Origin of the sequence: Pseudonocardia sp. Ae505_Ps2, assembly GCF_001932425.1 — a bacterium.
Classification (GTDB): domain Bacteria; phylum Actinomycetota; class Actinomycetes; order Mycobacteriales; family Pseudonocardiaceae; genus Pseudonocardia.
Genome location: NZ_MCIP01000001.1, coordinates 3,915,033 through 3,970,011 on the forward strand (window position 1 = coordinate 3,915,033; position 54,979 = coordinate 3,970,011).

Annotated in this window: 59 protein-coding genes and 1 other RNA gene (1 of these 60 running past the window's edge); 33 read left to right on the plus strand and 27 right to left on the minus strand. The window is 74.3% G+C overall.

Features of this window, described 5'->3' with window-relative positions:
• Positions 1-359: 359 nt before the first annotated feature.
• Genes dxs through Ae505Ps2_RS18695 form a run of 3 tightly spaced genes read left to right on the plus strand, consistent with a single transcriptional unit; the run spans position 360 to position 4,148 of the window.
• A complete protein-coding gene (dxs, locus tag Ae505Ps2_RS18685) occupies positions 360-2,300 on the plus strand; it encodes a 1-deoxy-D-xylulose-5-phosphate synthase (RefSeq protein WP_020624028.1) in 1,941 nt (646 codons plus the stop codon).
• Positions 2,300-2,977 (plus strand): response regulator transcription factor, encoded by a 678-nt coding sequence (locus Ae505Ps2_RS18690; protein WP_075554271.1) that lies wholly within the window; start codon positions 2,300-2,302, stop codon positions 2,975-2,977. Before dxs ends, Ae505Ps2_RS18690 begins: the two co-directional genes overlap by 1 nt.
• 4 nt (positions 2,978-2,981) lie before the next feature.
• Complete coding sequence (locus tag Ae505Ps2_RS18695; protein WP_233147499.1) at positions 2,982-4,148, plus strand: HAMP domain-containing sensor histidine kinase; 1,167 nt, start codon at positions 2,982-2,984, stop codon at positions 4,146-4,148.
• Between the two features lie 24 nt (positions 4,149-4,172).
• Here Ae505Ps2_RS18695 and Ae505Ps2_RS18700 read toward each other — a convergent pair whose 3' ends face one another.
• From Ae505Ps2_RS18700 to Ae505Ps2_RS18710, 3 genes are all read right to left on the minus strand, one after another.
• Positions 4,173-5,354, minus strand: a complete 1,182-nt coding sequence (locus Ae505Ps2_RS18700; protein WP_249265391.1) for a ribonuclease D — start codon at positions 5,352-5,354, stop codon at positions 4,173-4,175.
• A gap of 86 nt (positions 5,355-5,440) precedes the next feature.
• Positions 5,441-6,094: a response regulator transcription factor gene (locus Ae505Ps2_RS18705; protein ID WP_033199956.1), complete on the minus strand. Its 654-nt coding sequence runs from the start codon at positions 6,092-6,094 to the stop codon at positions 5,441-5,443.
• A gap of 325 nt (positions 6,095-6,419) precedes the next feature.
• Positions 6,420-7,040: a DUF3000 domain-containing protein gene (locus Ae505Ps2_RS18710; RefSeq protein WP_043280122.1), complete on the minus strand. Its 621-nt coding sequence runs from the start codon at positions 7,038-7,040 to the stop codon at positions 6,420-6,422.
• A gap of 95 nt (positions 7,041-7,135) precedes the next feature.
• Here Ae505Ps2_RS18710 and hemE point away from each other — a divergent pair, with 95 nt between their 5' ends.
• From hemE to hemQ, 3 genes are read left to right on the plus strand one after another with little or no spacing between them, the layout of a single operon-like run.
• Positions 7,136-8,230, plus strand: a complete 1,095-nt coding sequence (gene hemE, locus Ae505Ps2_RS18715; RefSeq protein WP_075305682.1) for a uroporphyrinogen decarboxylase — start codon at positions 7,136-7,138, stop codon at positions 8,228-8,230.
• Complete coding sequence (gene hemG / locus Ae505Ps2_RS18720; protein WP_075333221.1) at positions 8,227-9,705, plus strand: protoporphyrinogen oxidase; 1,479 nt, start codon at positions 8,227-8,229, stop codon at positions 9,703-9,705. The genes hemE and hemG overlap by 4 nt, the downstream gene beginning before the upstream one ends.
• A gap of 33 nt (positions 9,706-9,738) precedes the next feature.
• On the plus strand, positions 9,739-10,434 hold the full coding sequence (gene hemQ, locus Ae505Ps2_RS18725; RefSeq protein ID WP_043280124.1) for a hydrogen peroxide-dependent heme synthase: 696 nt from the start codon (positions 9,739-9,741) through the stop codon (positions 10,432-10,434).
• A 40-nt stretch (positions 10,435-10,474) separates the two neighbouring features.
• On the opposite strand, the gene msrB is transcribed toward hemQ, so the two are convergent.
• Both msrB and Ae505Ps2_RS18735 read right to left on the minus strand, forming a co-directional pair.
• The gene (msrB, locus tag Ae505Ps2_RS18730) at positions 10,475-10,927 is read right to left on the minus strand and encodes a peptide-methionine (R)-S-oxide reductase MsrB (RefSeq protein WP_020625557.1); all 453 of its coding nucleotides are present in this window, start codon (positions 10,925-10,927) and stop codon (positions 10,475-10,477) included.
• A gap of 60 nt (positions 10,928-10,987) precedes the next feature.
• The gene (locus Ae505Ps2_RS18735) at positions 10,988-11,269 is read right to left on the minus strand and encodes a hypothetical protein (protein WP_075305684.1); all 282 of its coding nucleotides are present in this window, start codon (positions 11,267-11,269) and stop codon (positions 10,988-10,990) included.
• A 56-nt stretch (positions 11,270-11,325) separates the two neighbouring features.
• Here Ae505Ps2_RS18735 and ligD point away from each other — a divergent pair, with 56 nt between their 5' ends.
• Both ligD and Ae505Ps2_RS18745 read left to right on the plus strand, forming a co-directional pair.
• Positions 11,326-12,330: a non-homologous end-joining DNA ligase gene (ligD, locus tag Ae505Ps2_RS18740; RefSeq protein WP_075334212.1), complete on the plus strand. Its 1,005-nt coding sequence runs from the start codon at positions 11,326-11,328 to the stop codon at positions 12,328-12,330.
• A gap of 92 nt (positions 12,331-12,422) precedes the next feature.
• The gene (locus Ae505Ps2_RS18745; RefSeq protein ID WP_075305685.1) at positions 12,423-12,617 is read left to right on the plus strand and encodes a hypothetical protein; all 195 of its coding nucleotides are present in this window, start codon (positions 12,423-12,425) and stop codon (positions 12,615-12,617) included.
• Here the strand turns inward: Ae505Ps2_RS18745 and Ae505Ps2_RS18750 are convergent, their stop codons facing one another.
• The 16 genes from Ae505Ps2_RS18750 to Ae505Ps2_RS18820 all read right to left on the minus strand — a co-directional run bounded on the left by Ae505Ps2_RS18750 (position 12,618) and on the right by Ae505Ps2_RS18820 (position 25,058).
• Positions 12,618-13,580 carry an ATP-dependent DNA ligase gene (locus Ae505Ps2_RS18750; protein ID WP_075553819.1) on the minus strand — a complete coding sequence of 321 codons (963 nt, stop codon included), beginning with the start codon at positions 13,578-13,580 and terminating at the stop codon, positions 12,618-12,620.
• Positions 13,581-13,583: 3 nt separating this feature from the next.
• Positions 13,584-14,558 (minus strand): glycine betaine ABC transporter substrate-binding protein, encoded by a 975-nt coding sequence (locus tag Ae505Ps2_RS18755; protein ID WP_075553820.1) that lies wholly within the window; start codon positions 14,556-14,558, stop codon positions 13,584-13,586.
• Between the two features lie 192 nt (positions 14,559-14,750).
• Positions 14,751-15,722: a glycine betaine ABC transporter substrate-binding protein gene (locus Ae505Ps2_RS18760; protein WP_226359235.1), complete on the minus strand. Its 972-nt coding sequence runs from the start codon at positions 15,720-15,722 to the stop codon at positions 14,751-14,753.
• Between the two features lie 55 nt (positions 15,723-15,777).
• Entirely contained in the window at positions 15,778-16,584 is an 807-nt protein-coding gene (locus Ae505Ps2_RS18765; protein WP_020622351.1) for an ABC transporter permease, read from the minus strand.
• Complete coding sequence (locus Ae505Ps2_RS18770) at positions 16,581-17,630, minus strand: ABC transporter ATP-binding protein (protein WP_075553821.1); 1,050 nt, start codon at positions 17,628-17,630, stop codon at positions 16,581-16,583. Before Ae505Ps2_RS18770 ends, Ae505Ps2_RS18765 begins: the two co-directional genes overlap by 4 nt.
• A gap of 13 nt (positions 17,631-17,643) precedes the next feature.
• Positions 17,644-18,327 carry an ABC transporter permease gene (locus tag Ae505Ps2_RS18775; protein WP_060712497.1) on the minus strand — a complete coding sequence of 228 codons (684 nt, stop codon included), beginning with the start codon at positions 18,325-18,327 and terminating at the stop codon, positions 17,644-17,646.
• A gap of 399 nt (positions 18,328-18,726) precedes the next feature.
• Positions 18,727-20,304: an alpha/beta hydrolase gene (locus tag Ae505Ps2_RS18780; protein ID WP_075311605.1), complete on the minus strand. Its 1,578-nt coding sequence runs from the start codon at positions 20,302-20,304 to the stop codon at positions 18,727-18,729.
• Between the two features lie 48 nt (positions 20,305-20,352).
• Positions 20,353-21,105, minus strand: coding sequence for a 3-hydroxybutyrate dehydrogenase (locus Ae505Ps2_RS18785; RefSeq protein ID WP_043278159.1), 753 nt, complete (start codon positions 21,103-21,105; stop codon positions 20,353-20,355).
• A 67-nt stretch (positions 21,106-21,172) separates the two neighbouring features.
• A complete protein-coding gene (locus Ae505Ps2_RS18790) occupies positions 21,173-21,862 on the minus strand; it encodes a hypothetical protein (RefSeq protein WP_083696069.1) in 690 nt (229 codons plus the stop codon).
• The gene (locus tag Ae505Ps2_RS18795; RefSeq protein ID WP_075305690.1) at positions 21,862-22,410 is read right to left on the minus strand and encodes a DUF6286 domain-containing protein; all 549 of its coding nucleotides are present in this window, start codon (positions 22,408-22,410) and stop codon (positions 21,862-21,864) included. The genes Ae505Ps2_RS18790 and Ae505Ps2_RS18795 overlap by 1 nt, the downstream gene beginning before the upstream one ends.
• A 56-nt stretch (positions 22,411-22,466) precedes the next feature.
• Positions 22,467-22,895 carry a hypothetical protein gene (locus Ae505Ps2_RS18800; protein WP_075305691.1) on the minus strand — a complete coding sequence of 143 codons (429 nt, stop codon included), beginning with the start codon at positions 22,893-22,895 and terminating at the stop codon, positions 22,467-22,469.
• Positions 22,892-23,068 carry a hypothetical protein gene (locus Ae505Ps2_RS31310; RefSeq protein ID WP_020622970.1) on the minus strand — a complete coding sequence of 59 codons (177 nt, stop codon included), beginning with the start codon at positions 23,066-23,068 and terminating at the stop codon, positions 22,892-22,894. Before Ae505Ps2_RS31310 ends, Ae505Ps2_RS18800 begins: the two co-directional genes overlap by 4 nt.
• On the minus strand, positions 23,065-23,427 hold the full coding sequence (locus tag Ae505Ps2_RS18805) for a hypothetical protein (RefSeq protein ID WP_075305692.1): 363 nt from the start codon (positions 23,425-23,427) through the stop codon (positions 23,065-23,067). Before Ae505Ps2_RS18805 ends, Ae505Ps2_RS31310 begins: the two co-directional genes overlap by 4 nt.
• An 18-nt stretch (positions 23,428-23,445) precedes the next feature.
• On the minus strand, positions 23,446-23,739 hold the full coding sequence (locus tag Ae505Ps2_RS18810; protein ID WP_249265298.1) for a hypothetical protein: 294 nt from the start codon (positions 23,737-23,739) through the stop codon (positions 23,446-23,448).
• 2 nt (positions 23,740-23,741) lie between these two features.
• Entirely contained in the window at positions 23,742-24,236 is a 495-nt protein-coding gene (locus Ae505Ps2_RS18815) for an Asp23/Gls24 family envelope stress response protein (protein ID WP_075305694.1), read from the minus strand.
• A gap of 99 nt (positions 24,237-24,335) precedes the next feature.
• Positions 24,336-25,058: a dihydrofolate reductase family protein gene (locus Ae505Ps2_RS18820; RefSeq protein ID WP_233147501.1), complete on the minus strand. Its 723-nt coding sequence runs from the start codon at positions 25,056-25,058 to the stop codon at positions 24,336-24,338.
• Positions 25,059-25,197: 139 nt separating this feature from the next.
• Between Ae505Ps2_RS18820 and Ae505Ps2_RS18825 the strand changes: the two genes are divergently transcribed.
• The 4 genes from Ae505Ps2_RS18825 to Ae505Ps2_RS18840 are packed head-to-tail and all read left to right on the plus strand — an operon-like array spanning position 25,198 to position 29,478.
• A complete protein-coding gene (locus tag Ae505Ps2_RS18825) occupies positions 25,198-26,244 on the plus strand; it encodes an iron chelate uptake ABC transporter family permease subunit (protein ID WP_043277258.1) in 1,047 nt (348 codons plus the stop codon).
• Entirely contained in the window at positions 26,241-27,350 is a 1,110-nt protein-coding gene (locus Ae505Ps2_RS18830; RefSeq protein WP_233147502.1) for an iron chelate uptake ABC transporter family permease subunit, read from the plus strand. The genes Ae505Ps2_RS18825 and Ae505Ps2_RS18830 overlap by 4 nt, the downstream gene beginning before the upstream one ends.
• On the plus strand, positions 27,347-28,243 hold the full coding sequence (locus Ae505Ps2_RS18835) for an ABC transporter ATP-binding protein (RefSeq protein WP_020622977.1): 897 nt from the start codon (positions 27,347-27,349) through the stop codon (positions 28,241-28,243). The genes Ae505Ps2_RS18830 and Ae505Ps2_RS18835 overlap by 4 nt, the downstream gene beginning before the upstream one ends.
• Before the next feature lie 8 nt (positions 28,244-28,251).
• Positions 28,252-29,478 (plus strand): aminotransferase class I/II-fold pyridoxal phosphate-dependent enzyme, encoded by a 1,227-nt coding sequence (locus Ae505Ps2_RS18840; protein WP_233147503.1) that lies wholly within the window; start codon positions 28,252-28,254, stop codon positions 29,476-29,478.
• Here the strand turns inward: Ae505Ps2_RS18840 and Ae505Ps2_RS18845 are convergent.
• Positions 29,468-30,613 (minus strand): acyl-CoA dehydrogenase family protein, encoded by a 1,146-nt coding sequence (locus Ae505Ps2_RS18845; protein ID WP_075305696.1) that lies wholly within the window; start codon positions 30,611-30,613, stop codon positions 29,468-29,470. The genes Ae505Ps2_RS18840 and Ae505Ps2_RS18845 overlap by 11 nt on opposite strands.
• 84 nt (positions 30,614-30,697) lie before the next feature.
• Here Ae505Ps2_RS18845 and Ae505Ps2_RS18850 point away from each other — a divergent pair, with 84 nt between their 5' ends.
• The 6 genes from Ae505Ps2_RS18850 (at position 30,698) to Ae505Ps2_RS18875 (ending at position 37,262) form a co-directional block, all read left to right on the plus strand.
• Entirely contained in the window at positions 30,698-31,798 is a 1,101-nt protein-coding gene (locus Ae505Ps2_RS18850) for an alpha/beta fold hydrolase (protein ID WP_075333225.1), read from the plus strand.
• Positions 31,799-31,960: 162 nt separating this feature from the next.
• A complete protein-coding gene (locus Ae505Ps2_RS18855; protein ID WP_075305698.1) occupies positions 31,961-32,623 on the plus strand; it encodes a GntR family transcriptional regulator in 663 nt (220 codons plus the stop codon).
• Entirely contained in the window at positions 32,620-33,384 is a 765-nt protein-coding gene (locus Ae505Ps2_RS18860; RefSeq protein WP_043277253.1) for a creatininase family protein, read from the plus strand. Before Ae505Ps2_RS18855 ends, Ae505Ps2_RS18860 begins: the two co-directional genes overlap by 4 nt.
• Positions 33,385-33,635: 251 nt before the next feature.
• Positions 33,636-34,700 carry an alpha/beta hydrolase-fold protein gene (locus Ae505Ps2_RS18865; protein ID WP_075305699.1) on the plus strand — a complete coding sequence of 355 codons (1,065 nt, stop codon included), beginning with the start codon at positions 33,636-33,638 and terminating at the stop codon, positions 34,698-34,700.
• A gap of 50 nt (positions 34,701-34,750) precedes the next feature.
• A complete protein-coding gene (locus Ae505Ps2_RS18870; RefSeq protein ID WP_084786514.1) occupies positions 34,751-36,232 on the plus strand; it encodes an AbgT family transporter in 1,482 nt (493 codons plus the stop codon).
• Between the two features lie 4 nt (positions 36,233-36,236).
• Positions 36,237-37,262 (plus strand): aldo/keto reductase, encoded by a 1,026-nt coding sequence (locus tag Ae505Ps2_RS18875; RefSeq protein ID WP_233147504.1) that lies wholly within the window; start codon positions 36,237-36,239, stop codon positions 37,260-37,262.
• A gap of 6 nt (positions 37,263-37,268) precedes the next feature.
• Here the strand turns inward: Ae505Ps2_RS18875 and Ae505Ps2_RS18880 are convergent, their stop codons facing one another.
• Positions 37,269-37,973: a dienelactone hydrolase family protein gene (locus Ae505Ps2_RS18880; RefSeq protein WP_020622584.1), complete on the minus strand. Its 705-nt coding sequence runs from the start codon at positions 37,971-37,973 to the stop codon at positions 37,269-37,271.
• Positions 37,974-38,094: 121 nt separating this feature from the next.
• Here Ae505Ps2_RS18880 and Ae505Ps2_RS18885 point away from each other — a divergent pair, with 121 nt between their 5' ends.
• Complete coding sequence (locus Ae505Ps2_RS18885; protein ID WP_075553824.1) at positions 38,095-39,459, plus strand: FAD-binding oxidoreductase; 1,365 nt, start codon at positions 38,095-38,097, stop codon at positions 39,457-39,459.
• Between the two features lie 37 nt (positions 39,460-39,496).
• Positions 39,497-40,774, plus strand: coding sequence for a cyclopropane-fatty-acyl-phospholipid synthase family protein (locus Ae505Ps2_RS18890; RefSeq protein ID WP_075305703.1), 1,278 nt, complete (start codon positions 39,497-39,499; stop codon positions 40,772-40,774).
• Positions 40,775-40,783: 9 nt separating this feature from the next.
• Here Ae505Ps2_RS18890 and Ae505Ps2_RS18895 read toward each other — a convergent pair whose 3' ends face one another.
• A complete protein-coding gene (locus Ae505Ps2_RS18895; RefSeq protein WP_075333228.1) occupies positions 40,784-41,641 on the minus strand; it encodes a fructosamine kinase family protein in 858 nt (285 codons plus the stop codon).
• Entirely contained in the window at positions 41,638-42,096 is a 459-nt protein-coding gene (locus Ae505Ps2_RS18900; protein ID WP_020622580.1) for a low molecular weight protein-tyrosine-phosphatase, read from the minus strand. The genes Ae505Ps2_RS18895 and Ae505Ps2_RS18900 overlap by 4 nt, the downstream gene beginning before the upstream one ends.
• 109 nt (positions 42,097-42,205) lie before the next feature.
• Here Ae505Ps2_RS18900 and cobC point away from each other — a divergent pair, with 109 nt between their 5' ends.
• The 5 genes from cobC (at position 42,206) to Ae505Ps2_RS32085 (ending at position 46,714) form a co-directional block, all read left to right on the plus strand.
• Entirely contained in the window at positions 42,206-43,297 is a 1,092-nt protein-coding gene (gene cobC / locus Ae505Ps2_RS18905) for an Rv2231c family pyridoxal phosphate-dependent protein CobC (protein WP_075305705.1), read from the plus strand.
• Complete coding sequence (locus Ae505Ps2_RS18910; RefSeq protein ID WP_075333229.1) at positions 43,294-44,481, plus strand: Nif3-like dinuclear metal center hexameric protein; 1,188 nt, start codon at positions 43,294-43,296, stop codon at positions 44,479-44,481. The genes cobC and Ae505Ps2_RS18910 overlap by 4 nt, the downstream gene beginning before the upstream one ends.
• Positions 44,478-45,203, plus strand: a complete 726-nt coding sequence (locus tag Ae505Ps2_RS18915; RefSeq protein WP_020622577.1) for a C4-type zinc ribbon domain-containing protein — start codon at positions 44,478-44,480, stop codon at positions 45,201-45,203. The genes Ae505Ps2_RS18910 and Ae505Ps2_RS18915 overlap by 4 nt, the downstream gene beginning before the upstream one ends.
• Entirely contained in the window at positions 45,173-46,348 is a 1,176-nt protein-coding gene (locus Ae505Ps2_RS18920) for a bifunctional RNase H/acid phosphatase (protein ID WP_083696066.1), read from the plus strand. Before Ae505Ps2_RS18915 ends, Ae505Ps2_RS18920 begins: the two co-directional genes overlap by 31 nt.
• 198 nt (positions 46,349-46,546) lie before the next feature.
• Entirely contained in the window at positions 46,547-46,714 is a 168-nt protein-coding gene (locus Ae505Ps2_RS32085; protein WP_020622575.1) for a hypothetical protein, read from the plus strand.
• A 61-nt stretch (positions 46,715-46,775) separates the two neighbouring features.
• Here the strand turns inward: Ae505Ps2_RS32085 and Ae505Ps2_RS18925 are convergent, their stop codons facing one another.
• Positions 46,776-48,032 (minus strand): SLC13 family permease, encoded by a 1,257-nt coding sequence (locus Ae505Ps2_RS18925; protein WP_170917140.1) that lies wholly within the window; start codon positions 48,030-48,032, stop codon positions 46,776-46,778.
• 77 nt (positions 48,033-48,109) lie between these two features.
• On the opposite strand from Ae505Ps2_RS18925, the gene Ae505Ps2_RS18930 reads away from it, so the two are divergent.
• The 4 genes from Ae505Ps2_RS18930 to Ae505Ps2_RS18945 all read left to right on the plus strand — a co-directional run bounded on the left by Ae505Ps2_RS18930 (position 48,110) and on the right by Ae505Ps2_RS18945 (position 51,976).
• On the plus strand, positions 48,110-49,570 hold the full coding sequence (locus Ae505Ps2_RS18930) for a protein adenylyltransferase SelO (protein WP_075305708.1): 1,461 nt from the start codon (positions 48,110-48,112) through the stop codon (positions 49,568-49,570).
• Between the two features lie 166 nt (positions 49,571-49,736).
• An RNA gene (gene rnpB / locus Ae505Ps2_RS18935) (RNase P RNA component class A) lies at positions 49,737-50,135 on the plus strand.
• A gap of 266 nt (positions 50,136-50,401) precedes the next feature.
• Entirely contained in the window at positions 50,402-50,902 is a 501-nt protein-coding gene (locus tag Ae505Ps2_RS18940) for a DUF3291 domain-containing protein (protein ID WP_075311619.1), read from the plus strand.
• Between the two features lie 117 nt (positions 50,903-51,019).
• Positions 51,020-51,976, plus strand: a complete 957-nt coding sequence (locus Ae505Ps2_RS18945; protein ID WP_075305718.1) for a hypothetical protein — start codon at positions 51,020-51,022, stop codon at positions 51,974-51,976.
• A gap of 107 nt (positions 51,977-52,083) precedes the next feature.
• On the opposite strand, the gene Ae505Ps2_RS18950 is transcribed toward Ae505Ps2_RS18945, so the two are convergent.
• Entirely contained in the window at positions 52,084-52,701 is a 618-nt protein-coding gene (locus tag Ae505Ps2_RS18950) for a TetR/AcrR family transcriptional regulator (RefSeq protein WP_075305719.1), read from the minus strand.
• Positions 52,702-52,813: 112 nt separating this feature from the next.
• On the opposite strand from Ae505Ps2_RS18950, the gene Ae505Ps2_RS18955 reads away from it, so the two are divergent.
• The 4 genes from Ae505Ps2_RS18955 to Ae505Ps2_RS18970 form a co-directional block, all read left to right on the plus strand.
• Positions 52,814-53,485 carry a class I SAM-dependent methyltransferase gene (locus tag Ae505Ps2_RS18955; RefSeq protein WP_198932155.1) on the plus strand — a complete coding sequence of 224 codons (672 nt, stop codon included), beginning with the start codon at positions 52,814-52,816 and terminating at the stop codon, positions 53,483-53,485.
• Complete coding sequence (locus Ae505Ps2_RS18960) at positions 53,482-54,189, plus strand: siderophore-interacting protein (protein WP_020623720.1); 708 nt, start codon at positions 53,482-53,484, stop codon at positions 54,187-54,189. The genes Ae505Ps2_RS18955 and Ae505Ps2_RS18960 overlap by 4 nt, the downstream gene beginning before the upstream one ends.
• A gap of 156 nt (positions 54,190-54,345) precedes the next feature.
• Complete coding sequence (locus Ae505Ps2_RS18965; RefSeq protein WP_075305721.1) at positions 54,346-54,939, plus strand: DinB family protein; 594 nt, start codon at positions 54,346-54,348, stop codon at positions 54,937-54,939.
• 20 nt (positions 54,940-54,959) lie between these two features.
• Positions 54,960-54,979, plus strand: the 5' portion of a protein-coding gene (locus Ae505Ps2_RS18970) for a DUF1905 domain-containing protein (protein WP_020623722.1). The gene runs 268 nt beyond the window's last position; the window shows 20 of its 288 coding nt (coding positions 1-20); its start codon is at positions 54,960-54,962; the stop codon falls past the right edge of the window.

Sequence of the window (54,979 nt, forward strand, 5' to 3'; positions counted from 1 at the left end):
CCCTGGCGCACCGGCGCGATCACCGCAGCTGCGCTCGTACTACTCCACACCGAGTACGACCGCACGACATGATCAACCCGCTACTGAGAACACCTCATTGTGTCGACCAACGGTGGTTCGAGTGTGAAAGGAGATCGACAATGCGTAACTGGGGTTGGTGAGAACAGCGCACGTACCGCGTCGCAGCACGGGACGCGGTGGGCACCGTCCGGGTGACGACGCCCACCGCGCCCGGCAGCGCCATCGAGTCCCCTCGGCCACCTGTCCGTAGAGTGGGACCCCGAGTCGATGCCGGTCCTCCCTGCGGTCTCTCCGCCGTGGAGGACTCCCGAACGGTGCCGGCGGCGAGGAGGCAGTACGTGACGACGAACCGGGGACTCTCGGCGATCCGACGCCCGGCCGATCTGCGAGGGCTCGGGCCCGAGGAGCTGGCCTCGCTCGCGGCCGAGATCCGGGGGTTCCTCATCAAGGCGGTGTCCCGCACCGGCGGTCACCTGGGGCCCAACCTAGGCGTGGTGGAGCTGAGCATCGCCCTGCACCGGGTCTTCGAGTCCCCGCAGGACACCCTGATCTGGGACACGGGCCACCAGGCGTACGTGCACAAGCTGCTGACCGGCCGTCAGGAGGGCTGGGACCGGCTGAAGAAGACCGGCGGGTTGTCGGGCTACCCGAGCCGCGCCGAGTCCGAGCACGACCACGTGGAGTCCAGCCACGCGTCGTCGTCGCTGTCCTGGGCCGACGGGATCGCCCGCGCGCACGCGCTGACCGGGGTCGACCGGCACGTCGTCGCGGTGATCGGCGACGGTGCGCTGACCGGCGGCATGGCCTGGGAGGCGCTCAACAACATCGCGGCCGGTGCGGACCGCAACGTCGTGATCGTCGTGAACGACAACGGCCGCTCCTACTCGCCGACCATCGGCGGGCTGGCGGACCGGCTCGCGTCGCTGCGGCTGCAGCCCGGCTACGAGCGCGTGCTCGAGGCCGGCAAGCGCACCGTCCGCGGCACCCCCGTCGTCGGGCCCGCGCTCTACGCGGGCCTGCACGCGTTCAAGGCCGGGGTGAAGGACGCCCTGTCCCCGCAGGAGCTGTTCTCCGACCTGGGGCTCAAGTACTTCGGCCCGGTCGACGGCCACGACATCGGCCAGCTCGAGTCCGCGCTGCGCCGGGCGAAGCGCTTCGGCGGGCCGGTCATCGTGCACACGGTCACCCGCAAGGGCAACGGCTACCCGCCCGCGGAGAACGACGAGGCCGAGCAGATGCACAGCCCGGCCGCGTTCGACCCGGAGACCGGTCTGCCCACCGGCACCCCGGTGACCGGCTGGACCGACGTGTTCGCCGAGGAGATGGTGGCGCTCGGGACACGGCGCACCGACGTCGTCGCGATCACCGCGGCGATGCTCGGCCCGACCGGTCTCGCCCCGTTCGCGGCCGCCCACCCGGACCGCATCGTCGACGTCGGGATCGCCGAGCAGCACGCGCTGACCACCGCCGCCGGGCTGGCGCGGGCCGGGCGGCACCCCGTCGTCGCGCTGTACTCGACGTTCCTCAACCGGGGCTTCGACCAGCTGCTGATGGACGTGGGCCTGCACCGCGAGCGCGTCACGCTGGTGCTGGACCGCTCCGGGGTCACCGGCAGCGACGGCCCGTCGCACAACGGGATGTGGGACCTGTCGCTGCTGGGCATCGTGCCCGGCATGCGGGTCGCCGCCCCGCGCGACGAGACGACCCTGCGCGAGGAGTTCCGGGAGGCCGTCGCGGTCACCGACGGCCCGACCGCGCTGCGCTACCCCAAGGGCTCGGTCATCGGCTCGGTCCCCGCGCTGCGCCGGCTCGACGGCGGGGCCGGGGTCGACGTGCTGCACGAGCCGTCCGACGGGCGCTCCCAGGTGCTGCTGGTCTGCGTCGGGCCGTTCGCCGAGTCCGGCGTCGCCGTCGCCCGGCGGCTCGCCGACCAGGGCGTCGACGTCACCGTCGTCGACCCGCGGTGGGTCCTGCCGGTCCCGCGTGAGCTGCTCACCCTGGCCGCCGACCACCAGCTCGTGGTCACCGTCTCCGACTGCGGCACGCACGGCGGGTTCGGGTCCGCGCTGTCGGACGCGTTGCGCGCCGCCGAGGTCGACGTGCGTCAGCGCGACCTCGCGCTGCCCCAGGAGTACCTGGAGCACGGCAGCCGCGACGACGTGCTCGCCACCTGCGGGCTGACCGAGCAGGACATGGCCCGCCGGATCACCGAGTGGGCGGCCGCGGCGGTTCCCTCGACCCCCGAGGGGGCCGTTCCCGGGCGGGAGCGCACCCGCTGATGCGCGTTATCGTCGTCGAGGACGAGCTGGCGATGGCCGACGCCGTCGTGCGCGGCCTTCGCCGGGACGGGATGGCCGTCGACGTCGCCTACGACGGCGACGAGGGTTCGGAGAAGCTGTCGGTGACCCGCTACGACGTCGCCGTCCTCGACCGGGACCTGCCCGGCCGCAGCGGCGACGACCTGTGCGACGAGCTCGTCGCCGCGGGCGGCCTGACCCGGGTGCTGATGCTGACCGCGTCGGGCACCCCGGCCGACAAGGTCGAGGGCCTGTCCCGCGGCGCCGACGACTACCTGGCCAAGCCGTTCGACTTCCCCGAGCTGGTCGCCCGGGTCCGGGCGCTCGGCCGTCGGGCGACCCCGGCGGTGCCGCCCACGCTGCGGGCCGGTGACGTCGTGCTGGACCCGGCCCGGCGCACCGTGCTGCGCTCCGGGCGCCCGGTCGAGCTGACCCGCAAAGAGTTCGGCGTGCTGGAGGTCCTGCTCGCCGCCGGTGGTGCCGTGGTGTCGTCGGAGGAGCTGCTCGAACGCGTCTGGGACGAGAACGCCGACCCGTTCACGACCACGGTGCGGGTCACCGTCATGACCCTGCGCAAGAAGCTCGGCGCGCCGGGTCTCATCGACACCGTCGTCGGTGCCGGGTACCGGGTGCCCGCCGACGGGACCCCCACGGCGTGACGCGGTGGGCGCCCTCCGGCCGCGGCTGACGCTGCTCGCGACGGCGCTCGTCGCCGCCGTCGCCGCGCTGCTGCTCCTGCTCGGCTGGATGCTGGTGGGCGCGGTCATCGCGGGCACCCCGGCGCTGCCCGGGACGGTGTTCGTGGGCGGGGTCGCGGTGCCCGCCGAGACGGCCCGCGACGCGGTCGCCGCCTCGGCGCGCGCCGAGGTGCTGCGGGCCGGGCTGATCGCGTTCCCCCTGGTCGTGGCGGCCGGTGCGGTCGCGTCCTGGGTGCTGGTCGGGCGGGTGCTGCACCCGCTGCGCCGGGTCGTCGAGACCACGTCACGGCTCTCGGCGAGCTCGCTCGACGAGCGGGTGGCACTCGCCGGGGCCCGCGGCGAGGTCGCCGAGCTGGCCGCCGCCGTCGACGCGATGCTCGACCGGCTGCAGGCCGCGTTCGACGCCCAGTCCCGGTTCGTCGCCAACGCCGGGCACGAGCTGCGCACCCCGCTGGCGGTGCTCCGCACCGAGATCGACGTGACGCTCCAGGACCCCGACGCCGACGCCGCGGAGCTGCGCCGGATGGCCGGGGTGGTCCGTGAGGCGGGCCGTCGCTGCGACGAGTTGGTCAGCGGGCTGCTGCTGCTCGCCCGTACCGAGGCCGGGGGAGCGTTGCAGGACTCGGACCGGGTGCCGGTGGACCTGGCCGCGCTCGTCGCCGCGGAGCTCGCGGCGGTGACCGGGGATGTCGCCGTCCGCGGACTGGTGGTGCGGACCGACCCGCGACCCGCGACGACCCGGGGCAACGAGCCGTTGCTGCGCCGGATGGTGGCGAACCTGCTGGAGAACGCGGTGCGGCACAACCGCGACGGCGGCTGGATCGAGGTCGGCTGCGGCACCCGAACGCCCGGGTCGGAGGTCGTGCTGCGGGTCGCGTCGTCGGGACCGGAGCTGGCCCCGGACAAGGTGGCCGAGCTGTTCGAGCCGTTCCGGCGGGGCCCGGTGGCCCGTACCGCCCACACCCGCGGATCCGGCCTGGGGCTGTCGATCGTGCGGTCGGTCGCGACCGCGCACGGCGGCACCGTGCACGCCGAGGCGGTCCCCGGCGGGGGACTGGCGGTGCACGTCGCGCTGCCCGACGACACGACGGTCCCCGTGCCCTCGGGCGGCGCCCCGGCGCTGGCCCGCTGACCGGCGAGCGGGCCCGGTCCGGGCTCAGCCGGCGCGGGTGGCCAGGGCCGGTTCGAGCACCGGGGTCAGGAGCTCGACCTGCCACGGGCGGGCACCGCCGGCGCGCAGGGCGGCCGGGAGGTCGCCGTCGGTGGGCGGGGTCCAGCAGACCCGGCGCAGCAGGTCGGGCTGCAGGAGGTTCTCCACCGGCACGTCGTGCTGCTCGGAGACCGTGCCCAGTGCCGCGCGGGCGGCGGCGAGCCGGGCGGCGGCGTCGGGGTCCCGGTCGGCCCAGCGCGACACCGGCGGGGGGCCGTCGGTGGTCGCGGCGCCACGCGGCAGCTCGGACTCGGGCAGCTCGGCGGCCCGGCGCAGCGCGTCGAACCAGTACCGGGCCAGCCTGCGCTGGGAGCGTCCGCGGAACACCGGCAGCTCGGCCAGTGCCTGCGGGGAGTCGGGGTTGCGCACCGCGGCGTCGACGATCGCGGCGTCGGGCAGGACCCGGCCGGGGGCGATGTCGCGCTCGGCCGCGAGCGCGTCGCGGGCCAGCCACAGCTCCCGGACCGCGGCGAGCGGCCGGGGGCGGCGGACCTTGTGGATGCCGGAGGTGCGCCGCCAGGGCTCCGCGCGCGGCGCGGGCGGCGGTGCGGTGCGGACCGCCTCGAACTCCTGGCGGGCCCACTCCAGCTTGCCCTGCTCGTCGAGCATCCGGGTCAGGACGTCCCGCAGGTCGATGAGGACCTCGACGTCCAGCGCGGCGTAGACCAGCCAGTCCTCGGGCAGCGGGCGACGCGACCAGTCGGCGGCGCCGTGCCCCTTCTCCAGGCCGAGGCCCAGCAGGTTCTCCACCATCGGGCCGAGCCCGACCCGGGGGAGCCCGGCGAGCCGGCCCGCGAGCTCGGTGTCGAACAGCGACGCCGGGCGCAGCTCCAGCTCGGCCAGGCACGGGAGGTCCTGCGAGGCCGCGTGGAGCACCCACTCCGGCCCGTCGAGGGCCTCGGCGAGCGGCCCCAGCTCGCCGCGCAGCGGGATCGGGTCCACCAGCGCGGACCCGGCCCCGGCACGCCGCAGCTGCACCAGGTAGGCGCGCTGGGAGTACCGGAAGCCGGAGGCACGCTCCGCGTCGACGGCGACCGGACCGCTGCCCCCGGCGATCGCCGCCGCCACGCGGGCGAGGTCGTCGGGGGTCTCGGTGACCGGGGGGAGGCCGTCGGCGGGACGGAGCAGCGGTACCGGATCGGGTGAACCGTCCGGAGTCGCCGAGACCGGCGGCCGGGTCGTGTCCGTACCGCCGGCGGCGCCGGTCCCGGGATTCAGCGAATGACCCCCGCGCGCATGGCGAGCGCGACCATCTGGGCGCGGTCGCCGGTGCCGAGCTTGCGGCCGATCCGGGAGAGGTGGCTCTTCACCGTGAGGGCGGAGAGGTTCAGGGCCTCACCGATCTCCTTGTTGGACTGGCCGTCCGCGACGAGCTGCAGCACCTCGACCTCGCGGGCCGAGAGCTCCCGCGGGGTGTTGTCGGTGCCCGGCACGCGGGACCCGGTGGCCAGCAGCGGGGCGACCGTCGGGTCGGCGTAGACGCCGCCGTCGAGCACCCGCTTGACACCGTCGGTCACGACCGACGGCGACGCCGACTTGAGCAGGTACGCCTGCGCGCCGGCCTGGAACGCCGAGCGGACCGCGTACGGGTCGTCGGAGGAGGCGAGCACGACCAGCCGGTTCCAGCCGAGCGAGCGGAGCTCGCTGACCAGGTCCAGCCCGCTGCCGTCCGGCAGCGTCAGATCGAGGATCGCGAGGTCGCAGGGGCCCGCCGCGTGGGCGCGTGCCCGCGCCTCGGTCACCGAGGCGGCCTCGTGCACGGTGCCCGCTCCCATGGAGCGCAGCCGCCCGGCGATCGCCTCCCGGAGCAGCGGGTGGTCGTCCACGACGAGAACCGTGAACAGCTCCTCCCGCGGCTGCGGGACGATCCCAGGTGAGAGCACTGCTCCACCGATCGGAGCGCCACCTGGGGTGGTGTTGCCGGAGCTCTGCGCCGGCACTTGCTGGCCAAGTACAGCCACGTCGTCAACCTTCCTGGAGTCGGTCGTACGCCCCCGACCAACACCGGAACCCGAGGGACGGAGAGTGGCGCTCGGCCGCCCGGGCGGGTGCCATGGCAGAGATGGTATCCCTCCATGCGGCCTAACGTCTGGTGTGCATTCGTCTTTCCGGCTCGGAAAGTTACATGCGTGTGGGCGCGGTCCCACCCCTCCGGGTGAAAGATGTCCGACACATGCCGCTGACCTGCGACGTTCAGCCGGGCGATCGGCTCAACGGCACTGCGCCGACCGGCGGCAGGCCCGCGGCGGTCGACACGAGGGACGCGAACGCGACGGCGTGTCGGGACAGATCGCCGTCGCTCTCCGTGGGGGACCAGGAGGCGCGCAGCTCGACGTCGTCCTCCCGCGGGGGCGCGTCGCCGGGGCCGCCACCGTCCGCGCTGAGCCCGCCGAAGCGGACCGACGAGGTCTGGGTGACGGTCCCGCCGAGGGCGGTGAAGCCCGCCCCGGCGTGGTCGAGCGCGTCGGTCAGCCAGGACCATCCGATGCGCGGCAGCATGTCGTCGCCGAGCTGGCCGGGCTCCAGCCGGGCCTGCACGAAGCAGACCAGCCGGAAGGTGCCCTCCCAGCGTTCCTGACCCTCGGGGTCGTGGAGCAGGATCAGCCGGCCGGAGGTGTCCGGCTCGTCGAGGTCGTCGGTCCCGTCGCCGCGGTGCCCGATGTCGGCCTCGACGCTGGTCGCCCAGCTGTACGGCGCGAGCCGGGGCGGGGCCTCGAGCGGCCGCACCACGAGCTCGGGGCGCGGTCGGACCGACGCGAGCGAGCGGACCGCGCTGCGGAACGCTGCTGGTGGTGGTGAGTTCGGGTCCGGCACGGCGTCGGACTCTAGGGTGCGATACCGGTCGTACCTGGCAGGCGCGCCGGGGCGCCCGAGTACCGGCCCCGTCCGCGTGGGATCATCCGGGGGTCATGACTGCAGGCATCGTCTCCGCGCCCCCCGCCCGCCGCGACCTCGCGGGCGCTCCGTTCCTCGATGCAGTGCGCGGCGCGACGCCGTCGCGGCTGCCGGTCTGGTTCATGCGTCAGGCGGGTCGCTCGCTGCCGGAGTACCGGGCCCTGCGCCGGGACAACGAGATGCTCGAGGCGTGCCTCACCCCGGATCTGACCTGCGAGATCACCCTGCAGCCGGTCCGCCGTCACGACATGGACGCGGCCATCCTGTTCTCCGACATCGTGGTGCCGCTGCACCTGGCGGGCATCGGGATCGACATCGTTCCGGGCACCGGCCCCGTCGTGGACTCGCCGGTCCGCACCGCCGCCGACGTCGCGGCCCTGCCCGAGCTGGCGCCGGAGCAGGTGACGCGCGTCACCGAGGCGATCGGTCTGCTGCTGCCCGAGCTGGGCCGGGTCCCGCTGATCGGGTTCGCGGGCGCCCCGTTCACCCTCGCCTCCTACCTCATCGAGGGCGGCCCGAGCCGCAACCACGAGCGGACCAAGTCCCTCATGCGCTCCGCCCCCGAGGTCTGGCACTCCCTGCTCGGCAAGCTCGCCGTGCTCACCGGCACGTTCCTGCAGCAGCAGGTCGCCGCCGGGGTGGACGCGGTCCAGCTCTTCGACTCCTGGGCGGGCGCGCTCTCCGAGCGCGACTACCGCGAGTTCGTGCTGCCGCACTCCGCCGCCGTGCTCGGTGCGCTCGCCGGGGCCGGGGTGCCGCGGATCCACTTCGGGGTCGGCACCGCGGAGCTCCTGGGCGCGATGACCGAGGCCGGCGCCGACGTGATCGGCGTCGACTGGCGGACCCCGCTCGACGTCGCGGCTCGCCGTGCCGGGGGAGCGGTGCCCGTGCAGGGCAACCTCGACCCGGCCGTGCTGTTCGCCGGCCAGGACGCCGTCGACGCCGAGGTCGTGCGGATCGCGGCCGAGGGCGCCCGCACCCGCGGGCACGTGTTCAACCTCGGCCACGGTGTGCTGCCGGCGACCGACCCGGACGTGATCACCCGGACCGTCGAGACGGTGCACGCCCAGCCCGTGTCCGGGCCGACGGGCGAGCGTCCGGCGCGATGACCCGCGTCGCCGTCGTCGGCGGCGGTGTCTCCGGGCTGGCGTGCGCGCACCGGCTGCGGACGCTGCTCGGCCCGTCGGCCGAGATCGTCGTGCTGGAGCAGCGTGACCGGCTCGGCGGGGTGCTCCGCACCGTGGACCTCGCGGGCGCGCCGTTCGACGTCGGCGCCGAGGCCTTCCTCGCCCGCCGCCCCGAGGTCCCCGCACTGCTCGCCGAGATCGGGCTGGCGGGCGCGCTCACCCACCCCACCGCGGCGACGGCGACGATCCGCGCCGGGGGCCGCACCGTCGGCCTGCCCCGCGGCACCCTGATGGGCGTACCCGGCCGGGACGCCGACCTCGGGGGAGTGCTGTCCGACGCCGGACGGGCCGCGGTCGCCGCCGAGCCGTCCACGCCGCTGGAGTGGGAGCCCGGCATCGACGTCGCGCTCGGGGCGCTGCTGCGCCGTCGGTTCGGCCCGGAGGTCGTCGACCGGATCGCCGACCCGCTGCTGGGCGGTGTCTACGCCGGCCGGGTCGACCGGCTCGGCCTGCGCGCCACGGTCCCGGCGCTCGCCGCCGCGCTCGACGCGGGGGCCGGCTCGCTCACCGAGGCGGCCAGTACCGGGATGGCCGCGTCCGGCCAGCGCAGCGGCACCCTCGCCGCCGGGACGCCGGCCGCTGGGGGCTCCGGGGCCGACCCCGCCGCGGTGCCACAGCCGGTGGCCGCCGGACCGGTCTTCGGTGCCGTGCGCGGGGGCTACCGCGAGATGACCGCCGCACTCGTCGCCGCGTCGGCGGCCCGGGTGCGGACCGGTGTCACCGTGCGGGAGCTGCAGCGCCGCCCCGGCGGCTGGCGGCTGGCTCTCGGCCCGGTCCCGCAGCCCGAGGCACTCGACGTCGACGCCGTCGTCCTCGCCGTCCCCGCGCCCGCCGCCCGCCGGCTGCTGGAGCCGGTCGTACCGGCCGCGGCCGCGGCGGCCGGGCGGATCGAGCTGGCCTCCTCCGCGGTCGTCGCGCTCGCCTACCGGGCGGCCGACGTCGCCGGACTGCCCGGCACCTCCGGCTGTCTGGTCGCCGCGGACGAGCCGCTGTCGGTCAAGGGCGTCACCCACGCGTCGACGAAGTGGGCCCACCTCGGTGCGGACGGTCTGGTCCGGATCCGGGCCTCGATCGGCCGGTTCGGGGAGGAGGCGAGCCTGCAGGTCGACGACGCCGAGCTCGTCGACCGCGTCCGCGCCGACCTGGCCGTCCTCGACGGCGTCGACGCCGTCCCGGTCGCGTCGTTCGTGCAGCGCTGGGGCGGCGGTCTGCCGCAGTACGGGGTCGGCCACGGCGCGGTCGTCGACGCGCTGGAGTCGGCCGTCGCCGCCGTCGGGGGCCTGGAGGTCGCCGGGTCGATGCTGCACGGGGTCGGTGTCCCCGCCTGTGTGGCGACCGCGCGGTCCGCCGCCGAGCGGGTCGCCGCGGCCCTGCCCCCCGCACCGACCGGTCGCTGAGGGCACCCTCACCGGCCGCGTACCATGCCCGACATGGCCCGCGTGGACGTCAAAGCGATCAACGACACCATCCGCTACACCATGTGGTCGGTCTTCCGGGTCGAGCCCGGCCGCCTCGGCGACGACCGTGCCCCCGCCGCCCGCGAGGCCACCGAGTACCTCGACGCGCTCGCGAACAAGGACGTCGCCGTCCGCGGCGTGTACGACCTCGCCGGTGTGCGGCACGACGCCGACTACATGATCTGGTGGCACGCCTCGGAGATCGAGTCGCTGCAGGCCGCCTACTCCGACCTGCGCCGCACCACCGCGCTCGGCCGGGCCAGCGTGCCGGTCTGGAGCCAGACCGCGCTGCACCGCCCGGCGGAGTTCAACAAGAGCCACGTCCCGGCGTTCATGGCCGGCGAGGACCCGAAGCGCTACGTCTGCGTCTACCCGTTCGTCCGGTCCTACGAGTGGTACCTGCTGCCCGACGCCGAGCGCCGGAAGATGCTGGCCGACCACGGCATGGAGGCCCGCGACTACCCGGACGTGCGCGCCAACACCGTCCCGGCCTTCGCCCTCGGCGACTACGAGTGGATCCTCGCCTTCGAGGCCGACGAGCTGTACCGCATCGTCGACCTCATGCGGCACCTGCGCGGCACCGAGGCCCGCCGCCACGTGCGCGAGGAGATCCCGTTCTACACCGGCCCGCGGGTCGAGGTCGGCGACCTCGTCGCGTCCCTGCCGTGAGCCGGGTGCGGGGCCGTCGCGCGACGGCCCCGCACCGGTGTCAGCCCTCGGTGGGCTCCAGGGTCAGCGACACGGAATTGATGCAGTAGCGCAGGTCGGTCGGGGTGCCGTAGCCCTCGCCCTCGAACACGTGGCCGAGGTGGCCGTGGCAGTTCGCGCACAGCACCTCGGTGCGCGTCATGCCCAGGCTGGAGTCGACCCGCTCGATGACGGCGTCGCCCGCGAGCGGGGTGAAGAACGACGGCCACCCGCAGTGCGACGCGAACTTCGAGTCGCTGCGGAACAGCTCCGCCCCGCAGGCCCGGCAGCGGTAGACGCCGGTGGTGGTCGTGTCGGTGTACTCACCGGTGAACGGGCGCTCGGTCCCGGCCTTGCGGAGCACCTGGTACTCGGCCGGGCTCAGCTGGGCCCGCCACTCCTCGTCGGACTTCTGCACCTTCGGGGCCGGGAGCTCGGACCCGGAGGCGGTGGTGTTGCGGCTGAACAGACCCATGCATCCACGGTAACCCGTTGATCGGTCGTGCGCCGCCGGTCGTCGGACCCGGGTAGCTCGTCAGACCCAGGTGGCGACCACGAACCCGGCCGCGTTCGCGATGACCCACGCCGCGACGAGCAGCAACAGCACCGTCACCGCGACCGCGGCGGCCCGCCGGGGGCCCCGCAGCCGGTTCGCCGACTCCGCGAAGTCCCCGACACCGCGGATGTAGCCCTCCACCGAGCACGACGGCAGCCGCTGCATGCGGTCCAGGTGCGCGGCGAACTCCCGCGCCTCCGGGTCCTCCGGGTCGAGGCCCAGCAGGTCGTCGTCGAACCGGGGGGACCGGTCGGAACTCATGGGCACACGATAGTCACCGGGGGTAGGTTCGCCGGGTGGCGAGCCGTGAGGTCGTGATGCTGCAGGTCGACGGGCCGGACGGGCCGCGTGAGGTCCGCCTGACCAGCCCGGACAAGGTGGTGTTCGGCGAGCTCGGGATCACCAAGCGCGAGGTGGTCGAGTACTACGTCGCGGTGGGGGAGCCGATGGCGTCCGCGCTGCGCGACCGCCCCACCAACCTGAAGCGGTTCAACTCCGGAGTGGACGGCGAGCCGTTCTTCGTCAAACGCGTCCCGAAGGGCGCCCCGGACTGGGTGCGGACCTGCACGGTGACCTTCCCCAGCGGCCGCACCGCCGAGTCGGTGTCGATCACCGAGCCGGCGACGATCGCCTGGGCGGCCAACCTCAACACCCTCGACTTCCACCCGTGGCCGGTCCGCTGCGCCGACACCGACCACCCCGACGAGCTGCGCATCGACCTCGACCCGCAGCCGGGCACCGACTTCGGCGACGCCGTCGTCGTCGCGCAGACGCTGCGCGAGGTCCTCACCGAGGCCGGACTGACCGGGTGGGCCAAGACCTCCGGTGGGCGGGGCGTGCACGTCGCCTGCCCGATCCGGCCCGAGTGGGACTTCGTGCAGGTCCGGCACGCCGTCATCGCGATCGCCCGGCGCGTCTGTCGGGGGATCCCGGAGCTGGCCACGGTGGACTGGTGGAAGGAGGAACGCGGCGAGCGGGTGTTCCTCGACTACAACCAGGCGGCCCGTGACCGCACCATCGCCTCGGCCTGGTCGGTGCGCGGCCTGCCCGCCGCGACCGTCTCCATGCCGGTCACCTGGGACGACCTCGGCGAGGTCGACCCCGCGGCGTTCACCCTGCGCACCGTGCCCGGTCTGCTGGAACGCCACGGGGACCCGCACGCCGGGATGGCCGACGAGCGGGGGAGCTGCGCGAGGGCGCTGGAGTGGTACGCCGAGGACGAGGCCGAGCGCGGCCTGGGGGACTTGCCCTACCCGCCGGAGTACCCGAAGATGCCCGGCGAGCCGCTGCGGGTGCAGCCCAGCCGGGCACGCAAGCAGTAGCCCACTGCGGCCACGCCGACGACCGTCCAGATCACCGGGGCCGGGTCGGCGCACCGGCCCGGGGGCCGGGCGCGGTGGCAGAATCCCCTGCCATGTACGCGGTCCTGGACGACGGTCCCTACGCGGGCGAGCAGGTGCGCATCGACCCCGACGCCACCGGCCGTCCGCCGCGGACGATCGAGCTGTCCGACCCCGGCGGGGGCCCCAGGGGCTACGTGCTGATCGGACCGCTCGCCGACGCCGACCGCTGGCTCTACCGGAGCGCCCGCGACGACGTCGACGAGTGATCACCCGTCGCGTTCGCGGGCGCGCTTGCGGCGCTTCCCCTCGTGCATGGCCGCGACCCGCGGCACCGGGATCGCCCGGCCCTCGGTGAGCAGCACCTCCGGCAGGGACGCGGGTGCGGGCCGCAGCTCCGACCAGGTCGGGCGCCCGTCGAGCAGACCGGCCACGGTGCCCACCGTGAAGTCGGCGGGCGAGGCCCCGTCCAGCTCGTCCCAGGTGAGGGGGAACGACACGGGCAGGCCGGGGCGGGCCCGCGGGCTGTAGGGCGCGGCGAGGGTGGCCCCGCCCGCCCGGGTCGGGTCGAGGAAGACCCGCCCGCCGCGGTCGTCCCGGATGAACGCGGTCGTCGCGACGTCGGGGGCCAGCGCCGCGGCGCGGGCGCACACCGCGCGGGTCGCGGCGAACGCGTCGTCGATCGGGAGCTGCTCGGACAGCGGGACCACCAGGTGCAGGCCGGTCGCACCGCTGGTCTTGACCGCGGCGGCGAGGCCCAGCTCGGCCAGCGCCGCCCGGACCGGGTGCGCGGCCGCGACGCCGCGGTCGAACCCCGCGCCGTCGGGCGGGTCGAGGTCGATCACGAGCTCGCCGGTGGTCGTCGCGCCGTGCGGCACGAGGGTCGGGTGGAACTCGACGGCGCGCTGGTTGCCGAACCACAGCAGCGTGCGGCGGTCGTGGCAGAGCGGGTAGTGCACGGTGCGCTGCGACGACTCCGCCCACACGTCGACGGTCGGGATCCAGTCCGGAGCCCCGCGCGGGAGGTTCTTCTGCATGAAAGGCGCCTGGCCGGGGCGGGCCCGCACCACCGACAGGGGCCGGTCGGCCAGCGCGGGCAGCAGCAGGTCGGCGACGGCGTCGAGGTGGTCGAGCAGGGCCCGCTTGGTGACGCCGGCGCCGTCGAAGGCCTCGGCGTCGAGGCTGGTGAGCTCCACCCCGTCGCGGACCTCGTCGACCTGCCGGCGCGCCACGGCTCAGCTCCCGATGAACCCGCGCTCGGCCAGCCAGGCCCGCGCGACGTCACGGGGGCTCTGCCCGCCTGCGGAGACCCGGCCGTTGAGCTGCTGCACGGTCTGCTGGTCCAGGGCCGTGGTGATCGGGGCGAACAGGTCGGCGACCTGCGGGGCCCGGTCGAACACGTCGGCCCGGAAGACCGGGACCGCGCTGTAGGTGATGTGGTAGCCGCGGTCGTCGGTGAGCACCTTCAGGCCCAGCGCCGGGATGCGGCCGTCGGTGGCGGCGACCTCGCCGAACAGGCAGACGCCGTCGGCCGTCGACTGGAAGATGACGCCCTGGTCGAGGGTCTTGCGCCGCTCGCCGGGCAGCTCGAAACCGTAGGCGCGCTGGAGCCCGGCGAGGCCGTCGGCGCGGGAGGCGTACTCGGTCTCGACGCAGACGTCGCCGGGCTGGCCGGAGCGGACGTAGGCGGCCATGTCGCTGATCGTGTTCAGGTTCAGCCGGGCGGCCGGCGCCCCGTCGACGACGAAGGAGTACGTGTTGTCGAACCGGGCACGGTCCAGCCACACCACGCCGTTCTGCACACGGTCGCGCCGGCGCAGCTCGGCGAGGACCTGGTCGTCGGGCAGGGTGCGGGTCTCGCGCAGGTACGACGCCCATGCCGTGCCGGTGTACTCCCAATAGGTGGAGATGTCCCCGGACAGCAGCGCCTGCCGGGTGGCGTCGGACCCGCCGATGTTGCACCGGTCGGTCACCGAGGCCCCGGCGGACTCCAGCGCCGCGATCGAGATCTGGCACAGGATCTGCTGCTCGTCGAAGTTCTTCGACCCCACGACGTAGGTCCGCCCGGACAGGTCGACGCCGGGGGCGAGCGACCCGGCCGACGCCCGTGGCCCGCCGCCGGCCAGGCCGGTGCAACCGCCCACCAGCAGCGCGACGGCGAGCAGGGCCGGGACCAGCGTCCGCAGCCTGCGGCCGAGGAAGGGGCTCACGGGATCGTCCTGGTTCGCCGGGAGGGCATGGTCCGGTCAGCCGATCACGAACCGTCCCCCGGCGCAACGTTCACGCGCGCACGGTGATCGACCCGCGACACCGCGACACCGGGACACCGCGACCCCGGGACACCGCGACCCCGCACCCGGTGGATCCGGGGCGGGGTCGCGGCGGGCGTACCGGGGGACACCTCAGCCGATGAAGCCCTTCTGGGTCAGCCACTCACGCGCGACGTCGCGTTCGTTCTGGCCGAAGGAGGACACCTTGCCGTTCAGGTCCAGGATGGTGTTGTAGTCCAGGGCCTGGGCGATCGGCGCCAGCACCTGCCGGACGGCGGGGTTGGCGTTGTAGACGTCGGCCCGGATGGTCGGTGCCGCGTTGTAGGTGACGTGGTAGCGCTTGTCGTCGTCGAGGACCTTGAGCTTCAGGCCGGGGATGCGGCCGTCGGTGGTGAAGACCTCGCCGAACAGGCACTTGTTGTCCGCGGTGGCCTGGTAGATCACGCCGGTGGCGAGCACCTGCGGGTTCTGGGCGGTGAAGCCGTAGGTCTTCTCCAGGCCGCGCAGGCCGTCGTCACGGGAGTTGTACTCGGTCTCGACGCACATCGAACCCGCCGGTGCCCGGCCCGACTTGATGTAGTCGGCCATCTGCGACAGCGTCGTGATGCCGAGCTCCTGGGACTTCGCCTCGGTCATGGCGAAGGCGTAGGTGTTGTTGAAGTTGGCCTTGTCCAGCCACTGGATCTTGTTCTGCTCCAGGTCGCGCTGGGCGACGAGGTTGTAGAGCTCGTTGTCGTCGGTGATCCGGCGGGTCTCCTTGAAGAAGGACGCCCAGGCGGTACCGGTGTACTCCCAGTAGATGTTGATGTCCCCGGCCAGCAGCGCCTGGCGGGTGACGTCGGTGCCACCGGTGTTGCAGCGGTCGGTGACGTTGCCGCCGGCCGACTCGAGCGCGGCGACCGTGATCTGGCAGAGCACCAGCTGCTCGTCGAAGTTCTTGCCGCCGACGACGTAGTTCTGTCCGCTCAGGTCGCCGGCCTGGGCCAGCGAGCCGCCGGAGGCCGACGGGCCGCTGCCGCTCAGGCCGCCACAGCCCGCCAGGGCGAGCGCCGCCGCGGCGGCCATCGCCGTCAGGGCGAGACGCCGGGATCGTCCGAACTTCACGTGTCCTCCAGGGAATGCGGTACTGCGGGGATTCGGGGGCGAGCGGGGGCCCGCGTCAGCCGGCGTTGCGGCGGACGGCGTACTCGGCGAGACCGGCGAGCCAGTCCACGATCAGGGCCAGCGCGGCGACGATGGTCGCGGCGACGAGGGTTCCGGTGGGGCGGCCGAGCTCCAGCATCCCCTTGATCGGCTCGCCGAGACCGCCGGCGCCGACGTAGGTCGCCAGGGCCGCGGTGCCGACGTTCAGCACGAGCGCGACGCGGACGCCGGCGACCATGACCGGTGTCGCCAGCGGCAGCTCGACCCGCAGCAGCGTCTGCCGCGCCGACATCCCGATGCCGCGGGACGCCTCGATCAGCGCCTTGTCGACCTGCTGGAGCCCGACGACGGTGTTGGTGAGCACCGGCAGCAGCGCGGCCAGTGCCAGCGCGACGACGGCGGTGGGCAGGCCCAGCCCGAGCGGGGAGAACGCGAGCAGGACGATCACGCCGAACGCGGGCAGGGCCTGCATGAACCCGGTGAACGCCAGGATCGGGCGCTGGATCCGGTGGGCGGACGGGCGGCTGATCGCGATGCCGGCCGGGATCGCCACGATGATCACGACGAGGGTGGACAGCCCGGTCAGCACCAGGTGCTCCCCGAGCCGCTCCCCGAGCGAGCTCGCGTTGATCACCGAGGCCTCGACGTCGTCGAGGCCCTGGGAGGCGGCGTAGAGCAGCACCAGCACCACACCGACGACGGCGATGAGCGGGTTGACGATGAGCGACCGGTCCAGCCGCCGGGTCCGGCGGACGACCGGCTCGGCCGAGGACGACCCGGACGGCGCGCCGGCGCCGGTCTCCTCGGCGGCGGGGGCGCTCACGAACCGGCCTTCGTCGTGAGGCCCTCGACCAGGTCGCGCCACCACAGCGCGCCCTGCAGCTTCTGCTGCTCGTCGACCACCCCGACCAGCTCGGTCTGGGAGTCGAGCATGACGTCGACGGCGTCGTAGACGGTCCCGGTGCGCGGTACCGTCACCAGCTTGGGCAGGTCGGCGGTGCCCGGCAGGTAGGCCCAGCGCACCGGGCGGCCCTGCGCGTCGGCCTCGTAGGTGGGGGAGCCGTTGCTGGCGGCGGTGCCGTCGAGGTCGACCGGCTGCAGCTCCAGGCGGGACAGCTCCAGCAGCGACAGCCGCCGGACCGCGGCACCGGCGCCGACGAACTCGGCGACGAACTCGTTGGCCGGGTGCGTCAGGATCATGTCGGGGGTGTCGTACTGCTGCAGCGTGCCGCCAGGCCCGAACACCGCGATCCGGTCGCCGAGCTTGACCGCCTCGGTGAGGTCGTGGGTGACGAAGCAGATGGTCTTGGCGATCTGCTGCAGCTCCAGGAACTCGTCCTGGATGCGCTCGCGGGTGATCGGGTCGATGGCGCCGACCGGCTCGTCCATCAGCATCACCGAGGGGTCCGCGGCGAGTCCGCGGGCGACGCCGACACGCTGCTGCTGGCCGCCGGAGAGCTGGCGGGGGTAGCGGTCGCGGTAGTCCTTGGGCTCCAACCCGACCAGGTGCAGGAGCTCGTCGACCCGGGCGGCGATCCGGTTGCGGTCCCACCCGAGGATCTTCGGGACGACGGCGATGTTGTCACCGATCGTGAAGTGCGGGAACAGGCCGACCTGCTGGATGACGTAGCCGATGCGGCGGCGCAGCTCGTCGGCGTTGACGTCGGTGACGTCGTCGCCGTCGAGCAGGATGCGACCGGTGGTGGGCTCGATGAGCCGGTTCATCATCTTGAGCGTGGTCGTCTTGCCGCAGCCGGACGGCCCGATGAACATCGAGATGCTGCCCTCGGGCACCTGCAGGTCGAGTTCCTGCACGGCCGGGGTGGTGGACTTCGGATAGGTCTTGCTGATGCCTTCGAGAGCGATCATCGGCTTGCCGGAATCAGACACGGATCCCCCTCGGGGTGGTGAAGCGCTGCACGATCCAGAAGACGACCTCGTAGACCGCAGCCACGACGAGGCAGCCGAGCGTGGCCGCCAGAACCTGGTTGAACGAGTTGACCGATCCCAGCCGTTGCAGGCCTAGGAAGAGCGAGGAGCCGAAGCCAGGGCCGTTGATGGCGCCGGCGACGACCGCGATACCGATGATGATCAGGACCGCGACCCGGATGCCGGACAGGATCACCGGCCAGGCCAGCGGCAGCTGGATGGTGACCATCCGGCGGACCGAGCCCATCCCCATCCCGCGGGCGGACTCGAGGACGGCGTCGTCCACCGAGGAGAGCCCGGCGACGACGTTGCGCAGCACCGGGTAGATCGCGTAGATCGTCAGGGCCGTCAGCGACGGCGTGACGCCGAGCCCCAGGATCGGCTGCAGCAGGCCGAACAGTGCCAGGGACGGGATCGTCAGCGCGGCGGAGAAGACGATCAGCAGCGCCTCGCGGGAGCCCGCGCGGATCGGGCGGCTCCACGACTCGGGCGTCAGACGATTGGTGTGCAGCAGGGTGCCCGCCACCAACGAGATCACGACCGCGATTCCGACCGAGATCGCGACCAGCAGGAAATGCTGCTGGCCGTAGAACACCAACTGGTTCAGCTGGGTGCCGACATAGGTGAAGAAATCCACCGTGCTCCTTCCGCCCGGGGGCCGTGTCCGCCGCTCGGGGCAGGGACACGGTCCTTCCGCACCACTCGTCGTCGGGTCCGTTCGGCGTTACACCCACCCGAACGACGTGACCGGGAGTTCGCGTGCGCCCACCGGTGCGGTGGGCATGACCTGCGGCCTCCCGCTCGCCCGACGGAGCCTAGCCGCAGAACGGTGGGGGCGGTAAGTCGAGCGGACCGTTCCGGGACGATGGCGTCGGCATTCCGGAAACGTTTCGTGCCACCGTCGTCGCAGGTGGGGATGGGCGACAACGCTGTTCCCGCAACCGCACCGGAAAGCGGCGGATACGCAATCGTGACCTTCTGCGCCGGTTTCGTCGCGGTCCGGCTCCACCCAGCGTGAGCCGCCCGGAGCACGCGGTTACGGCGGGCAGACCACGGGCTGGGAGGGCGCCCGGCCGGTCAGCAGCGCCCGGTCCACGAGGCCGGTGACACACGGGGTGCGCGGATACGCCCCGGTCCCGCTGCCCTGCCAGCGCACCAGCCGCCCCGTCGCGAGCTGTTGGGCGGTCCGCTCGGCGCCGCTCTGCGGCGAACGCGGGTCCTGCGCGGTCCCGATCACGAGGACCGGGGGCGGGGGAGCGCCCTGCGGCGCCGCCGGGGTGACCGGCCCGCCCGAGGGCCACGGCCCGCACGCCACCAGGTCCTGCGCCGCCGCGACGCCGAACAGCGGGAAGCGCTGCGCCCACTGCCCGGCCAGGTCGGCGGCCTCACCGGGGGTGACCCGCACCCGGCTGTCGTTGCAGCGGGTGGCCAGGGCGGCGTCGTAGCGGCCCTGCGGGCCTCCCAGCGGGGCCAGGATGCGGACCAGACCCGCCGGGTCGCCGTCCCCGGCCGCGACCAGCGCGGACTGCAGCTCCGGCCAGCGGGCGGGCTGGGACAGGACCGAGCGGACCGCGCGCAGCGTCGCGCCCGCGGTGACGGCGTCGCCGTCGCCGGCCGGCAGGGCGGTGCGGGACAGGCGGAACACCAGCTCGTCGACGTAGCCGCGCGGGTCGGGGCCCAGCGGGCAGGCCGGCGAGGCGGTGCAGGCCACGGCGAAGGCGTCGAAGGCCTTCTCCGCGGCCGCGGTCGTGCTCTCGGTCCGGGCGGGCTCGTCGAGGGTGGGGTCACCGGGGCCGTCGAGCACGACCCGCCCGACGGAGCCCGGGTGCGCGCCGATCCAGGCGGCCGCGGCGTCGGCGCCGTCGCCGACGGCGAGCAGGTCCAGCCGGGCCGCGCCCAGCACGGACCGCAGCGACTCCAGGTCGTCGGCGCCGCTCGCGGCGCGGTAGCTGGTCAGCGTCCCCGACAGCAGCAGGTTGCAGTCCTGCACCACCTCGCGGGCGCGTTCCAGCAGTGCCGTCATGGCGGCCTCGTCGCGGCGGTCCGGTCCGGCGTCGAGCAGGGTGGCGCGCGCGTCGACCGGGGCGCAGTCGAGCAGGTCCTCCCCGGTGCCGCGGCGGTCCATGCCGATCACCTGGTAGCGGTCGAGCACCGTGGCGGGCAGCCGGGCGGCGAGGCTCACCGCGGCCCGGGCGGACCCGTCGGTGCCGGTGTCGCCGAGCACGACCAGCGCCGGCCGCCCGTCCGGTGCGCCGGGCGTGGTGACCCGGGTCAGACCGAGCCGGGCCGGGCCCAGCTCGGGCCGGTCCCGGTCGGCGGGCACGGTGAGCCGGGCGCAGCCGACCGTCAGGGGGCGCCCGGCGGGCAGCGGGGTGCCGGCCGTGGTCAGTTCCGCGGCCGTGTCGGCGGTGCAGTCGGTGAACCCGGTGGTGCGGACCGGGTCGGAGTCCGGCAGCAGGTCGGGGTCGGCGGGCGGGCCCGCGGCCGACGTCGGAGGAGCGGCGGGCAGTTGTTCGCCGCGTACCGCCACCGGTGGCCGCTGCGACGGCCCGACCGCACACCCGGCGAGCAGCACCGCGGCGAGCAGGACCCCGAGCACACTCCACCGCCGCACGAGCACCGATCATGCCCGCACCGGGGTGTGGCCGCGGTGAGCGGTCTCCTACCGCGCCGTCCAGCCGCCGTCCTGGGACAGCGAGGTCCCGGTGATCGACGCCGACGCCGGTCCCCACAGCAGCGCGGCCAGCTCCGCGGTCTCGGCGGGCTCGATCAGCCGCTTCACCGCCACCGGGGTGAGCATGATCTTCGTGACGACCTCGTCCTCGGAGATCCCGTGTGTGCGGGCCTGGTCGGCGATCTGGGCCTCGACCAGCGGGGTGCGCACGTAGGCGGGGTTGATGCAGTTGCTGGTCACGCCGTGCTCGGCGCCCTCCAGCGCGGTGACCTTCGACAGGCCCTCGAGGCCGTGCTTGGCCGAGACGTAGGCGGACTTGTACGGCGAGGCCCGCAGGCCGTGCGCGGAGGAGATGTTCACGACCCGGCCCCAGCCACGGGCGTACATGTGCGGCAGCGACCGGCGGATCAGCCGGAACGGCGACTCCAGCATCAGGCGCAGGATGTTCGAGAACATCTCCCGGTCGAACTCCTCCAGCCGCGAGACGTGCTGGCGGCCGGCGTTGTTGACCAGGATGTCGACGTCGGTGGGCAGCTGCTCCACGGCGTCGAGGTCGGACAGGTCGCACCCCAGCGGCGTGACCAGGTCGCTCTCGGCGGCCAGCGGGGCCACCCGGTCCTCGGCGAGGTCCACCGCGTACACCCGCGCCCCGTCGGCGACGAGCCGGCGCGCCACCGCGGCCCCGATCCCGCTGCCCGCCCCGGTGACGAGGGCCGTCCTGCCGTCCAGCACTGCACTCATGCCGACGACCGTACGGACGCCGGCCGGCCCGGCTCCTGTGAGCCGGGTCACGCACCCGGCCGGTGGGTCAGGAGACCCGTGGGCGGTCGTCGCGACGGGCCGCGTCCAGCTCCAGCCGCACCGCGACGGGCAGGTCCGCCATCCCCAGCGCGTCGCGGATCGCGGGCAGGATCTCGGCGTCGAGGCGGCGGCAGATCTCGGCGACCTCCCCGTCGGCGACGTCCTCGTCGACCCACACGGTGGCGCGCACCGCGGGCGCGGCGGCACTGCCGACCATCCGGGCGCGGGCCCGGGTCACCCCGGGCAGTGTGGCAGCGCCGTCGGCGACGGCGTCGGCCGCGGCGGAGGCGCCGATCCGGATCTCGGTGTCCGGTCCGCCGTCCAGGACCAGCTCCGGGCGGGGTTCCGGACGCAGCGACCGGGCGGTCCACCAGAGCCCGAGCAGCACCAGCACGAGCCCGGCCAGCACCGCGACCACCCGGGCGGCGGTGCCGTTGGCCAGCAGGAACTGCTCGACCACCGGGTCCAGCAGCGGGCGCTGCGGGCGGCCCCGCCCGAAGACCCCGGTCACCAGGAGCACGGTGAGCACGCCGACGGCGAGCAGCAGCCCGCCGAGGAGGACGAGGCCGGTGCGGGCACCGCCCGCGGAGCGGTACTGGGCGCGCCGCGCGGTCCGCGCCGCGCGGCGCGGGTTCGCGAGGGCGGGTGCCGGCGCCCCTCCTGCCGGGATCCCGGTCGAGCTCGCGTCGTCGGTCATCACTGCACTCCCTTCGAGCCCGGCTGGTCCGGGGTCGCGCGCACGGTCAGGCGCGGCCGCCGGGCCAGGGGAAGCGCGTCGAGGACGCCGGAGGCGGCGTCGCGGGCCGCCTCGCGCAGCACGTCGAGGTCCCCGCGGCCGCGGGCGTTCACCACGACCGAGCGGGCCGACGCGGTCACCGAGGCCGCGGTCACCGGGTCCGCGGCCCGGACCCGGGTGCCGACCAGGCGGGCCAGCACCCGCGGCGCGGTGGCGACGGTGAGCCCGGGCGACGGCGCGTCGAGTGCGACGTCGTGGCGCCGGGCGAGCAACCCGACGAGCAGCAGCACGGCCCCGACGACGATCACCCCCACCGCGACCCAGAGCACCGGCTGCGCGGTCCACAGGGTGTTCTGGACGGTGGTGCGCCAGTCCCGCCAGGGCACGAGCAGCCCGGGGCCGGAGACCCGGCCGACCCAGGCCGCCACCACCTCGACGACGACGAGCGCGCCGATCGCGGCCACCACCAGGCTCAGCAGCGGCGCGAGAACGCGGAGCAGGACACGCACAGGGTCCGGCCTCCCTCTTCCGACTCGGTCACGGGTCCGACGGTTCTACTGCACGTCTACTGCACGCGGGGGGAGGCCGGGCGTGGCCCGGCGTCCCCCGATCGGAGGGCCTCGACCTCGACGGTCAGGCCGCGCAGCCGGTGCCCTGTGGTGCGACGCAGGTCGGCGTCGATCCGCTCCCGGACCTCGGCGACGGCGGCCCGCACCGACCCGGGGTGGGCCAGGGTGAGCCGCAGCCGGACGTCGACCTCCCCGGCGTCGCCGGTCGTGTCGCCGCTGGCGCCCCCGACCGTGCCCCGCGCCGGACCGGGCCGCCGGGTCACCCGGGCGGTCGGTCCGGACTCGCCGACGTCGAGCCCGGCGACCCGCCGGGCGCGGTGCCGGGTGGCCGGTGCGGTGTCCGCGGCGTACTCGACGATCTTGCGCAGCACCGCCGGATCGATCTCCAGGACGCCGCGCTCGGCGGGGTCGGGGAGGGTGCTCACCGGTCGCGGCCCCGGCCGAGGCCGGACAGGTCCAGCTCGCCGTCGAGGACCCGGCCGACCACCAGGCCGATGATGCCGAGCACCAGGGTGATGACGAAGGCCAGGAAGCCGCCGGTGGCACCGGCGACGCCCAGCAGGAGGCCCGCGAGCAGGCCGGTCTGGGTGGCGTTCATGAGATGTCCTCTCCGGGACGGGTGGGTCGGGGTGAGTGCCGGCCGGGCCGGTCGACCCGGGGGTGCGTGCGACGTCGGACGGTGCGGATCAGGGCCACCAGGACCCGGGTCGGCAGCGGCAGGTCGCGCACGATCTCGATCGGTGCGTCGTAGCGGGGGTCGTCGTAGTCGGGGTCGCCGAGGCCGGGGGTCGGGCCGCCGCGCGGGTCGGCCGCCAGGGCGCGGAAGCGGGCCAGCCCGGCGCGGAAGACCTCCGGGTCACCCCCGCGGTCGGGGTGGTGGGTACGGACGAACGAGCGGTAGGCCGACCGCTGCTCGGGGGTCAGGCCCCCGTGCGCGCCGGGGTCCGGCTCGACCATCCCGTTTCCACCTCCACCTCAGGTGACCTCCACGTCGGTCACCGTCACGTCGACCGGGACCCCGTCGTCCAAGGGAGCGACCGATGCCCGCAGCGCCGCGACGGTAGCCGGGATCGGCCGGTCCAGGCGCAGCACCACCCCGATCTCGACCGGATCGTCGGCACGGTCGATCCCGACGCCGACCAGCCGTCGTCCGGGCAGCCAGGTCGCGATGGTGCCGAACGCGCCGCCGTCGAGCCGCACCACCGACGGGTGCGCGGCGACCGTCTCGGCGACCAGCTCGGCCAGGACGGCCGGGCTCCGTTCCGGCACCGTCACTCCACGACGCGGCCGGTCGGGGCGGGAGCCGCCGGGGCCTCGTCCCGGCTGTCGTCCTCGCCGGCCAGGTGGATGTCGTTCACCGAGATGGTGACCTCGATGACCTCCAGCCCGGTCATCCGCTCGACGGCGCCGATGACGTTGCGGCGCACCGCCGAGGCCAGGTCGGCGATGGCGACGCCGTACTCGACGACGACGTCCAGGTCGATCGCGGCCTGCTTCTCGCCGACCTCGACCGCCACGCCCGCGACGGTCGAGGCGCCGCTGGTGCCGCCGCCGGGGATGCGCTCGCGCAGCGCACCGAAGGCACGCGACGCGCCCGACCCCATCGCGTACACCCCGGAGACCTCGCGGGCGGCGATGCCGGCGATCTTCTGCACGACGGACGGGGCGATGGTGGTGCGGCCCTGACCGGTGCCCTCGGCGAGGCGTCCCGTGGGTGTCGCGGCCGGTGTCGAGGTGGAGGTGGTGGTCGGGGTGCCGGAGGTCATCGGTGCTCCTCTCACGGGCCGGACCCGGGTTGGGGGCCCGCCGCGGTGCGTGTGATGTCCCCCGTGGGATGCCCGTCCCCGGACCTTCCTCACGGTGGTTCACCCGTTCGGCGCAGCCGGGACGGCGGCGGTGGCGCGGACGTAGTGCAGGAGCAGGGTCCCGTCGGCCGCCGCCTCGTGGCCGGCCAGGCGCAGCGCACGCGGTGCGGGGAGGGGGTCCGGCCCGGTCGCGATCCGCCTCTCGGGGCCCCCGACCAGCACCGGGACCAGGGTGAGGCGCAGCTCGTCGACGACGTCGGCCCCGACCAGCGCGCCGAGCAGGGTCGGCCCGCCCTCGCACAGCACGGAGGTGTGGCCGCGGCGGGCGAGGGCGGTGAGCAGCGTGGTGGGGGAGAGGTCGTCGAGCAGGACGACGTCGGCGCCCGCGGCGGCGAGCGCGGCCCGCCGGTCGGCAGGGGCGGCGGCCGTGGTGAGTACGACCGGTGCGGTGACGGTGTCGGTGAACAGCCGTGCGCCGGGGTCCAGCCCGGCCGACCCGGTCACGACGACGACCGGCGGTGGCGGCCCTGGCCGGCGCCCGTTCGGCCCGGGACGGCGCGGCCGGACCCCGCGGTAGTCCTCGTCCCGTGCGGTGCCCGCCCCGACGAGCACGCAGTCGGCGGACCGGCGCAGGGCGCGGAACAGGTCCCGGTCGGCGGGGGTGGACAAGCCGCCGGAGCCGGCCCCGCCCGCGCTCACGGCACCGTCGGCGGAGCTGACCATGACCGCGGTGACCCGCGGCCGGACGGGCGGGGGACCGGACGCGGAGGGCTCGGTGGACACCCGCCGAGCATCCCGCCGTGCGGGCGACGTGACGCACGGGGGTGTTCTGTCGTAGGGCAGCCTCACTTATGGTGAGCGGAGCCGCACCGGATGGGTGGGGCATCCGGTCGAGCAGGGGGCCACGAGCAAGGTGAACGCGATCCGGGTCCGACCACCGTCGGTGCAGCAGCCGGCCCCCCCACGGCGGTCGTTGCGCCGCCGGCGGCTGATCGGCCTCGCGGCGCTGGCCGCGGCGCTGCTGCTGGCGGTGCTGGCCAGCATCGCGATCGGGACCAAGGTCATCCCGGTGAACGAGGTGTTCTCCGCGCTGGTCGCCCCGACCGGCAGCGAGAACGACGTGGTCATCCGGTCCCTGCGGATCCCGCGCACCCTGCTCGGGCTGCTGGTCGGGATCGCGCTCGGCCTGGCCGGCGCGCTCGTGCAGGGCTTCACCCGCAACCCGCTCGGCGACCCGGGCCTGCTGGGCGTCAACGCGGGGGCGGCGTTCTTCGTCGTCATCGGCATCTACGTCTTCGGCGTCAGCACGCTGTTCGGCTACGTCTGGTTCGCCTTCGCCGGCGCGCTGGTCGCCAGCGTCGTGGTGTTCGTGATCGGCACCCGGGCACCCGGCGGCGCCACCCCGGTCTCGCTGGCGCTGGCCGGGGCGGCGGTGAGCTTCCTGCTGCAGGCGGGCACGTCCTCGGTGGTGCTGCTCGACGAGACCAGCCTCGACGCCTACCGGTTCTGGGTGGTCGGCTCGCTCGCCGGTCGCGACGCCGCGGTCGGCGGCCAGGTGGTGTGGTTCATCCTCGTGGGCACGGTGCTCGCGCTGGCCAGCGCGCCCGCGCTCAACGCGCTCTCCCTCGGCGACGACGTCGCCACCTCGCTGGGGCACTCGGTCCGCCGGACCCGGGTCGTCGGCGTCGTCGCGATCACGCTGCTCGCCGGTGCGGCCACCGCGGCCTGCGGGCCGATCGCGTTCCTCGGGCTGATCGTGCCGCACGTCGTGCGGGTGTTCACCGGGCCCGACCACCGGTGGCTGCTGCCCGCCGCCGGTCTCGCGGGGGCGGTGGTGCTGCTGCTCGCCGACGTCGTCGGACGGGTGGTGGCCCGCCCCGGCGAGCTGCAGGTCGGCATCGTGATCGCGTTGATCGGCGGGCCGTTCTTCATCGCGCTGGTGCGCCGACGCAAGCTGGGGGCCGTGTGAGCACGCTGACCGACCCGGACACCGGGCCCCGGCCCTCGACGGTGGTCGTCCCCGGCCGCCGCGCCGTCCGCGCGGGCCGCTTCTCCGGCGTGCTGCGCGTGCGCACCGCGGTGGTGCTGCTCGTCTGCGCCGTCGCGCTGGTGCTGGCCGCCGCGGTCAACATGGGCCGCGGCGACTACCCGATCGCGATCACCGACGTGCTGGCGACGCTGTTCGGCGGCGGTGACGCGGGCCAGCAGCTCGTCGTGCTGGAGCTGCGGCTGCCGCGCACCCTGGTCGGCGCCCTGGTCGGCGGCGCGCTCGCCGTGTCCGGGGCCATCCTGCAGGCGGTCGCCCGCAACCCGCTGGCGAGCCCGGACATCATCGGCGTCCAGTGGGGCGCCAGCGCCGCGGCGGTGTTCGTCATCGTGCTCGGCGGTGGCGCGGCCGGGGTCGGCGGCGCGTTCGCCTCGCTCGGCATCCCGCTCGCCGCCCTGAGCGGCGGGCTCGTGGCCTCGGTCGCGGTGTACGTGCTGGCCTGGCGCAAGGGCATCCAGGGCTTCCGGCTGGTGCTGATCGGCATCGGCATCCAGGCCGTGCTCGTCGCGGCGGTGCAGTGGCTGCTGACCGTCGCGCAGATCTACCAGGCCGCGCAGGCCCAGGTCTGGCTGAACGGCAGCCTGAACGCGCGCAGCTGGAACGAGGTCGTCCCGCTGTCGATCGCGATGCTGGTGCTCGTGCCCGCGGCGCTGGTCCTGGTGCACCTGCTGGGCGCGCTGCGCTTCGACGACGACACCGCCCGCGGCCTCGGCGTGCGGGTGAACGGTGCCCGCACCGCGCTGCTGCTCGTCTCCGTCGGCCTCGCCTCGGTCGCGACCGCGGCCGCGGGCCCGATCGCCTTCATCGCACTGGTCACCCCGCAGATCGCGCGCCGGCTCTGCCGGGTCGGGACCCCGCCGATCGGGGTCTCGCTCGTGCTGGGCGCCGCGCTGACCGTGCTGTCCGACCTGATCGCCCGCACCGCACTGGGGTCCGTCGAGCTCCCGGTCGGCATCGTGACCGCGGTGCTCGGCGCCCCGTTCCTGCTGTACCTGCTCGCCCGCACCCGCCAGGAGGCCCGTCGATGAGCACCGTCGAGGACATCAGTGTCGCGGAGGCCACCGCCTCCTCGACGACCACCGCGGGCGAACCCGTCCGCCCCGGCGAGGTCCGGCTGTCGGCCGAGCAGGTCACGCTCGGCTACGGCGACCGCACCATCGTCGACGGGCTGGACCTGGAGGTGCTGCCCGGCGCGGTCACCACCGTGATCGGCCCCAACGGCTGCGGCAAGTCCACCGTGCTGCGCGCGCTGGGCAGGCTGCTGCCCGCCAGGGCCGGCCAGGTGCTGCTCGACGGCAAGCGGATCGACCGCACCCCGACCAAGGAGGTCGCGCGGGTGCTGGGGATCCTGCCGCAGTCGCCGCTGGCGCCCGAGGGGCTCACCGTCGGCGACCTCGTCGCCCGCGGTCGGCACCCGCACCAGGCCTGGTACCGGCAGTGGTCCTCGGACGACGAGCGCGCCGTCGCCGAGGCGCTGACCTGGACGGGCCTGTCCGACCTCGCCGAGCGCCCGGTCGACGAGCTGTCCGGCGGCCAGCGCCAGCGGGCCTGGATCTCGATGGCCCTGGCCCAGGAGACCGACCTGCTGCTGCTCGACGAGCCGACCACCTTCCTCGACCTGGCCCACCAGGTGGACGTGCTGGAGCTGGTGCGGCGGCTGCAGTCCGAGGCCGGTCGCACCGTGGTCATGGTGCTGCACGACCTGAACCTGGCCGCCCGCTACGCCGACCGGCTCGTCGCGATGAAGGACGGCCGGATCGTCGCGGCGGGGCCGCCGGCCGAGGTCGTCACCGAGGAGCTGCTCGCCGACGTGTTCGGGCTGCGGGCCCGGGTGCTGCCCGACCCGGTCACCGGCACCCCGTTGGTCGTGCCGGACGCGGGCCCGTCGCTGCGCGCCCCGGAGCCGATCGCCGAGGCATGATCTCCGGCGTGACCCCCGGCGACGACCGACCACCCTTCCTCGCGACCCGCGCGGTGCACGCGGGCAACGACGTCGACGCCGGGACCGGCGCGATCCGCCGCCCGATCGTCGCGGCCAACTCCTACGCCCTGCCCGAGGACCCCTCGGAGCTGGACTGGTCGGGCACCGCGACCCGGCTCTACACCCGCAACGGCGGGGCGAACCAGGGCTGGCTGGAGGACAAGCTCGTCGCCCTGGAGGACCCGGCCGGGGTGTCGCCGGGCGGGTGCGCCGCGGTCGCACTGGCCTCGGGCGTCGCGGCGCTGCACGCGGTGTTCTTCACGTTCCTGCGGAGCGGCGACCACGTCGTCAGCTCCGACGTGACCTACGTCGCCACCCACCGGCTGCTCACCGAGCTGCTGCCGGACCGGTGGGGGATCACCGCCACCCTGGTCGACTCCTCCGACCCGGAGGCGGTGCGCGCCGCGATCCGCCCGCGGACCCGGCTGGTGCACGTCGAGACCCCGGCCAACCCGACCACCCGGATCACCGACGTCGACGCCGTCGCCGCGATCGCGCACGAGGCGGGCGCCCTGCTCAGCGTCGACGCCACCTTCGCGACGCCGGTGCTGCAACGCCCGCTGGAGCGGGGCGCGGACCTCGTCGTGCACTCGCTGACCAAGTACGTCAACGGCCACGGCGACGCGATGGGCGGTGCCGTGCTCGGTCGCCGTGAGCTCGTCGAGCGGATCCGGGCCGACGCGATGGTCGACGCCGGGGGAGTCATCAGCCCGTTCAACGCCTGGCTGATCGCCCGGGGCGCGGTGACCCTGCCGATGCGGATGCGCGCGCACTGCGCCGGCGCGCAGCAGGTCGCGGAGTACCTGGAGTCCCGCCCGGAGGTCGCCTACGTGGCCTACCCGGGTCTGGCGTCGCACCCGCAGCACGCGCTCGCGACCCGGACCCTCGACGGCGGGTACGGCGGCATGCTGGCCTTCGCCCTGGACGGGCCGCCGGAGCTGCAGAACCGGTTCGTCGCGGGCCTGCGCGTCATCACCTCGGCGGTGTCGCTGGGCCACGACGAGTCGCTGATCGTGCACGTCGGGGCCGGTGGCGACGGCCGGGCGGCGCACTTCCCGCCGGAGTTCCGCCGCCTCGGGCACCTGCGCCTGTCGGTGGGGCTGGAGGACCCGCGCGATCTCGTCGCCGACATCGCGCGGGCCCTGGACGCCGTGGCGGGCGGCCTCAGCCGATGAGCGACCGGCCGACGATCTCCTTCATGATCTCGTTCGTGCCGCCGTAGATCGCCTGCACGCGGGAGTCGACGAACGCGCGGGCGATCGGGTACTCGAGCATGTAGCCGTAGCCGCCGTGCAGCTGCACGCAGCGGTCGACGACCCGGTTCTGCAGGTCCGAGCACCACCACTTGGCCTTGGCCGCGTCGGGTACCGACAGCTCGCCCTCGCCGTTGTGCTCGGTGATGCAGCGGTCCACGAAGACCCGGGCGATGGACACCTCGGTGTCCATCTCGGCGAGCTCGAAGCGGGTGTTCTGGAAGTTCGCCACCGGGCGGCCGAAGGCCTTGCGCTCCTTGGTGTACTCCAGCGTCATCTTCACGGCGGCTTCGGCGCCCGCCACCGAGGCGACGGCGATCGAGAGCCGCTCCTGGGCGAGGTTCTGCATGAGGTAGATGAAGCCCTGCCCGACCTCGCCGAGCCGGTTCGCGTCGGGCACCCGGACGTCGGTGAAGCTCAGCTCCGCGGTGTCCTGGGCCTTCATGCCGACCTTCTTCAGGCGGCGGCCGCGTTCGAAGCCCTCCATCCCGCGCTCCACGACGAACAGGGTGAAGCCGAGGTGCTTGGCGTCGGGGTCGGTCTTGGCGACGACGATCACCAGGTCGGCCAGGATGCCGTTGGTGATGAAGGTCTTGGAGCCGTTGAGGATCCAGTCGTCGCCGTCGCGACGGGCGTTGGTCGCGATGCCCTGGAGGTCCGAGCCGGTCCCGGGCTCGGTCATGGCGATCGCGGTGATCAGCTCGCCGGAGCAGAAGCCGGGCAGCCAGCGCTTCTTCTGCTCGTCGGTGCACAGCCGCAGCAGGTAGGGCTGCACGACGTCGTTGTGCAGCGGGAAGCCGATGCCGCTCGCACCGGCCGCGACGATCTCCTCGGCCAGGATCGCGTTGTAGCGGAAGTCGTCGACCCCGCCCCCGCCGTACTCCTCGGGGACGGCGGTGCCCAGCAGGCCGGCCGCGCCCGCCGCGGTCCATACCGCTCGGTCGACCTGGCCGTCCTCCTCCCACTGCTCGTGGTGAGGGGTGACCTCCTTCGCGATGAAGGTCCGGCACAGGTCACGGAACGCGTGGTGCTCGTCGTCGAAGATCTCGCGCTGCATGGTCGGCAGTCTCACATACCGACGGGTAACTCCGGTCGTCCTCGCGGGCCGTCGATGACCCACGCGTGCCGATAGGGTGCGCCCGTGGATCTCGTGGACGCCGTCGCCAACGTGTGGGACCGGGCCGTGGTCGGCCACCTCGCCGACCTGCGCCGGATGCCGCGGGACGCGGTGGTGGGCTCCCCGCAGGGGATCCTGTTCCGGTACCGCCCGTTGTCCGGCGTGGATCCCTCCGAGGGCGCGCCGGTGCTGCTCGTGCCGCCGCTGGGTGCCCCGGACTTCGCCTACGACCTGCGCCGCGGCTGCTCGCTGGTGGAGCACCTGCTGCAGCAGGGCCGGACCGTCTACCTGATCGACTACGGGCCCAAGTCGTTCTCCGACCGCACCCTGGGCATCGAGAGCTGGGTCGACGAGCTGCTGCCCGACACGGTCCGCCGGGTCGCCGAGGAGACCGGCGACGAGGTGCACCTCGTCGCCTGGTCGCTCGGCGGGATCTTCGCGCTGCTCACCGTCGCCGCCGCGGTGCAGGCACGCGACCCGCTGCCGGTGCGCTCGGTCGCCGCGATCGGCACCCCGGTCGACATCTCCCGGGTGCCGCTGGTGGCGCCGTTCCGGCCGCTCGCGCAGATCAGCGGTGGCCGGCTGGTCTCGTCGATCTACCGGGCCGTCGGCAGCTTCCCGGCGCCGATGGTGAGCTGGGCGTTCCAGCTGACCGCGGTGGACCGGCTCGTCACCAAGCCGCTCGCGATCGCGTCGCGGATCGACGACCGGGACTGCCTGGCCCAGATCGAGGCCGTCGACCACCTGATGAGCAACATGCACGGCTACCCGGGGCGGGTGTTCGGGCAGCTGTTCCACCTGTTGCTCCGCAGCAACGATCTCGCGAGCGGCGGACTGCGCCTGGGCGGGCGCGACGTGGAGCTGGCCGACGTCGGTGTGCCGGTGCTCGTCGTCGCCGGGCGGGACGACGTCATCGCCCCGCTGCGCGCGGTGCGTGCCGGCGTGCCGCTGCTGACCGGCAGCCCCGAGGTCCGGTTCTCGACCTCGCCGGGTGGGCACCTGGGCGTGCTGACCGGGCGCCGGGCCCGGGACACGACTTGGCCGGAGCTCGACCGGGCCCTGGCCGACTGGGACGCCGCCGCGGACACTCCCGACGACGAGGCAGGCCCCGCGGTCGGCGCCTGACCGAGCGCGCCGGCCCTGCCGCCTCCCGGCCCGAGCGCTGATCCCCAGTCCGCGCGCTGATCCGTCCGGCGCGCGCGTCCGGACGCGCGCGCCGGACGGATCAGCGCGCGCCGACGAGCAGAGGGATTGACCGGTGAGGCGGCTAAGTGATTTAGTCACTTTATGACCGCAGGGGAGACGTTGTCGGAGCGCCTGGCCGACGACATCATGGACATCATCCGGACCGGGAACCTCGGCCCGGGGGACCAGCTCGCGTCCTCCCGCGACCTGGCGCGACGGTTCGAGGTCACCACCCCGACGGTCCGCGAGGCGCTGCGACGCCTGGAGGCCACCGGTGCGGTGGAGTTCCGGCACGGCTCGGGCACCTACGTCGGCGACGGGGTCGGGCGGCGGCTGCTCGCGAACCCGCACCGCCCGTCGCGGACCTCCGACGGCGTGCACGAGCTGATCCGCGCCCGGCTCGTCCTGGAACCGTCGATCGCGGCCGCCGCGGCCCGGGAGCGTGACACCGCCGGGCTGGCGATGCTCGCCGAGAGCGTCACCAACGCCCTGCACCCGCCGGTCCGCGACCACCGCCCGGCCGTGCACTTCCACGTCGCACTGGCCGCGACCAGCGGCAACGCCCTGCTCCGCGAGACGGTGGAGGCGCTGCTGCACATCCGCGCCCGCGACCAGGTCGAGATCCGGCACCGCTACGACGACCGCGAGCGCGACCACGCCGAGCACGTCGCGCTGCTCGACGCCGTCCGCGGGGGCGACCCGGACCTGGCCGAGCGGCTCTGCCGCGAGCACCTCACCTCGATCGCCGAGGCGGTGGGCGCGTGAGCACGCGACGCCTGGGGGAGATGACGACGGTCGAGGCCGCGGCCGCCGTCGTCGACAGCCCGGTCGTGCTGCTGCCGGCGGGAGCCTTCGAACAGCACGGGCCGGGGCTGCCGCTCGCGACGGACCTGATCCGCGCCGAGGCGGTCTGCGACCGGGTCGCCGCGGCACTGGGCGGCACCGCGGTGGTCGGGCCGTCGTTGCCGGTCGGGGTGTCGCCGCACCACCTGGCCTTCGCCGGGACGGTCAGCCTGACCACCACGACGTTCGCCACGCTCGTGCGCGAGTACGTCGAGGGCCTGTACCGGCACGGCTGGCGCAAGATCTGCGTGGTCACGGGGCACGGCGGGAACGACGCCACTCTCGCGACGGTCGCGCAGGACCTCCTCGCCGCACGCCCGGACCTGCAGTTCGCGTGGAGCCCGCTCACCCCGCTGGCCGCCGACGTCGTCGCCGCGGCCGGGCCGCCCGAGGTCAGCGGGCACAGCGGGCAGGCCGAGACGGCGCAGATGCTCGCCGTGGCACCGCATCTGGTGCACACCGACCGGCTCGCGGCCGGGACCACCCGGCTCACCGAGCTCGATGCCTTCGGCGCACTGGCCCGGCGGCGCGGTGGTCCGACGCTCACCGCGCCCTACGACCGCCTGTCGGAGAACGGGGTCCTCGGCGAACCCCGCCGGGCCGACCCGGAGCACGGCGAGGCGATCGTCGCCGCGATCGTCGACCGGATCACCGACTTCGTCACGGCGTGGCTCAGGGCCTGACGTCCTCCGACCCGTACGGATCCACAGCACTCCCGCGGTGGCGCCACCGGTGCCCCCGTCGCACGACCTGCCCCGTGACCGGGCGGGACCAGCACCGGCCGTCGACGACGCCGTCCGAAGGGAACCCCATGTCCGCACCGAGATCGTCAGCACCGAGGCCGACGGCAGCGCCACGACCCGCGACGACGCCGTCCGTCCCGGAACGCCCGTCGGACGTGACCCGACGTCCCGGCAGAGCCCGCCTGCGTGCCGTGGCGACGGCCTGCCTCGTCGCGGCCGCCCTCACCACCGGCGCCGCCGTCGCCCCGACCGCCTCCGGCGCGCCCGCCTCGGGCGGGACGCCCGGCCCCGAGGCGACGGCCGGACCCGCCGGCACCGGCACGGCCCCCGGGCTGCCCGGCCCCGAGGCAACGGGACCCGCCGGCGCGACGCCCGGGCGGCCCGGCCCCGGCGCGGCCCCAGGACCGGTCGGAGCTCCGACCCCCGGCTGCGGCACCACACCGCCGCAGGCAGCGGGCACGACCGCGGTCCGCACCATCGACAGCGGCGGCCGGGAACGCAGCGTGCGGGTCCACCTGCCCGACGGCTACCGCCCCGACCGGCCCACCCCGGTGGTCCTGGTCTTCCACGGCCGCGGCAACGACGGCGCCACCACCGAGAACTTCTCCGGCCTGTCCGGGCTGCCGGCCGTCGTCGCCTATCCCGACGGGGTCCCCGGGGGAGAGGGCAAGCGCTCCTGGCAGGGCGCGCCGTACTCGGCGCCGGGCGTCGACGACGTCGCCTTCACCGGGGACCTCCTCGACGACCTGGAGTCCACCCTCTGCGTCGACCCCGGCCGGGTCTTCGCCACCGGCAAGTCCAACGGCGGCGGTTTCACCGAGATCCTGGCCTGCCGGATGTCCGACCGGATCGCCGCGATCGCCCCGGTCGCGGGCGCCTACTACCGCGACGGCGAGCCGCCGTGCCGGCCCGGCCGCCCGGTCCCCGCGCTGTTCGTGCACGGCACCGGGGACGCCACGATCCCCTACACCGGCGACGCCGACCGCGGCCTGCCCGCGATCCCGGCGAAGGTCGCCGAGTGGGTCGCCCGCGACGGCTGCCGGGCCCGCCCGCAGATCCGCCGGATCGAGCCCGACGTCACCATCTCGACCTGGCGGGGCTGCCGCGACGGAGCCCGGGTGGCGCACGTCGCCGTCGACGGCGGCGGGCACACCTGGCCCGGCGCGACCGCCTACTCCGGCGGCGGCGTCACGACACAGACCGTGCGCGCCACCGCGCTGATCGGGGACTTCTTCGGGCTCGGGGGTCCGCGGTGAGCGCGCCCGCCGGCACGTCGGACCGGGAGCTGCCCCGGCTGGTGCGGGCGATGGCCGTCGTCGAACGCGTCGGGAACGCGCTGCCGCACCCGTTCTGGCTGTTCTGGGTGCTGTCGGCGATCCTCGCCGTGATCAGCGCGGGACTGGCGGCGGCGGGCGTCGCGGTGGTGGCACCCGACGGCGAGCCGGTCGCGGTGCGGAACCTGCTCTCCGGCGACGGCCTCGCCATGGCCGTCTCGTCGATGATCGACAACTTCGCGCAGTTCCCACCGATGGCCACCATCGTCACGGTGATCATGGGGGTCGCCGTCGCCGAGCGCAGCGGGCTGCTCGCCGCGGCCATGCGGGCCGGGGTCGCCCGGGTGCCGGCGTCGCTGGTGGTGTTCGCGGTCGCGTTCGCCGGGACCGTCGCGCACGTCGCGTCGGCCGCGGCGTACGTGATCCTTGTGTCGCTGGGCGGGCTCGCGTTCCGCGCGGTGGGCCGCTCGCCGATCCTCGGGATCGTCGTCGCCTACACCGCCATCGCCTCGGGCTACGACGCCAGCCCGGTCCCCACCCCGAACGACGCGATCTTCGCCGGCATCACCACCGCCGCGGCCCGGATCGTGGACCCGGAGGTCGTGGTGACCCCGGTCGGCAACTGGTTCTTCAACATCGTCTCCTCGGTCGTGCTCGCGCTGGTGATCACGGCGGTGACCCGGCTGGTCCTGGCCGAGCGCCCGGACCTGGACCCCGACCCGGACGCCCCCGACGACGACGTCGCCGGCCTGAGCCTGTCGGCGGCCGAACGGTCCGGCCTGCGCCGCGCCGGCTGGGTGCTGCTGGCCTTCGCAGTGCTGCTCGTCGCGGTCATGGCCCCGGAGTGGTCGCCGCTGCGCGGGGAGAACGGGTCGATCGTCGAGTCCCCGCTGGTGGAGGGGATCGGCGCGGTCATCGCGCTGCTGTTCGGCCTGCTCGGCACGGTCTTCGGGCGCGCGGTCGGCACGATCACCACCGCCGCGGACGTCCCGAAGCTGATGGCCGACGGGATCCGGCAGATGGCCCCGGTGCTGGCGCTGTTCTTCGCGATCGCCCAGTTCCTGGCCTACTTCGACTGGACCCATGTCGGGGACGTGCTCGCCGTCGTCGCCGCGGACGCGCTGCGCACCACCGGCGTCCCGATCCCGGTCGTGTTCCTGATGGTGCTGGCCGTGCTCACCGTGGTGAACGTGATGGTGACCAGCGGGACGGCGATGTGGTCGATCGCGGCGCCGGTGATCGTGCCGATGCTGATGCTGGTCGACGTGCCGCCCGAGACCACCCAGGCGCTGTTCCGGATCGCCGACTCCGGCTCGACGGCGATCACCCCGATGAGCCCGTACTTCATCATGGCGCTGGGGTTCCTGCAGCGGTACCGCAAGGACGCGGGCATCGGGACGCTCGCGTCGTACACGCTCCCGCTCGCGATCGCGATGACGGTCGTCTGGACCCTGCTGTTCTTCGCCTGGTGGGCACTGGGGATCCCGCTGGGACCGGGGGCTCCCGTGCGGTAGCGGGGTGCGGGCGGGCCCCGGCGGCGTGGAGGACACTGCGCAGGTGCGCTACCTCGACGGCCTCGCTTCCGGACCACGACGCTGGTCGGTGATGGGGCTGGGCACCTGGCAGTTCGGCACGAGCGAGTGGGGCTACGGCGACACGCTGGAGGCCGGGCGGATCGTCGCCCGTGCCCGCGAGCTGGGTGTCACCGTGTTCGACACCGCGGAGCTCTACGGCCCGCTGCGCAGCGAACGGATCCTGGGCGACGCGCTGCGTGCCTGCGGCGGCCCCGGGTGGCGCGACGAGGTCGTGATCGCGACGAAGTTCTTCCCGGTCCTGCCCCTGGGGCCGGTGCTGCGCCGGCGCGCGGTCGCCTCCGCCGCCCGGCTCGGGGTGACCGAGCTCGACCTCTACCAGGTGCACAAGCCGCACCCGCTGATCGGCGACGCGTCGGCGATGCGCGGCATGGCCGAGCTGCAGCGGACCGGCCTGGTGCGCGACGCCGGTGTCTCCTCGTACTCGCTGGAGCGCTGGCTGGCCGCGGAGGAGGCGCTGGGCGGACCGGTGCTGTCCAACCAGGTCGAGTTCAGCCTGCTGCGCCGCCTGCCCGCCGGGGCCCTCGTCCCGCACGCCGCTGCGCACGGACGCATCGTGATGGCCTACAGCCCGCTCGCCCAGGGACTGCTCACCGGCCGCTACGACGCCGACCACCGGCCCACCAACGCGGTGCGCCGCAGCAAGCCGGAGTGGCTGCCGGAGAACCTGGCCGCGCTGGCCCCGCTCACCGACACCCTGCGCGACGTCGCGTCCGCGCACGACGCGACGCCGTCCCAGGTCGCGCTGGCGTGGGTGGTGCACCACCCGAACACCGTCGCCATCCCCGGTGCGTCGAGCGTGGCGCAGCTGGAGTCCAACGTGGCTGCGGCGGACATCGTGCTGACCTCGGACGAGTACGCCGGTCTCACCGCGGCCGCGCAGCGGGTCCGGCTGCGCACCGGACCCGCCACGCTGCCCGCCGTCGCGCGGGAGCTGTTCTCCCGGCGGTGAGGGCGCCTACTTCACGTGCTCGCGCAGGAACTGCGTCGCGCGGGTCCAGGCGATCTCCGCCTGCTCGGCGTCGTAGGTCCCCATGTGGTTCTCGTCGTTGAAGAAGGCGTGCCCGGCCGGGTACTGCAGGAACTCCGGGCGGGTGCCGGACTCGGACTCGATGCGGTCGGCGAGCGAGCTCACCGCGTCCGGCGTCGCCATGGTGTCCTCGGCCCCGAAGTGGCCCTGCACGGCCGCGGTCAGGTTCGCGAACGACGGGTAGTCCTCCTTCAGGACGCCGTAGAACGGCACCGCGGCCGCGACCTTGTCGCCCTGCTGCGCGGCGAGGACCAGCACGAAGCCGCCGCCCATGCAGAAGCCGACGGCGCCGACGGCCGAGGAGGTCACGTCGTCGCGCCCGAGCAGGTACTCCACGGCTCCGGCCAGGTCGGTGGCCGCCTGCTGGACCGGCAGCTCGGCCATGAGCTTGCCGGCCTCGTCGGAGTCGTGGGTGGTGCGTCCGCCGTAGAGGTCGGGCGCCAGCGCGACGAAGCCCTCGGCGGCGAACCGGTTCGTGACGTCCACGATGTGGTCGGTGAGGCCCCACCACTCCTGGATGACGATCAGGCCGGGCCCGGACCCCGAGTCGGGGCGGGCCAGGTAGCCGTGCGCGGTGCCGCCGCCGGAGGGGAAGGTGACGTTCTGCGCGGGGTTCTCGTTGGTGTGTGCCACGCGGGCGATGACATCACGACGGTGCCGGTGCCGCCCGCCGGGAAGATCGTCGCGCCCCTGTGACGGAGGACCCTCCGTTAATCTTGAGCGTCGCAAACGATATGGGTCTATCGTCACCGCCATGCTCGCCGGGACCGCCACCCGCACCGCGCACGACGCCGCGGTGGAGAACCTGCGCCGGGCGCGCGCCGGAGCCGGCGCCGTCCAGCTGGGGAAACCGTCGTCGAACCTGTTCCGGTTCGGTGACCGCGACACCGGGGCCGCCGCGCGCCGACTCGACACCTCCGCGCTGAACGGTGTGCTCGGTGTGGACCCGGAGCGCTGTACCGCAGAGGTCCAGGGGATGGCGACCTACGAGACCATCGTGGACGCCACCCTCGCCCACGGGTTGATGCCGCTGGTCGTCCCGCAGCTCAAGACCATCACCCTCGGGGGAGCGGTCACCGGTCTCGGTGTCGAGTCGACGTCGTTCCACGCCGGGCTGCCGCACGAGTCGGTGCTGGAGATGGACGTGCTCACCCCGGCCGGGGAGCTGCTGCACGTCACCCCCGACGGCGAGCACGCCGACCTGTTCGCGGCGTTCCCCAACTCCTACGGCACGCTCGGCTACGCCCTGCGGCTGGTCGTCGAGCTGGCCCCGGTGAAGCCCTTCGTGAAGCTCACCCACCACCGCTACCCGACCGCGTCCGCCGCGTCGGCGGCGATCGAGCGGTTCGTCGCCGCGGGGGAGATCGACTTCCTCGACGGGGTCGTGTTCGGACCCGACGAGCAGTACCTGACCACCGGTGAGTTCGTCGACGCACCGATGCCGGGCGCCCGGATCTCCGACTACACCGGCCAGGAGGTGTTCTACCGGTCGCTCCAGCGCCGCCCGGTCGACCACCTCACCGTGCACGACTACCTGTGGCGCTGGGACACCGACTGGTTCTGGTGCTCGCGGGCGTTCGGCGCGCAGCACCCAGTGGTGCGCCGGTTCTGGCCGCGCCGCTGGCGCCGGTCGGACGTCTACCGCCGGCTCGTCGCCCTCGACCAGCGCTACGGCGCGTCCAACCGGGTCCGCGAGGCCCTCGGCGGGACGGCCGAGGAGATGGTCGTGCAGGACGTCGAGATCCCCGTCGAGCGGCTCCCGGAGTTCCTGGAGTTCTTCCACCGCGAGATCCCGGTGCTGCCGGTGTGGCTGTGCCCGCTGCAGCTGCGGGGCGAACGGACCTGGCCGCTCTACCCGATGGAGCCGGGCCGGCTCTACGTCAACGTCGGGTTCTGGTCGTCGGTGCCGGAGAAACCGGGTGACCGGTGGGCACACAACCGGCTGATCGAAGAGTGTGTCGCCGACCTGGGCGGGCACAAGTCGCTGTACTCGACCGTGCACTACGGCGAGGACGAGTTCTGGGCCCACTACAACGGTGCGGCCTACCGCGCGGTGAAGCAGCGGTACGACCCGGACGGTCGGGCACCCGACCTGTTCCGGAAGGTCACCGGCCGCTGAGGGGCACCGCGAGGATCGACACGGGAGGGGATCGGCGATGACAGGAGTGCTGGAACAGCGGACCGCGTCGCTCGAGCCGGTGGCGGGGATCCTGTCCCGCGTCCTGGGCTCGACGCGTGAGCTGCGGGTGGAGGCGTTCGACGGGTCGCGGACGGGACCCGACGACGCCCCGGTCACGTTGCGGGTGAACTCGCCCCGGGCACTTGCCCGGCTGGTGAGCGCACCCGGCTCGCTCGGGCTGGCCCGGGCCTACGTCACCGAGGAGATCGACGTCGACGGGGACCTCTACACCGCGCTGCGCGCGATGTCGGAGGTGACGCTGCACTCGATCCCGCGCCGGGAGCAGCTGTGGCTCGCGCGGCGGCTGCTGCCCTACTGGCGCGAGCACCGGATGCCGCCGCCCGACCTGGAGGCCCGCCCCAAGGGGCTGCTGCACTCCAAGCGGCGTGACTCGCAGGCCATCTCGCACCACTACGACGTGTCCAACCGGTTCTACGAGTTCGTGCTCGGACCGTCGATGACCTACACCTGTGCCGCCTACCCCGACGCCGACGCGTCGCTGGAGACCGCGCAGGCCGCCAAGTACGAGCTGGTCGCGACCAAGCTGGACCTGAAGCCGGGGATGCGTCTGCTCGACGTCGGCTGCGGCTGGGGCGGCATGGTCCGCCACGCCGCCCGCGAGCACGGCGTCCGCGCGCTCGGGGTGACCCTGTCGAAGGAGCAGGCAGCCTGGGCGCAGGAGGCGATCGCCCGCGAGGGGCTGTCCGACCTGGCCGAGGTCCGGCACCTCGACTACCGCGACGTCCCCGACGGCGTGTACGACGCGGTGTCCTCCATCGGCCTCACCGAGCACATCGGCAAGTCCAACCTGGACTCCTACTTCGCGTCGATGTACGCCAAGCTGCGGCCGGGCGGGCGGATGCTGAACCACTGCATCACCCAGCCGTACCGGCCCGACCACCGCCACACCGACCCGTTCATCCACCGCTACGTGTTCCCCGACGGGGAGCTGGAGCCGGTCGCGGTGCTGGTGGACGCGATGAACGAGGCGGGGTTCGAGATCCGGCACGAGGAGAACCTGCGCGAGCACTACGCCATGACGCTGCGCGACTGGGGCACGAACCTGGAGCGCAACTGGACCGACGCCGTGGCCGAGGTCGGCGTCGGCCGGGCCCGGGTGTGGCGGCTCTACATGGCCGCGTGCCGGCTGGGCTTCGAGCTGAACAACATCCAGCTCCACCAGGTGCTGGGTGTCAAGCTCGAAGACGGCGGTCGGTCCGGGTTCCCGCTGCGCGGGGAGCACGGGGCGTACTGAGACCGGGGATCAGCGGAGACGGCGCGCGGCCGCGACGGCCTGCGCGCCGTATCCGCCCCCGAACAGCACCGCGTGCACCAGCAGCGGGAACAGCTGGTGCAGGTCGACCCGCTCGCGCCACCCGTCGGCGAGCGGGGCGGCCTCGTCGTAGGCGGCGAGGACGACGTCGAGGTGCGGCAGCCCGAACAGGTCCAGCATCGCGAGATCGGACTCCCGGTGCCCGCCGTGCGCGGCCGGGTCGATCAGCCACGCGGCGCCTTCCCCGTCCCCGTCGTCGCGGGGACCCCAGAGCACGTTGCCCGACCACAGGTCGCCGTGCAGCCGGGCCGGCGGCTCCGCCGGACCGGCCAGGGCGCCGATCCGTCCGCACACCGCCTCGACGACGGCGGCCCCGGCCGGGTCGAGGGAGCCGCGGTCCCGGGCGGCCCGCAGGTAGGGCAGCACCCGGTCGGCGGCGAACCAGTCGCCCCAGGGGCCGTCGTGGGGACGGTTCGTCATCCGCGTGCGACCGATCCACGCCAGCTCCGGTCCGCCCGGCGGCGGGACACCGAACGCGTCGGCCCCGGCGTCGTGCAGCGTCGCCAGCTCCCGGCCGAACCGCTCGGCGGCGGCCGGCGTCGCCCGGCCCGGGGTGATGAGCCCGGTGACCAGGAGCGCGTCGTCGGCGCCGAACACGTGCGGGACCGGTGGCCCGCCCGGCACCGCGATCCAGCGCAGCCCCGCGGCCTCGGCCCTGGCCGCACCCGGGTCGGCCGAGGAGTCCTTCACCACGACGACGGTGCCGTCGTCCAGGGTCGCGCGCGGCGGGTGGCCGGCCGGGCCCTCGCGCACCGACCGGCCGGTCAGCCGGGCGACGCGGTCGGTCATGCGTTCCGGGTGACGTACTCGACCAGGCCGGGCATCGCCGCCTCGATCATGGCGTGGACCTCGGCGAACCCGTCCGGGCCGCCGTAGTAGGGGTCGGGCACCTCGGCGCCCGCGGGCGCCGCCGGGTCGAACGAGCGCAGCAGGCGGACCCGCTTGGGATCGGGCACCGACTGCTCGAGGGTCCGCAGGTGCCCCATGTCCAGCGCCACCAGCAGGTCCGCGGACAGGATCTCCGAGTCGACCTGGCGGGCGCTGTGGGTGGTGTCGTAGCCGTGCTCGGCGAGCACCTCGGCGGCGCGGTCGTCCATCGGCTGCCCGATGTGCCAGTGACCGGTCCCGGCGCTGGTCACCCGCACCCGGTCGGCCAGCCCGGCGGCCTCGACCTCGGCGGCGAGGATCTTCTCGGCGATCGGGGACCGACAGATGTTGCCGGTACAGACGAAGACGACGTTCACTGCGACGTTCCTCCGGGGAGCGGGGGTGCCGACGTCGACCCTGACGCCTCGGGCGGGGTGGCGTGGACCATTGTCCACAGGGCATCGGTGCGCGCCGTAGGGTGGCCCGATGCCGTTCGATCACCATGCGGCCGGGACGGATCACGCGGGCGGCCACGACCTGCGGCACCACGGCGACGCCGAGGCCGCCGACGGGCTCGTCGACTTCGCCGTCAACGTGATCGGCGACGGCCCCCCGCGCTGGCTGCGGGACCGGCTCGCCGCGACCCTGGACGGGCTCGGCCGCTACCCGCGCGCCGACCACGACGCCCGCGCCCGCGCCGCCGTCGCGGCGCGCCACGGCCGCGACGCGAGCGAGGTGCTGGTGCTCGCGGGCAGCGCGGAGGGCTTCGCGCTGCTCCCGATGCTGCGCCCCCGGCTCGCCGCCGTCGTGCACCCGGGGTTCACCGAGCCGGAGGCCGCGCTGCGCAGCGGCGGGGTGGAGGTGGTGCGGGTGCTGACCGACGCCGCGACCGGACACGCGCTCGACCCGGCCGCGGTGCCGGCGGAGGCCGACCTCGTCGTCGTCGGGAACCCGACGAACCCCACCGGGGTGCTGCACCCGGCCGACTCGCTGCGCGCGCTCGCCCGCCCGGGACGGATCCTGCTCGTCGACGAGGCGTTCGCCGACGCCGTCCCCGGCGAGCCGGAGACCCTCGCCGGCGACGCGGGCGTGCCCGGCCTGCTGGTGTTCCGCTCGCTGACCAAGACCTGGGCACTGGCCGGGCTGCGCGCCGGCTACGCGCTCGGCGCCCCCGACCTGCTGGCCCGGCTCGCCGCACCCCGCCCACCGTGGCCGGTCTCCACACCCGCCCTGGAGGCGGTCATCGCCTGCTGCGAGCCCGACGCGGTCTCCGCGGCGGACCGGAAGGCCCGCGAGCTGGCCGCGCACCGCGTCTCGATGGCCACGGCGCTGTCGGGCGTCGACGGCGTCGCCGTGTCGGCGGGACCCGCCCCGTACCTGCTGCTCCACCTGCCCGACGGCACTGGCGAGGAGGTACGGCGGATGCTGCGCGAGGCCGGGATCGCGGTGCGCCGCGGCGACACCTTCCCCGGTCTCGGGCCCGACCACCTGCGCGTCGCGGTCCGCCCGCCGGAGACGGCCCGCCGCCTCGTCGACTCCCTCGACGAGGCACTGCGCCGGCTGGCGGTGTCGGCATGAGCACCCTGCGCGACGTGATCGCCGCCCTCGACGCGGTCTACCCGCCCCGGCTCGCCATGGACTGGGACGCGGTCGGCCTGGTCTGCGGCGACCCCGACGACACCGTCTCCCGGGTGCTGGTCGCCGTCGACCCCACCCCGGAGACCGTCGACGAGGCGATCTCCTCCGGCGCCCAGCTGCTGGTCACCCACCATCCGCTGCTGCTGCGCGGGGTGCACGGTGTCGGCGCCGACACCCCGAAGGGCGCGATGCTGCACCGGCTCATCCGGGCCGGGGTCGCGCTGTTCACCGCGCACACCAACGCCGACGTCGCCGACCCCGGTGTCTCCGACGCGCTCGCCGCGGCCCTCGGCCTGACCGTGTCCGGCCCGCTGGAACCGGTCCCCGGCCCGGCCCTGGACAAGATCGTCACCTTCGTGCCGGTCGGCCCGGCGATCGCCGCCGTGCACGCCGCGCTGTCCGACGCCGGGGCCGGCGCGATCGGCAACTACTCCCACTGCTCGTTCGCCACCGCCGGGACCGGCCAGTTCCTGCCCCTCGACGGCGCCGCCCCGGTCATCGGGTCGGTCGGCCGCCTGGAGCGCGTCGCGGAGACCCGGCTGGAGATGGTGCTGCCCCGGTCGCGCCGCCGCGACGTCGTCGCCGCGCTGCGGGCCGCGCACCCCTACGAGGAACCGGCCTTCGACCTGCTGGAGATGGCGCCGCTGCCGTCGTCGCTGGGGCTGGGCCGGATCGGCGAGCTCGACGACGCCGAGCCGTTCGCCGCGTTCACCCGCCGGGTCGCCGCGGCGCTGCCCGCCACCGCCTGGGGGGTGCGCGGTGCCGGGGACCCGGACCGTCCGATCCGCCGGGTCGCCGTCTGCGGTGGCGCCGGGGACTCGGCCCTGGACTCCGCGGCCCGGGCCGGCGTCGACGCGTTCGTCACCGCCGACCTGCGCCACCACCCCGCCTCCGAGCACGCGCTCGCCGGGACCGGCCCCGGCGGCCCGACACCCGCGCTGGTCGACGTCGCGCACTGGGCCTCGGAGTGGCCGTGGTGCGGGCAGGCGGCCGGGGTCGTGGCCGAGGCCCTCGCAGGTAGCGTCTCGGTCGCGGTCTCGCAGGCCCGTACCGACCCCTGGACCACCGCCGCCCCGAGCAGCGGATCCGACACGACAGCAGGACAACCGGAGGCGAGTGCATGAAGGCCGATCCCACCGCGCAGGCGAAGCTGGTGACGCTGGCCGAGGTGGACGCCGAGATCGGCCGGCTCACCCACCGGCGCTCGACGCTGCCCGAGCTCGCGCAGCTGGACGAGGCCGAGCAGCGCGTCCGGGCGGCACGCGACGCCGTGGTCCGCGCCGAGACCCGTGCCGGTGACCTCGACCGCGACATCGCCCGGCTCGAACGCGACATCGACGGCGTGCGGGCCCGCACCGAGCGCGACCACACCCTGCTCGCCGGCTCGGGCATCTCCGCCAAGCAGGCCACCGAGCTGCAGCACGAGCTCGACACCCTCGCCCGCCGCCAGGGCATCCTGGAGGACGAGCAGCTCGGGATCATGGAGGAGCGCGAGGCGGTCGGCATCGAGCTCGACCACGCCCGTGGCGAGCTGGCCGAGGCCGAGACCGCTGTCGGCGAGGTGACCGCGAAGCGCGAGTCCGCCGAGGGCGACATCGACGCCACCCGCGCCGGGCGCGACCGTGCCCGCACCGAGCTCGTCGCCGCGCTGCCCGCGGACCTGCTCGCCGACTACGAGCGCATCCGCGCCGGCGGCCGGGTCGCTGCCGGGCAGCTGCGCGAGTCCCGCTGCGGCGCCTGCCGGCTCGAGCTCGACCGGACCTTCCTCAGCCAGGTCCGCACGGCGCCCGCCGACGAGGTCGTCCACTGCGAGGAGTGCGGAGCGATCCTGGTGCGTGGCCGGTGAAGCTGGTCGTCGAGGCGGACGGCGGCTCCCGCGGCAACCCCGGGCCCGCCGGCTACGGCGCGGTCGTGCTCGACGCCGGAGCGCGCCAGGTGCTCGGTGAGGTCTACGACGGCCTCGGGATCACCACCAACAACGTCGCCGAGTACCGCGGCCTGATCGCCGGGCTGACCGCTGCCCGTGACCTGGGGGCCACCGAGGTCGAGGCCCGGATGGACTCCAAGCTCGTCGTCGAGCAGATGAGCGGGCGCTGGAAGATCAAGCACCCGCCGCTGCAGGAGCTCGCCGACGCCGCGCGCGAACTGGCCGCGGGCTTCGACGCGGTGACCTTCGTGTGGATCCCGCGCAAGGACAACGCCCGCGCCGACGCGCTCGCCAACCGCGCGATGGACGGCGAGTCCAGCCCGACTCTGGACCCGTCCGCCGCGGCAGGGCCCGCGCCGAAGCCACCCGCCGGGGCGACCGCGTCGACGGACTCGGCGGCAGCGGCGGCCTGGACCGGGCAGACCGGGTCCCCGGTGCGGCTGATCCTGCTGCGTCACGGCCAGACCGAGCTGTCGATCGAGCGCCGCTACTCCGGCCACGGGGATCCCGAGCTGACCGAGCTGGGGCAGCAGCAGGCCGCCGCCGCCGCCCTCGCGATCGCGAAGCGGCTCTCGCGCCAGGGCGTCGAGCCGGCGGCGGTGCTGTCCTCGCCGCTGCGCCGGGCCCGCCAGACCGCCGCGGCCGTCGCCGAGTCGACCGGGACCGAGCTGGAGGTCCGCGAGGGGCTGATCGAAACCGACTTCGGCGGCTGGGAGGGCCTCACCTTCACCGAGGCCCGCGAGCGCGATCCCGAGCTGCACGGCCGCTGGCTGGGCTCCGCCGACGTCGAACCGCCGGGCGGGGAGAGCTTCCGCGCGGTGGGGGAGCGGGTCGAGGCCGAGCGGGCCCGGATCGTGGAGGAGTTCGCCGGGCGGACGGTGATCCTGGTCAGCCACGTCACGCCGATCAAGATGCTGCTGCGCACCGCGCTCGGCGCCGGCGACGAGGTGCTGTACCGCATGCACCTCGACCTGGCGTGTCTCAACATCGCCGACTTCTACCCCGACGGGGGCGCCTCGGTGCGTCTGGTCAACGAGACGTCCTACCTGGACGGCCTCCGGTAGCCAGCGGCCCGTCAGGGGCCCGCCACCACCTGCTGGATCGATACCGTCCTGACCCGTTCGGGCGGTGTCGACTCCGGACAGTTGTCCCCTTTCCTCGCCTGAGCGATGCTTCGCGTGCACCGTACGGGGCGGTCAACCTACGGAGCGTGAACGACGGTCTCGGTGGCGGCGGGGAACAGAGAGACGGTGAGGACAGCGATGTCGCAGATCCACGAGCACGACTACGGCTACGACCTGGCACACGAGATGAAGGTGATCGCCCGGCTGCCCCAGCAGCGGCGCGGCAGCTCGCGCCCGATGGGCGTCCCGGCCCGCGAGATGGACCCGGACACCGACCTCGGCCACGACATGGCCCACGAGTTCTGATCCCTGTCCACCGTCCGCGACGGCCCCGCCCTCTCCGGGCGGGGCCGTCGTGCGCTCGGGGCTACTGCGGCAGGACCGCGAGCGCGGCCCACAGCGCGGTCGTCGCGGCGAGCAGGCCCAACGGGACGGTGAGCGCCCCCAGCCGCAGGAACGTCCCGAGCTGCGGCGGGTCGCCGTAGCCGGTGGCGATGCGCCGCCACAGCAGCGTCGCGAGCGACCCGGCGTAGGTCAGGTTCGGCCCGATGTTGACGCCCAGCAGCATCGCGAGCACCAGCCCGGGGTGCGCGGCCGGACCGAGCGCGGAGAGCAGCACCAGCGTCGCGGGCAGGTTGTTCACCAGGTTCGCCAGTACCGCCGCGACGGCCGCGGTGACCAGCAGCCCGGTCAGGTCCGGGGTGGCGGGCAGCAGTGAACCGATCCAGCCGGACAGCCCCTGCGCGCCGAGCCCGGCGACGACCACCCCCAGGGCCAGCACGAACAGGCAGAACCCGGGGGAGGCGGCCGCGACCAGGCGCAGCGGCCCGGTCTCGCGCCGCACCAGCGCCCGCACCGCCAGCACCGCGGCACCGGCCGCGGCGACCCAGCCCGGCGCGACGCCCAGCGGCGAGGCCACCGCAAACCCGGCCAGGGTCAGCCCGAGCACCACCAGCGCGACGACCGGCGCCGCCGGCACGGGCACCGCGGGGTCGGCGGGGACCGGCACCGGCGATGCGGCCAGGTCCCGCCGGAACACCCACCGCAGCACCAGGTACTCGACGGCGATCACCGCCACCCACGGCCCGGCCATCAGACCGGCGAAGGTCAGGAACCCCACCCCCGACGCCGAGAACGCGAGCAGGTTCGTCAGGTTCGACACCGGCAGCAGCCCCGACGCCGAGTTCGACAGGTGTGCGCAGGCGAACGAGTGCGGCCGCGACGCCACCCCCAGCCGGGCCGCCGTCGCGAGCACCACCGGGGTCAGCAGCACGACCGTCGCGTCCAGGCTCAGCACCGCCGTCGTCCCGGCCGCCGCGACGAACACCGCGGCCAGCAGCCGTCGCGGGGACCCGGCCGACGCCGTCGCCAGCCGCGCGCCCAGCCAGCGGAACACGCCCTCGGCGTCGGCGAGGTGCCCGAGCAGCAGGATCGCGGCGAGGAACCCGACGGTCGGGGCGAGCTCGCCGATCTCGGTCCACGCCCCGGCCGGGGTCACCAGCCCGGCGACGACGGCGACCAGCGCCGCCGGGACCGCCACCACGGCCTCGGGGAGCCCGAACGGGCGCAGCGTCGCGGCGGCCAGGACCGCGGCCAGCAGGGTGACCGCCAGCAGGAGGTCGATCACCACCGGACGGTATCCCGCTGCGACGTCGCGGTGCTCCCCGGCGGCCGACCGTTCGGGTCCGTAGCCTGGAACCCATGACCGCAGCCACCGAGATCGCGTTCGAGAACACCTTCGTCCGCGACCTGGAGGGGCTCTTCGTCCCCTGGCAGGCCGCCCCGACGCCGGACGCGCGGCTGGTGCTGCTCAACGAGTCCCTGGCCCGTGAGCTGGGCCTGGACCCGGCGCAGCTGCGCACCCCCGAGGGGGTCGCGCTGCTCACCGGCACGACCGTGCCCGACTCGGCGACAACCGTCGCGCAGGCCTATGCCGGCCACCAGTTCGGCAACTACTCGCCCCGGCTCGGCGACGGCAGGGCACTGCTCGTCGGGGAGCTCGTCACCCCGGGCGGCACCCGCCGCGACCTGCACCTGAAGGGATCGGGGCGGACCCCGTTCGCCCGCGGCGGCGACGGGAAGGCCCCGCTCGGGCCGATGCTTCGCGAGTACGTGATCTCCGAGGCGATGCACGCGCTCGGGGTTCCGTCGACGCGCTCGCTCGCCGTCGTCGCGACCGGTGAGCCCGTGCTGCGCGACCGCGGCCCGGAGCCGGGTGCGGTGCTCGCCCGCACCGCGGCCAGCCACCTGCGGGTGGGGACGTTCCAGTTCGCGGCAGCGAGCAGCGCAGGCGGATCGCGCAGCGACACCGCGACCGGTGAGGTGGACCTGCTGCGCCGGCTCACCGAGTACGCCATCGCCCGGCACCACCCGCAGGCGTCCACGCCGCTGGAGTTCTACCGCGCGGTGATCGCCGCCCAGGCCGAGCTGATCGCGCGCTGGATGCAGATCGGGTTCGTGCACGGCGTCATGAACACCGACAACATGACGATCTCCGGGGAGACCATCGACTACGGCCCGTGCGCGTTCCTCGACGCCCACGACCCGTCGACCTGGTACTCCTCGATCGACTCCGGCGGCCGCTACGCCTACGGCAACCAGCCCGGCATCGCGCAGTGGAACCTCGCCCGCTTCGGGGAGTCGCTGCTGGGCCTGTTCGCCGACTCCCAGGAGGAGGCGGTCCGCCTCGCGACCGAGGAGCTGGCGGGCTTCGCAGGCGCCTACCGCGCCGCCCACGACCGCGGCTACCTGGCCAAGATCGGCGTCGGGACCCCGGAGCTGCTCGCCGACCTGTTCGCGGTGATCGAGGACCAGAAGCCCGACCACACCCTGTTCTTCCGACGGCTGTCCGAGGCCGCCCGCGGCGACGCGGGGCCGGTCCGCGACCTGCTGTCCGACCCGGGCGCGCTGGACCCGTGGCTGGAGTCCTGGCGGGCCGCCGGCCCGGACGCCGACGCGATGGACCGGGTCAACCCGGTCTACGTGCCGCGCAACCACCTGGTCGAGGAGGCGCTGGGCGCCGCCGTCGAGGGGGACCTGGAACCGGTGCAGTGGCTGCTGCAGGTCCTCGCGGACCCGTTCACCGAGCGCGAGGGCTACGAGCGTTACGCCCTGCCGGCCGGGCCGGACGCGCCGCCGTTCAGGACGTTCTGCGGGACGTGAGCAGCGAGCATCGGGCGACCGAGACCAGCCAGTCCCGGTAGCGCGCGACCGGCCAGCCGCGCAGTGCGACCAGTCGGCGCGCCGCTGTCCGAGGACTCGGGCCGCGCCGAACCGGCGGAGGCCGTGCGGGCCGCCGTGGCGACATGAGTATCCTCGTCGTTGCGGACGAGTCGGTCGGGCGGCCGCGGCGGGACCTCCGGGTCCTGCCGAGGAAAGTCCGGACTCCACAGGGCAGGGTGGTTGTCAACGGCAACCCGGGGCAACCCGCGGGACAGTGCCACAGAGAACAGACCGCCACCGGCCTCAGGGCCGGGGGTAAGGGTGAAACGGTGGTGTAAGAGACCACCAGCACCCCGGGTGACCGGGGTGGCTCGGTAAACCCCACCCGGAGCAAGGTCGAGAGGCCGTACATGTACGGCTGCGCAGGCGTTCGAGGGCTGCCCGCCCGAGCCTGCGGGTGGACCGCTGGAGCCTGCCGGCGACGGCAGGCCGAGATGGATGGTCGCCGAACGGAGCACCGTGAGGTGTCCGGGAACAGGATCCGGCTTACAGACCGACTCGTCCGCCCCGTTCTCCCCGACATGCGCCGGGGGAGCGGGGTTCGTGCGCTGAGCAGCGGAGATGCTCTCGCGACCTCTCGTCGTCTCTCCGCGACGTGCCACAGCCCGGCGATGGGCCCGGGACATGATCATGCGCGGCGCGCCGTGCGCAGGTCACCGGCCCTGCCGCACCTCCCTGATCTCCGAGCGGTGCCGGGTCCGGGCGGAGCCTGATGTGTGCGCTTCCTCGGGGGTGGCGCCGTGGGCCGTCTGCTCGCTAGCGTCCGGCTCCGTGAGCGACTGGGAGATTGCACAGGTCAACATCGCGCTACCGGTGGTTCCGCTGTCCGAGCCCGAACTCGGGTGGTTCGTCGAGGCCCTCGCCCCCGTGAACGCTGTGGTCGACAACGCGCCCGGATTCCGGTGGCGCATGCAGACCGAGGACGGCGACGCCACCGCGGTCCGGGCGTTCGGAGACGACCGGCTCATCGTCAACATGTCCGTGTGGGCCTCGGTCGAGGCGTTGGCCGACTTCGTGTACCGCGACCCGGCCCATGTCGCGGTGCTCCGCCGCAAGCGGGAGAGTTTCGTGCGCCTCGGCGAGATGCATCAGGCGCTGTGGTGGGTCCCGGCCGGGCATCGGCCTTCGGTGGACGAGGCAGAGGAGCGGCTCGCCCATCTCCGGGCTCACGGACCGACGCCTCGGGCGTTCACGTTCCGGATCCAGTTCCCGATCCCCGGCACCGAGGCCGACTCGATCTCCGGACACGACGATTGGTACTGCCGCGCTTGAGACATGAGGCCTCCCGTCGTCGGTGACGCGGGTCGGCCTGGCCGGCCCCGGGCCGGGGGCACACAGGGGGCACAAGGCCTGCTTGCTGGTTCGGTGGCTCGGCGAGACAGTGCAGAGATGCTCGTGGACGAGGTACCCGCCTGGGTCGGGCCGTGGTGCCGGGAGAACCTGGGCAGCGAGCCGGTCGAGGTGCTGTTCGCTGTTGCGCAGATGTCCGTGGTTCTGGGGCTGTGCCTCGATGACGGGGCTGAGGTGGTCCTGAAGGCCAGGGAGGACGACAGCCGTGCGAAGGCATGTGTGCTGGCACAGGCGCAGCTCGCCGAGCGCGGGTTCCCGTGCCCGAGGCCGTTGACCGCGGCGATCAGTTCCGGCGGGATGGTCCTCCATGCCGAGGAGTTCAGGCCCGGTGGGGAGGTCTCGGGTGGTGACACTCCCGAGGTCGCGTCGCGCTATGGGGGAGTCTTCGGCTGGCTGCTCGCCGAGTTGCAGAACGTGCGGGTGGCGCCGCCGTTGCCGAATCCGCGCTGGGTCTGCTGGGACCACGCCGGCCGCGGTGTCTGGCCGAGCATCGGGTTCCTGGACCAGCGGGACCAGAGTGTGGTGCCGCAGTTCGTCGAGGACATCGCGCAGCGAGTGCGGGCCAGGCTGCGCGGGGCGGACGCGCCCTGCGTCCTGGGGCATTCCGACTTCGAGGCGCAGAACCTGCGCTGGCACGGACCGACGCTGTGGGCGCTACACGACTGGGACAGTCTTGCCTGGCAGCCGGAAGCTGCGCTCGTCGGTGCTGCGAGCGGGGCGTTCCCCCGCTCGCCCGGTGAACCACCGACGCTGGCGAGCCTCACCAGCTCCGAGGCGTTCCTGAACGCTTATCAGAACGTGCGCGGTCGACCCTTCACGCCCGACGAGCTGGAACTCGCGTGGGCAGCAAGTCTGTGGCCGGCTGCTCACAACGCCCGCTGGGACGCTCTGCACGGGGAACCGGAGTCACCGTCGACCACGGCTCTGATCGAGCAGGCGGCAGATCGGTTGGCCCGCGCCGGAGTGCGACCGGTCGGAGGCATTCGCGCGCGCTAGCCCGGCGATGATGCGGGTGGTGGCTCCGGTTCCACGAACCCTCGGACGGACTGCGAGGCGCGGACGGCGGGGTCGGGGAAGCGCACAGATCCCCGTCGACGAGCCGACTACCGCCCCCGGAGATACGCAGTGATCATCGCGGTCAGCTCGTTCTCCAGCCGTCGCGCGGGGATCCGGTCCGGTGCCGCCGACAGCGCGTGGACCATGAGCTCCAGGGTGGTCGTGACGATCTGCGCGGCGGCCTCCGTGTCCTCGACGCCCGCCTCGGGATGACGGACCAGGAGGTCCCGGAACCTGCGCATCCGGCCGCGCTGGTACGCCTCGATCTTCGTCATGACGGCGCCGGCGCGGGGCGCTTCCTCCATGAACAGCCGCAGCAGTCGTGGGTCGTCGCGGTGGTTCGCGATCGCCGTGCGCACCATCGCCCGCACGAGCTCCTCCAACGGCTGATCGCCTGCGTCCTCACCGGTCGTCAGCGGCGCGGCGCCCTGGTCCAGGTGCCGGGTCAGGAGCTCGGCCAGGATCGCGTCCTTGTTCGGGAAGTACTGGTACAGCGAGCCGATCGAGCACCGGGCCTCCTCGGCGATCCGGTTCGTGGTGCCTGCGGCGTAGCCGTACGTGGTGAAAACGTGAGCAGCCGCGGTGAGGATCCGCTCGCGGGTGAGTTCTGCCCGGACCTGACGCGGCCGCCGACGTGCGGCGATCCGGCGCTGTTGCGGGGTCATGTCCCTCCCGGGTGCGCGGGCCGAAAGCGAGTAGCCCAGAAAGTGAGCTCCTACTTAGAATATGGCTTCTACCTGCGACGATACAACCAAGGGAAGGCTCACCATGCTCCAGGTGCTCAGCACGCTCGACCCGCGAACCGCCGCCGTCCTCGAACGGCTCTACGTCGAGTCCGACAGCCGGCCCGAGCCTGTCCCGCCGAAGGACCTCGCGGAGTACCCGCGTCCCGTCGAGCTCACCGAGGAGCAGGTCCGCGCGTTCGACGACGAGTTCCTGACCCTGGAGAAGGAGCAGGCGGCGTACTGCTACACCCAGGCCCGCGCCACGGGCGCGCGCACGATCGTCGAGTTCGGGACGTCGTTCGGGATCTCGACGATCTGGCTGGCCGCCGCGGTCCGGGACAACGGCGGCGGAACGGTGATCAGCGCCGAGCGGGTGCCGCGCAAGGCGGAGCGGGCCCGCGCCCACATCGCCGAGGCGGGTCTGGAGCAGTACGTCGAGATCCGGGTCGGCGACGCCCGCGAGACCCTGCGCGCCCTCGACGGCCCGGTCGACATGTTTCTCAACGACGGCTTCCCGGACGTCGCACTCGAGGTCCACCGCCTGGTGACCCCGGCACTGAGGCCGGGCGCCCTGGTCATCACCGACAACGTCGGGCTGATGCCGGACCTCTACGCCGACTACCTCGCCTGGATCCGCGACCCGGCGCACGGGTTCGTCTCGGTCCGCATCCCGTTCCACGGCGGCACCGAGTTCTCCGTGCTGACCGAGGCGGTGCCCGCGTGAAACGACTCATCGACACCCTGCTCCGGACGGCGACCGTCGAGCACGTCGAGCCCCTCGCGGGCCGCTTCCGGGCGATCACCCTCACCGGCGCCGGGATCCGCGACCTCGAGGTGAAGCCCGGCCAGCAGATCCGTGTGCAGGCCGGGGCGGCCAACCCGGTCGTCGACCTGCTCGTCGGCGCGCTGCGGACCTACTCGATCTGGGAGTACGACCGAACCCGCATGGAACTGCGGATCTTCGATCACGGCGAGGGCCCGGGCGCGCAGTGGGCACGGCGGGTCCGTCCGGGCGAGGAGGTCAGCGTGTTCGGACCGGAGGGCTCGTTCGTCACCCGGCCCAGCGCCTACCACCTCTTCGCCGGGGACGAGACCGCCGCGGTCGCGTTCGGCGCGATGATCCGCGGTCTGGACGACGGCGCCCCGGTGCACGCGGCGATCGAGGTCGACACCGAGCAGGAGCGGCTGCCGATACCCGGCGAGGTCACCTGGATCCACCGCAACGGCCGATCGGCCGTCAAGTCCGCCGATCTCGTCGCGGCCGTGGCGAAGCTGGACTTGCCGGAGACACCGGGGACGGCGTACCTGGCGGGCGAGGCCGGGACCATTCAGATGGTGCGCGAGCACCTGGTCCGCGACCGGGGCTGGCACCGGCGCAACGTCGTGACCAAGCCGTTCTGGGCGCCGGGGAGGACCGGAATGGACTGACTCCCGCGGTCGGGGCGGGTCAGCTCGTCGCCGGGCCGGGGCGCAGTGGCCGGCCGCCCACCGGTTTCCCGGCCTCCTCCGCCACCGAGGACCGGACCTGACCGCATCGGGCGGCAGGGTCGTCCTCGACCGCTCCCGAACACCCCGGAGGACGCCATGTACGCACCCGCCCGCCACGACGAGACCACCGGACTCCTCCACTACATCGACCAGCAGCTCACGGCGATCCGTTCGGCCCTGTACGGCCTCACCGAGGAGCAGGCCCGTGCGACCCCGTGCCGCAGCGCGCTGTCGATCGGCGGCCTGGTCAAGCACGCCGCCTACTGCATGCGCGGCGCGGTGCAGCGGCTGACGACCGAGGTCACCACCCAGCCCCTCGACGCGGCCGCGGTCGCCGAGTTCACCGCCGGCTTCGCGATCGGCGACGACGAGACGGTCGCCGGCACCCTGGCCCAGTTCGACGACGCACGGACCGAGCTGCTCGCCGTCGTCTCGCGGACCGACCCGGCGGCGGAGTCCACGGCGCCGCCCACCCCGTGGAACGGGATCCACGACGCGCGCCCGATCCACACCCGCTACTACCTCGTCCACCTGGTCGAGGAGTTCGCCCGGCACGCGGGCCACGCCGACATCATCCGCGAGCAGATCGACGGTGCCACCGTCCCGGCGCTGGAGCTCACCCTCGCCGGGGCCCCCGCGAACGACTTCTTCACCCCGTACGAGGCCGCGCCGGGCACCGTGCTGGCCTGAGCGGTGCCAGGATCGTCGCCATGCGGATCGCGGGGGAGAT

Bases quoted from the DNA above. Each gene is read 5' to 3' on its own strand.
- Ae505Ps2_RS18885 (WP_075553824.1), top strand. From the start codon at position 38,095: ATGCTCGCCGGGACCGCCACCCGCACCGCGCACGACGCCGCGGTGGAG.
- ligD (WP_075334212.1), top strand. From the start codon at position 11,326: ATGCTGCAGGTCGACGGGCCGGACGGGCCGCGTGAGGTCCGCCTGACC.
- hemE (WP_075305682.1), top strand. From the start codon at position 7,136: ATGACTGCAGGCATCGTCTCCGCGCCCCCCGCCCGCCGCGACCTCGCG.
- Ae505Ps2_RS18835 (WP_020622977.1), top strand. From the start codon at position 27,347: ATGAGCACCGTCGAGGACATCAGTGTCGCGGAGGCCACCGCCTCCTCG.
- Ae505Ps2_RS18855 (WP_075305698.1), top strand. From the start codon at position 31,961: ATGACCGCAGGGGAGACGTTGTCGGAGCGCCTGGCCGACGACATCATG.
- Ae505Ps2_RS18815 (WP_075305694.1), bottom strand. From the start codon at position 24,236: ATGACCTCCGGCACCCCGACCACCACCTCCACCTCGACACCGGCCGCG.
- Ae505Ps2_RS31310 (WP_020622970.1), bottom strand. From the start codon at position 23,068: ATGAACGCCACCCAGACCGGCCTGCTCGCGGGCCTCCTGCTGGGCGTC.
- Ae505Ps2_RS18845 (WP_075305696.1), bottom strand. From the start codon at position 30,613: ATGCAGCGCGAGATCTTCGACGACGAGCACCACGCGTTCCGTGACCTG.
- Ae505Ps2_RS18965 (WP_075305721.1), top strand. From the start codon at position 54,346: ATGTACGCACCCGCCCGCCACGACGAGACCACCGGACTCCTCCACTAC.
- Ae505Ps2_RS18895 (WP_075333228.1), bottom strand. From the start codon at position 41,641: ATGACCGACCGCGTCGCCCGGCTGACCGGCCGGTCGGTGCGCGAGGGC.
- msrB (WP_020625557.1), bottom strand. From the start codon at position 10,927: ATGGGTCTGTTCAGCCGCAACACCACCGCCTCCGGGTCCGAGCTCCCG.
- Ae505Ps2_RS18770 (WP_075553821.1), bottom strand. From the start codon at position 17,630: ATGATCGCTCTCGAAGGCATCAGCAAGACCTATCCGAAGTCCACCACC.
- Ae505Ps2_RS18805 (WP_075305692.1), bottom strand. From the start codon at position 23,427: ATGGTCGAGCCGGACCCCGGCGCGCACGGGGGCCTGACCCCCGAGCAG.
- hemQ (WP_043280124.1), top strand. From the start codon at position 9,739: ATGGCCCGCGTGGACGTCAAAGCGATCAACGACACCATCCGCTACACC.
- Ae505Ps2_RS18745 (WP_075305685.1), top strand. From the start codon at position 12,423: ATGTACGCGGTCCTGGACGACGGTCCCTACGCGGGCGAGCAGGTGCGC.
- Ae505Ps2_RS18890 (WP_075305703.1), top strand. From the start codon at position 39,497: ATGACAGGAGTGCTGGAACAGCGGACCGCGTCGCTCGAGCCGGTGGCG.
- hemG (WP_075333221.1), top strand. From the start codon at position 8,227: ATGACCCGCGTCGCCGTCGTCGGCGGCGGTGTCTCCGGGCTGGCGTGC.
- Ae505Ps2_RS18790 (WP_083696069.1), bottom strand. From the start codon at position 21,862: ATGACCGACGACGCGAGCTCGACCGGGATCCCGGCAGGAGGGGCGCCG.
- Ae505Ps2_RS18910 (WP_075333229.1), top strand. From the start codon at position 43,294: ATGAGCACCCTGCGCGACGTGATCGCCGCCCTCGACGCGGTCTACCCG.
- Ae505Ps2_RS18930 (WP_075305708.1), top strand. From the start codon at position 48,110: ATGACCGCAGCCACCGAGATCGCGTTCGAGAACACCTTCGTCCGCGAC.
- Ae505Ps2_RS18945 (WP_075305718.1), top strand. From the start codon at position 51,020: ATGCTCGTGGACGAGGTACCCGCCTGGGTCGGGCCGTGGTGCCGGGAG.
- Ae505Ps2_RS18690 (WP_075554271.1), top strand. From the start codon at position 2,300: ATGCGCGTTATCGTCGTCGAGGACGAGCTGGCGATGGCCGACGCCGTC.
- Ae505Ps2_RS18950 (WP_075305719.1), bottom strand. From the start codon at position 52,701: ATGACCCCGCAACAGCGCCGGATCGCCGCACGTCGGCGGCCGCGTCAG.
- cobC (WP_075305705.1), top strand. From the start codon at position 42,206: ATGCCGTTCGATCACCATGCGGCCGGGACGGATCACGCGGGCGGCCAC.
- Ae505Ps2_RS18915 (WP_020622577.1), top strand. From the start codon at position 44,478: ATGAAGGCCGATCCCACCGCGCAGGCGAAGCTGGTGACGCTGGCCGAG.
- Ae505Ps2_RS18735 (WP_075305684.1), bottom strand. From the start codon at position 11,269: ATGAGTTCCGACCGGTCCCCCCGGTTCGACGACGACCTGCTGGGCCTC.
- Ae505Ps2_RS18870 (WP_084786514.1), top strand. From the start codon at position 34,751: ATGGCCGTCGTCGAACGCGTCGGGAACGCGCTGCCGCACCCGTTCTGG.
- Ae505Ps2_RS32085 (WP_020622575.1), top strand. From the start codon at position 46,547: ATGTCGCAGATCCACGAGCACGACTACGGCTACGACCTGGCACACGAG.
- Ae505Ps2_RS18785 (WP_043278159.1), bottom strand. From the start codon at position 21,105: ATGAGTGCAGTGCTGGACGGCAGGACGGCCCTCGTCACCGGGGCGGGC.